Genomic DNA, 57,671 nt, shown 5'->3' on the forward strand with positions numbered 1-57,671 from the left:
TACCCATCAATGGAGGGAGTATCCAGAAGTAGCTAAGATTGTGAGGGTCAGCACCTAATGTTGCGAAGATGCGTGAGATGTTGGCACTCTGCAGCGCGTACGCAATCTGCACTCCAAAGAATCCAAAGCTGAGATTCCAAAGTTGCCAGAAGCTTAAGTTAGGTTTTTGTTTCATTGTTATGTTAGATTTTGTGCTCCCTAAGTCCCTCTTGAGAGGGAGTGCGAAGCTTGTGTTGTTTGTTTTCTTTTGAAGATAGGGTTATTAGGCTTATTGGGCTTATTGGGCAAATAAGCCCAATTTTGTCCTCAGCACTCCCCTCCTTTGGAGGGGTTGGGGGAGGGCTCCTTATCTCGTTGTCCCTCTGATAATCAGCCTTGTCCTTACCACACGTTTCTCAACTCGATTTTTAGGAAGTCTTCCTTCTACTTGGTCGATAAGAATACTTGCAGCCTCTTCACCAACGCGAATTCCTCTTTGTTCCACAGTTGTCAGCATTGGATCGCAGGCAATGGCACGTTGTCCATTAGTGAAGCCACAGATAGAGATGTCTTCTGGAACACGGAAACCTAATCGTTTGCAGGAATAAAGAATACCGATAGCCGTATCATCATTGACGGCAAAGAAGGCATCTGGTGGTTCGGGAAGTCGCATTATGCTTGGCGTGATAAGCTCGGCTTCTGATCTGTTGTCGCAGTTCTTTATCAGTTGCTCGTTAGGTTGCATACCATTCTTCAGTAAGGCATCAAGATATCCATTATAACGGTTCTTTGCGATTTGCATTGTTAACGAAGTGCCGTAATATGCAATACGCTTGCAACCAGTATTAATAAGGTGTGTGACGGCAGAGAAAGCACCCATGTAGTCATCAACAACTACTCGGCTTGCATTGACACCCGTACTGATACGATCGTAGAAAACCAAAGGCATACTCTTATCTATGAGTGTTTGGAAATGGTCGTATTTGGTGGTATTCTTCGCTTGAGAAACGATGATGCCACAAACCTTACTCTCCGAAAATGCTCGACAGATTTTCACTTCGTCCTCATAGTTCTCTCGGCTCTGTGCAACCATAATTCGATAGCCACGTGAGGAAGCCTCTTCTTCGATACCAGAAAGAATAGATGAGAAGTAGAAATGGTCAAGCTGTGGAATGATAACACCGATAACCTTAATCGGTTGTACCTTACTTTTGCGCAGACTCTCAGCAAGAAGGTTAGGATAGAAGTTATGTTCTTGTGCATACTTCTTTATTGCCTCACGCTTTTCTGCAGAGATACGAGGACTGTCTTTGAGTGCACGAGAGACGGTAGCGACCGAAACACCAAGGTCTCGGGCTATATCCTTCATTGTTATGTTGGTTGAGTCACTCATGCGATTTAACTTTGTTTTTAGTCTGCTAATGGTTTTATATCGCAAATATACATATTTTCTACAAATCCTTTGACCTATGTCAATTTATTTATCTTATATTTATTTGTGCAATCGTTTGCATTATGTAAATTGCAAATTCAAAGCAAAAATAGTATAAAGTAGCTTAAACTCAACTACCTTTGCAGCAGAAAAAGCCCAATTAGCGGCTATTAACCTACCTTTGATCAAGCTAAACGAATATTACTTTAATCAATTTATAAATTACTTTAACAATAACAAAGATGAAGCAGGTAAAATGCAAATTTCCTGTTAGGATTTTGACTCTATTGTTGGGTCTATTCCTTTCAGTCAGTGCCTTTGCGCAGTCTACGATTACTGGACAGGTGAAGGATGCTACTGGCGAGCCAGTTATTGGTGCCTCTGTCCTTATTAATGGGACAGGTAATGGTACTGTGACCGACCTTGATGGTAACTTCTCTATCAACGTACAGCCGGGTGCTACGTTGACAATCTCTTACATTGGTTTCCAGAAACAACAAGTGGCTGCAACCAATGGTATGGTAATTACACTTCAGGAAGACCAAGCACAGCAGATGAATGAGGTTGTTGTTATTGGTTATGGTGCTGTTAAGAAGAGTGACCTTACGGGTTCTGTGACAGCCTTGAAGCCAGATAGCAAGAACAAAGGTCTTGTTGTTAATGCACAGGATATGCTCGCTGGTAAGGTTGCTGGTGTGAGTGTAACAAACGATGGTGGTACTCCTGGTGGTGGTGCTAACATCCGTATTCGTGGTGGTTCTTCTTTGAACGCATCTAACAGTCCATTGATTGTGATTGATGGTGTGGCTATGGACCAGACAGGTGTTAAGGGTGTGAGCAATCCTTTGTCACTTGTAAACCCACAAGATATTGAGTCTTTCAACGTTTTGAAGGATGCTTCTGCTACTGCAATCTATGGTTCTCGTGGTTCAAATGGTGTTATCATCATTACAACTAAGAAGGGACGTCGTGGCTTGCAGGTTTCTTATAATGGTAGCTTTACCGTTAGTAGGAATTCTAAGAATCTTGATGTCTTGTCTGCTGATGAGTATCGTAGCCTCATAGCAAACAAGTTTGGTACTGATCTTTATACCCTTGATTCTAATGGTAATCAAGTTCCAACAGCTTATTCACGCCTTGGTAAGGCTAATACTAATTGGCAGAACGAAATCTTCCGTACTGCTATAAGCCATGATCATAACGTAGCTGTTTCTGGTCAGGTTGCTAACTGGTTGCCTTATCGTGTTAGTGCAGGCTACACAAACCAGCAGGGTATCATTAAGACTTCTAACTTTGAGCGTTTCACAGGAGCGTTGACATTGAACCCTTCTTTCTTGAATGACCATTTGAAGGTTACGTTGAATGCAAAGGGAATGTGGACAAAGAACCGCTTTGCTGATGGTGAGGCTATCAAGGCAGCACGTCAGTTTGACCCAACACAGCCAGTCTATGCGTCTGGTTATGACAACTTCGCAGGCTACTACCAGTGGCTTGATGATGGTACAGCTCTCAATGATAGTAGCTGGCCAAAGACCTACTATTTATTGGCAACAAAGAACCCTGTGTCTATTCTTAACCTGAAGAACGACCGTGCTATCAGCCGCGACTTCCTCGGTAGTGCAGATTTCGACTATAAGGTTCATGGTTTTGAAGACCTCCGTCTTCACGTTACAGCGGGTATTGATGTAGCTAAGGGACGTCAGGTAACAGATGTTGATCCTGCTTCTCCACAGGCAATCTATTATGGCTCATACGGTTGGGAATCGCAGTTGAAACGTAACATGCAGCTCTCTGCATACGCTCAGTACTACCACGATTTCAATGATAAAGCAAAGAATCACTTCGATATCATGGCTGGTTATGAGTGGGCACATTTCTGGCATAACACTAAGAATGCTTATTGGAGTTATTATCCATCAACAAACAGTGATGCAACTCTTGCAGGCAAACAACGCAATTATGCACCTTATTACTATGCGACAGAGAACTACCTCGTATCTTTCTTCGGTCGTGCAAACTGGTCTTTGATGGATGGTCGTTATATGGTAACTGCAACCGTACGTAATGATGGTTCTTCACGTTTCAAGGAGCATTGGGCAACATTCCCATCATTTGCTTTCGCATGGCGTATCAATGAAGAGAACCTTTTCAAGCAGATTGACTGGTTGTCAGACTTGAAGCTTCGTCTCAGCTGGGGTATGACTGGTCAGCAGGAAGGTATCGGCGACTACAATTACTTTGCGATATACGAAATGAATAAAGGTAATGAATCTACCTATCCAATCTCTGGTGATGGTTCTTTGGCTCGTCCAAAGGCATACGATCCAAACTTGAAGTGGGAAACTACTACCTCTTATAATGTAGGACTTGATTGGGGTATTCTCAAGCAGCGCCTCACTGGTAGCGTTGATTGGTACTACCGTAAGACCACCGACTTGCTCAATAGTGCAACCGTACCTGCTGGTTCTAACTTCCGTAATCAGGTAATGAGCAACATCGGTTCTATGTATAATATGGGTGTTGAAACAAGTCTCCACTGGTTGGCTGTGAACGCTAAGGACTTCAACTGGACAATGGATTATAACTTCACCTATAACTATAATAAGATTACTAACCTTAATGGTGGTAACGATCCAGACTACTTCGTACCAACAGGTGGTATTTCTGCCGGTACAGGTGGTAACATTCAGGCACAGCACGTAGGTAATGCTGTTAACTCTTTCCACGTATTCCAGCAGGCATACGACCAGAATGGTAAGCCATTGGAAGGTGTAGTTGTTGACCGCAATAGCGATGGTAAGATTACTGATGCTGATAAGTATTACTACAAGGCACCTGCAGCACCAGTAACAATGGGCTTTGCTTCACGTTTTGAATATCGCAACTGGGACCTTGGTTTCGCACTCCGTGCAAGTCTTGGTAACTATGTTTACAATGATGCTTTTGCAAGCACTTCTAATATGTCTAACTCAGAAATCTATGCAAAGAGCAAGTTCCTTGTGAACCGTCCTAAGGACGTAGTGGCTGACAACTGGTTGTCAACAGAGACTACATCTACACAGACAGACTACTGGGTACAGAATGCTTCATTCTTGAAGATGGATAACGTGACCTTGGGTTATAGCTTCGCTAACCTTCTCAAGCAGGGTTCATGGAATGGTCTTACTGGTCGTGTTTATGGAACTGTGAATAACGTGTTCTGCCTTACTAAGTATAAGGGTCTCGATCCAGAGGTGTTCAATGGTATTGATAACAACCTCTACCCACGTCCAATCTCATTCATCTTGGGTTTGAACCTGAATTTCTAAATATATAAAAGAGTAAAGACAATGAATACTAAATTCAAATATATATTCTCTGCAGCAGCACTTCTGTTGTCAGTAGGATTTACCTCTTGTACAGGCGATTTGGATGTAAAACCAATTGATCCAAATCTTAATACAAAGGAAAATACGTCACCAGAAAGTGCATTCAATAAGTGCTATGCTCATATTGCTATGGCTGGTAACGGTGGAGCTAATGGCGATAGCGATGTTGATGGTATTGACGGCGGAACCAGTGGTTACGTACGTCAGTTGTTCAACTCACAGGAATTGACCACTGATGAAGCTATCTGCGCATGGGGTGATGAAGGTATTTCTAACATGAACTTCAATAGCTATGACGCTTCACATCCAATGTTGAAGGGTTTCTATTACCGTCTTTATGTTGGTATTACCTATTGCAACCAGTATCTTGCAGACTTCGGTGACTACAATGCAACGATGTCAGCTGAGGTTCGTTTCATCCGTGCCTTGAACTATTATTACCTCTTGGATGGATGGGGCAATGTTCCTTTCACAACAGCTATTTCATCTGCTAATCCTGCTCGTATTCAGCGTGCAGAACTCTATAAGTGGCTTATTGACGAGTTGAAGAACGAGGTTGAGCCTAAGCTGAATGATGCAAGTCCAAAGACTTCTACCACTACTGGTTATGGTCGTGTTGACAAGGCAGCTGCTTGGATGCTCTTGGCTCGTCTTTATATGAATGCTGAGGTTTATACAGGTACTGCTGATTGGGCTAACGCTAAGACCTATGCAAAGAAGGTTATCGACTCTCCTTATAAGCTCTATACTACCAAGAAGGGTCAGTGGAGTGCTTATCAGCAGCTCTTTATGGGCGATAATGGTGAGAACGGTGCTTCTGTTGAGGCTATCTTCCCAATCCTTCAGGATGGTTTGAAGACTACTTCATACGGAACAACACTCTATCTCATGGCTGGTTCTAACGACAACAGCGAGCATATCAAGAGTGCAACTGTTGCTGGTAACAACACAACTGGTGGTTGGGCTGGTAACCGTATGCGTACAGACCTCGTACAGAAGTTCTTCCCGAATAACGATGCTCCAAATGTTGCTGCATACGCTATGCCAGCAGCTGCTGATGACGATCGCGCTCTCTTCGATGGTGAAGGTCGTACTGTAAGCAATGGTGACGATGAGAAGGGCGTAAAGGTATTTACCAACGGATTCTCTGTTTGTAAGTTTAATAACTTCAAGACGGACGGCAGTGCAGGTCATAACTCACTCTTCCCAGATGCTGACTTCTTCCTTATGCGTGCTGCTGAGGCTTACTTGATGTATGCTGAGGCTGACGCACGTCAGAACAATGGAACAACAACAGCACAGGGTACAGCTTATATCAATGCGCTCCGCACGCGTGCTAATGCAACTACTCAGACCGCTTACTCACTCCGTCAGATTTGTGACGAGTGGAGTCGTGAGTTCTACTTTGAGGGCTTGCGTCGTACAACACTTATCCGTTTCGGCTACTTCGGTGGTAATGTTAATTACAACTGGAGCTGGAAGGGTGGTGTGAAGAGCGGCCGTAACTTCGACTCTCACCTCAATCTCTTCCCAATTCCGACAAGTGATATGGTTGCTAACAGCAACTTGATTCAGAATACTGGGTATTAATTAAGGTGTTGTCAATGGCTGAAAAGTCTGGTGAAAACCGTGATTGAATCTCTCGGAAATCATCATTGGCAAATTCTTTTCATGAAAATAAATATTTTTCTTCATGAAAATAAATATTTCTCCTCGTGAAAATAATTATTTCTTTTCATGAAAAGAATTCGCCGACAAGACTCTAATATGACCTACTTCATGGTAAATAAAGATGTTCTTGGGACTTAAAAGGCATTGAAAAGACGTACTACTGAATAATAGAAAGAAAACGATTAAAGAATAATCAATATGAAATCAATAATTAAGTCATCGTTGCTGTTGTGTGCAGGTGTGGCATTGTTCTCAGCTTGCGACAAGGACTTGGACAATAACCCAGTTCTTCAGTCACCAAAGACATTTGTTCTGAACACACCAGCTTACGCTGCACAAACAATAGATTTGAAGGTTGCTGAGGGCCTGAAGTTCACATGGTCACAGCCAGCATACGGTTTCCCTGTAGCCGCTGAATATGGTATGCAGTTCTCAACTACCAACACTTGGACAAAGTCTGTGGACGCTGTTGTTGATATGGATGCTGAACGTGGTAACTATGCTGCTGTTGGTTCGCCAACAGGTACTGCTTCTACCTCTGTTCCTGCAGCCGACCTCGCTACCGCTATTCAGAAGATGGAACGCTATGAGGAGACTACTGTCCCTGCAACACAGGAACTCTATGCACGTGTTTACTCATTGGTAAATGGTGATACTATCTACTCTAACCCTGTAAAGGTAAGCGTGGCGCCTTATTATGTAGAACTTTCTGATGCCGCGATTGAGACTTGGTATCTCATTGGTGGCTCATTTGGTAACGGTTCATGGGGCGATAGCCATGTTGTTCCTTTGTTGCCAATGGAAGGTCAGGAGTATGACAAGAAGACTGGTAAGGGTGTTATCTCTTGGACTGGTTATCTGTCAACTGCGGGCTTCAAGTTGAAGAAGGATCCTTCAAACTGGGATGCTGGTCAGGTTGGTCAGGGTTCAAGCTATGGTGATTTCGTTTATAACGATGGTGGATCTTCTGATATCAAGGTGCCAACAGCAGGTTACTACACCATTACTTTTGATACTAAGAATGTGAAACTGACGATTGCAGAGTACACGGGTGCTACACCTACTGTTTACAACTCTATGGGTCTGCCAGGCAAGCATGACGGCTGGAGCCCTGCAGGAACACCAATGACTGCACAGACTTCTGTTGTTGAGAACCACGACTGGAAGGCTACTGTAACCTTTGCAGAGAAGTCTACTGGTGCTGATGGTGAGGGCTGTAAGTTTGCTGCTAATGGTACTTGGGACGTAAACTGGGGTTCTGAAGTATTCCCATACGGTGTTGCTACGAAGGGTGGTAAGAATGTTCGCAATGGTAAGGGTACTTACATTGTTTACTTCAACGACATCACTGGTCAGTACTCTTTTGTAAAGCAGTAATTTATTAAAGATGATAATAGGGGGTGTGTCAGCAGGCACAACCAGCATGGCACACCCTTATCACATAACAAGAAGAATCGAAATGAAGAAATTATTAATCATGGCAAGTGCCGCATTGCTCCTTGCTTCTTGCGGTAGCGATGAATATGAAGCATGGTCTGCTCCACAGAGTAACAGTGCAGAAACAGTTAGTACGGTTTCGTTTACTGTAAGTCAAGCTGCTGCAATCGACTTCAATACAGAGACAGCAGACTCTGTTCAGCTGTTTGTTCCAAAGGTGGTATCAACAGATTCAGTTGTTTCTCAGACCCTGACAGCTGTACTTTCTTATAACAACAAGACCGCAACCCTCAACGCAAGCAAGAGCGGTAAGGTGAAGAGTACAGAACTTGTTTCTGCCGTAGAGAACCTCTATGGTAAGAATGGCGACCAGCATCAGGTGCCTGTTACAGTGACAGATAAAGTAAAGTTGCTTCGTGGTGAGGGTTTCAGTCTTTCACAGAGCGTAACTGCAAATGTGACTTGTGTTGCCCCAGCTTTCACTCAGTATCTTTATATGTCAGGCGATGCTAATGGCTGGTCATTCAGCAATCCGCTTTATAGCGCAGCTGCTGATGGTAAGTACACTGGCTTTATGTATCTCAATCAGAACGGCTTTAAGTTTGCAACTCAGCAGGATTGGAATGGTACTGATTATGGTACTGGTCTCGTAGAGAAGGGTAGTAATATCGTGATGACTGAGCCTGCAGGCTTCTATAAGGTAGATGTTGACCTCACATCACAGGCACTTACCTACACAGCTATTAGTCGTGTTGGTGTTATTGGTTCTGCAACAGCAGGTGGCTGGAGCAGCGATCAGGCAATGACCTACAATGCTACTGAGAAGTGTTGGGAGATTAAGGGCATTACACTGACTGCTGGTGAGATGAAGTTCCGTGCTAACAATGATTGGGTATTAGACTGGGGTGGCTCATTGACTGATATTACTTTCAAGGGTGGTAACATCAATGTTGCAGCTGGTAAGTATAATATCAAACTCTATCTCTTGTGTGATACGAAGTCTTATTGCACAATGGAGACAGCTCCTTAATTACTTGAATTTAGGTAAAATGATAAGAGTGTGCCGAAGGATTGTTCGACACACTCTTTCTTTTTGATTGCTTTTGAGGAGAGAAAAGTTGTATATCAGGGGCTTAACTTTTTGTTCTTGAAAGTGCAAACGATTGCATCCTAAAATACTCAGGTACCCAGTTGTTTGCGGATATTGTGTTTGGTAAATTACTATCTTTGTAGACATAGACTATAAAAGACTAAAAAAGAAATCTATATGAAACGTAAACTCGCATTTTTATATGCCTTAGGACTCTCCCTTTGCACGCTGGCACAGGGTTGGCCTGCTGGTTATGGTGGCGTAATGCTACAAGGTTTTTATTGGGATTCATTTGATGATTCGCAGTGGATTGTATTGGAGAAGAAGGCAAATGACTTCTCTGGTTACTTCGATCTTGTATGGGTTCCACAGAGTGGTAAGGCTGCCGCAACGAAGTCAATGGGTTATGATCCACTCTATTACTTCAATCAGAACTCATCGTTCGGTACTGAGGCGGAGTTGAGGAGTATGATTACTACCTTTAAGAACAAGCAGATTGGTACGATTGCCGATGTGGTTATCAATCACCATGGAACGAATAATGGATGGTTTGGTTTCCCTGCAGAAGTTTATAAGGGAGTAACTTATCAAAACCTTTCTACGGATGTTTGTGCTGACGATGACGGTGGAGCGGCTGCTACAGAAGCAAGAAAAACGGGTGCTCAACTTAGTCTGAACAATGACGATGGAGAAGGTTGGGGCGGTATGCGCGACCTTGATCATAAGAGTAGTAACGTACAGAAGATAGTGAAAGCATACGAAAACTACTTGCTAAACGACCTTGGTTATGCTGGTTTCCGTTATGATATGGTGAAGGGATTTGCTGCTTCTCATGTTGGTAATTATAATACAGCGGCTAACGTTACTTACTCTGTTGGCGAGTTTTGGGATGGCAATGCGAATACTGTAAAGGCGTGGATTGATGGCACAGGAAAACGTAGTGCAGCCTTTGACTTTGCTTTCCGCTATACCGTTCGTGATGCTATCAATCAGAATAATTGGAGTGTGCTTAACGGATCGAGAACAACAGGAATCAATGTTGATAATGGAGCTTATAAGCAGTATGCCGTTACCTTCGTTGAGAATCACGATGTTCAAGACAGAGGAACAACGAGCGGTTACACTCCAGATCCTATCCGTAAGGATACGTTAGCAGCCAATGCTTACTTGTTGGCAATGCCTGGAACTCCTTGTGTTTTCTATACTCATTACCTCGCTTATCCAAAGGAAATAAAGGCAATGATTGATGCCCGTAAGTTGGCTGGTGTAACGAATACGAGCAGTTATCAGAACTATCGTTCTTCTACTGGCTATTATGCGAATGTTGTTACGGGTACGAACGGAAATCTATTGGTCGTTGTGGGTAGTAATGCTAACCAACTAATAGTTCCTACTTCACGTTATACAAAGCTCTTGAGTGGTTATCATTACGCTTATTATTTGACTAATGATGCTGAGACCCCTTGGGCTGATAAGGCAAGTGGAGCGTATGAAGGGGATAATTTAAAGGTAAAACTAACTGCCGTGTCTGCCAATGCGGGAGCTAAACTTGTTTATACAACGAATGGTGCAACACCAACAGCAAGCAGCGTACAGGTGGCTTCTGGAACGGAGATAACTCTCCCTGAGGGCGAAACAACCTTGAAGGTGGCATTGTTGGCAGGTGGTGTTGTGGGTAAGGTTATCACGCGCAGCTATAAGATAGCTGCTACTGCTCCTTACACGCCAGAGATAATCCGTGTCTATGTGAATACTGATCAGGTGGGTTGGAACTCATACGTGAATTATCATTCATGGGGTGGTACGCACACAGCAACGTCATGGCCGGGAGATAAGGTTACTTCAAAGACAATCCTGAATGGTAAAACTTGGTTCTATAAGGACTATACGCTCACGAAAGCAGATGACTATGTGAACTTTGTGTTTAATATTGGTACGGCTTCAAATGCCAGTGCTAATCAGACTGTGGATATCGAACGTGTGAAGAAAACGTCTTATTTTGAAGTCGCATCAACAAAGGATAACGGTAAGTTTACAGTCAATAATGTGACGAGTGTGGTCACTGGTATTGGGGGAGTTGAAACTGATGCTCAACAGAGTAAGGCTGATAAATATTACTATACGCTCTCTGGTCAGCGACTCACTGGAACGCCTACGCAGCGTGGAGTTTATATTCATGCAGGCAAGAAGATTGTTGTAAAATAAGAAAAGCTACCAGATAAAAAGAAAAATAGCATACTCTTTCTTACGTAATCTCTTTTGTTTAGATACGTAGTGACATTGAGAAAGTAAGTCTTCTTATTAAATTAAGGGGGCTTACTTTTTATTTTATAAGTCTTTGCTAAGGTTATATTGTGCTTATTTATACAATGACTTGTATTGTGTTTGGCCCTCCGCACATGATGTGCTCATAGTTCGCACCATTGGTGTTAGGCATCATTACGATGGTAAAAGATGGTGGAATAGGGTGGAGTAGGCAAGGCTTTTTGAATGATATCAGGGTAAAAAGAGATGTAATTGAATAGCAATCACTATTATAAACAAAGTCTTAAATAATGTAAAACTTGTAATATTTACAAGGCTAACTTTTGTTTCTCTCGGAAAATAGATATATCTTTGCAGACATAACATTAAAGAAATAATTTATTATGGCAAAGAGAAACGAAGTATATAAGTGTTCAGAGAGTGGTCAGATCGTTGAAGTATTAGTAGGCGGTGAGTGTGGTGTTGCTGGTATGGAGCATGTAGTTGAGAATACTACTGATGCTGCTACCGAGAAGCACGTACCAGTTGTTGAGAAGATTGAAGGTGGTTACCGCGTAACTGTTGGTGAGGTTGAGCACCCAATGACAGAGGCTCACTCTATCCTTTGGATTGAGTTGGTAACTAACAACAACGAGGTTCTCCGCAAGTATCTTGAACCAACAGACCGTCCAGTAGCTGAGTTTAAGACTGATGCAACTGAGGTTTATGCACGTGAGTACTGCAATCTTCACGGTCTTTGGCGTTCAAAGTAAGAGTAACTTTTCATACTTACATATAATAGTGGGTGTATGATTCTTCTTAAAAAGGAGGTCATACACCTTTTTTCTTTTCCTTTTTCCTATTATTCTTTTATTATGTTGGGCTTATTAGCCTTATTAGCCTAATTAGGCTAATAATCTTCTCAAAAGCTCTTGAAAGTTATAAAACAAAAAAAGGAATTACTTTCGTAATTCCTTTTGATGCGCTCCAGGATGGGCTTGAACCAACGACCCCCTGATTAACAGTCAGGTGCTCTAACCAACTGAGCTACTGAAGCAGTTTGTATTGCTTATTTCTTGTAAGCGGTTGCAAAGGTAGTATGTTTCTTTGAAACTACCAAATGTTTTTGAAGAAAATTTCAAGAAAATCGTAATTTTCTTTATTTTCGTTGTTATTAAGGCGTGTTTTCCATTATAATAATGTACTTTTGTCCCGTTATAAGAACATTAAACAACAAACAGATATAATATATAATGAGAAAATTGTTTTTGGCTTTCGGACTCTGGTTGCTAACTTTCAGTGGGTCTGTTATGGCACAAAGCACAGCAGAAAAGGATCATAACTTTAAGGTTGCAAAGAATCTTGAGACTTTTTCGGCTATTTACAAGTACCTTGACTTGATGTATGTTGATAGCCTTAATGCCGACGAAGTAATCGGAACGGGTATCAATTATATGCTTCGTTCGCTCGATCCTTACACGGTTTATTATCCTGAGGAGAAGGTGAAAGACCTCGACTTGATGATTTCGGGTAAGTATGCAGGTGTTGGCGCATTGATTCGTTATAATTTCTTATTGAAGAATACGGTGATAGATGAGCCATACGAGAATATGCCTGCTGCGGAAGTTGGATTGAAGAAAGGTGACGTTATCCTTGCTATTGGCGATTCGTCGATGGTGGGTAAGGATGTTGCCTACGTCAGCAATCATTTGCGTGGCGATGCTGGAACAACCTTTATTTTGACTGTTCAGCGTCCGTCAGTGAATAAGAAGATGAAATTTAAGATTACCCGTCGATCTATTCAGCTCCCTGCTGTACCTTATTATGGTGTGCAGGATGGTGGAGTTGGATATTTGAATCTTAACTCTTTCACAACGGGTTGTGCTAAGGACGTACGTCGTGCCTTCCTTGATATGAAGAAACAGGGGATGACTTCACTTGTTTTTGACCTCCGTAATAATGGTGGTGGTAGTTTGCAGGAAGCAGTTAATATTGTAAATATGTTTGTACCGAAGGGTATTACACTCGTGAAGACAGTGGGTAAGATGGATCGTGCAAACAATGAATATAAGACAACTGTTGAACCAATCGATACCCTCATGCCAATCGTTGTGTTGGTGAATGACGAGTCTGCCAGTGCCAGTGAGATTACCAGTGGTAGTTTGCAGGACCTTGATCGTGCGGTAGTTCTTGGTACACGTACATACGGTAAGGGACTTGTACAGGTGTCAATGGACCTTCCTTATAATGGAAATTTAAAACTCACGTCAAGTAAGTATTATATTCCGAGCGGACGTTGTATACAAGCTATCAACTATAAGCATGGCAATGGTGGATATACTGAGCATGTTCCTGATTCACTGACACGTGTTTTCCATACTGCAAATGGACGTGTAGTGCGTGATGGTGGTGGTATTAAGCCAGATGTTGAGGTACGTCCTGACTCTTTGCCAAACATCGCTTTCTATCTTGCTTCCTCTGGTCGTGATTCAACGGAGGTGATGTGGAACTGGGAATTGCAGTATTTAAAGAAGCATCCTACGATTGGTCCTGCAAAGACATTTGTTATTTCAGATGCTGATTTTGAGGATTTCAAGCAGGCTGTGCTGAAGAGTGGTTTCAAGTATGACCGTGAGAGTAAGAAATACTTGGAGAACCTTGTTAAGTTGGCTAAGTTTGAAGGCTATTATGACGAAGCAAAACCAGAGTTTGAAGCTTTGGAGAAAAAGTTGAATCATAATCTTGCTAAAGACCTTGATTATAACAAGCAGACACTGAAAAAAGTGTTGACGAGTGACCTCGTTTCAGCTTATTATTACCAGAAAGGCTCCTTAGAGAATAGTCTACAATTTGATAAGCAGTGGAAGAAGGCTGTGGAAATCTTGCAGAATCCAGCAGAGTATAAGAAACTCTTGCAGCCTGTTGTTGGTCAGCCATTAGTTAAGCTCGAACCAGCAAGCAATGTAGCTGTTGATAATAAGAAGAAGCCAAAGGCGAAATAAAGGGAACTTTATAGAATGAATTAGGGCTTATAGGTTTGTTTGGAACCTATAAGCCCTAATTCATTAATATGGTTTCGGTTTTTTGTTAGTGCGGTCTTGTAAATATATCTCTGTTTTCTGTTGTTGTGTTGGTGTTTGGTACGTGTGATGCTGTTGGTAAACACCGTTGGTGTTGAGGGTTAAATATGATGCTGTGTATAGTAGAGTGGAGAGTAATTTACTGTAAAAAAAGTGTTGTAAAACCAAAGGTAAATGGGATGTATTTAGCTGTTTGAATGTTCAAAGAGTACGATTGTCGAATTATTTTCATGAAAAAAAATATTTTTGTTCATGAAGAAAAATATTTCTCTTCGTGAAAATAAATATTTATGTTCTCGAAAGGATTTTGATTTTGGTAAGCTTCTTCGGGCTAATGAAAATGGTGCTTGCTTCTTATAACGCGAGAAAATAATTATGTGAAGGCTTCCCTTTAAATCATTTACGTACTGATAAAAAAGCCGTAAAACATTTGGTGTGTGGAGAAAATATTCGTAACTTTGCAAACGTTCAGAGGAATGAGGGGCTTTTAATAGTCCCTCATTTTTCATATTAAAACACTTATGATAGATAAAAACGTTGTAAAAAGTCTCGTTGACGAGTGGCTGGAAGGTAAGGAATACTTCCTGGTTGACATTCAAATCAGTTCTGACGATAAGATTGTCGTTGAGATTGACCATGCCGATGGTGTATGGATTGAAGATTGTGTAGAGTTGAGCAAGTATATCGAAGATCGTCTTTCACGTGATGAGGAAGATTACGAACTTGAGGTAGGCTCTGCAGGATTGGGACAGCCATTTAAGGTTCCTCAGCAGTATCAGAACTTCATAGGGAAGGAAGTTGAGGTGCTCGGTAAGGACGGAAAGAAAGTCAAAGGCGTGTTAAAGAGCGTTGATGGTAACGACTTTGTTGTGGCAGTCAATGAGAAGGTACAAGTGGAAGGTAAGAAACGTCCAGTGAAGATGGACGTAGACCATGCGTACAAGATGGATGAAGTAAAATATACAAAATACATAATTAGTTTCAAGTAAAGCTATGGCAGCAAGAAAAATAGAAGAAGAACGTCCGAATATGATCGAGACCTTCAAGGAGTTTAAAGACACCAAGAGCATCGATCGTACTACATTGGTGAGCGTTTTGGAGGAGAGCTTCCGTAATGTACTCGCTAAGATTTTCGGTAGTGACGAAAACTTCGACGTGATTGTAAACCCTGATAAGGGTGACTTCGAGATTCACCGTAACCGTGTGGTTGTGGCTGATGGCGAGGTTGAGGATGAGAATAAAGAAATTAGCCTTACAGATGCACGTAAGATTGAGTCAGACTATGAGGTAGGTGAGGATGTTAGTGAGGAGGTAGACTTTAATAAGTTCGGCCGCCGTGCTATCTTGAACCTTCGTCAGACTTTGGCTTCTAAGATTCTTGAGCTGGAGCATGACTCTTTGTATAACAAGTATAAGGATCGTGTTGGTCAGATTATCTCTGGTGAGGTTTATCAGACTTGGAAGCGCGAGGTTCTTCTTGTTGACGATGAGAATAACGAGTTGATTCTCCCTAAGGGCGAGCAGATTCCACGTGATCAGTATCGTAAAGGCGAGACTGTTCGTGCGGTGATTCATCGTGTTGATAACGAGAATAACAATCCTAAGATTATTCTTTCACGTACTGCTCCTGAGTTCCTTGAGCGTCTGCTTGAGGCTGAGGTGCCAGAAATCAACGATGGTTTGATTGCTATTCGTAAGATTGCTCGTATGCCAGGTGAGCGTGCTAAGATTGCTGTTGAGAGCTTTGATGAGCGTATCGACCCAGTTGGAGCTTGTGTTGGTGTACGTGGTAGCCGTGTTCATGGTATTGTCCGTGAACTTTGCAACGAGAACCTCGACGTTATCAACTGGACAGCAAATACTAAACTCTTTATTCAGCGTGCACTCGCTCCTGCAAAGGTAAGCAGCCTTACAGTTGATGAGGAGAATAAGAAGGCCGAGGTTTACTTGCAGCCAGAGGAAGTTAGTCTTGCGATTGGTCGTGGCGGTATGAATATCAAGTTGGCAAGTATGCTGACAGGTTATACCATTGACGTATTCCGTGAACTTGACGAGCAGAGTGCAGAGGAGGATATTTACTTGGACGAGTTCTCTGATGAAATCGACCAGTGGGTTATCGATGCCATTAAGGGTATCGGACTCGATACAGCACGCCAGGTACTCAACGCTCCACGTGAGATGCTGATTGAAAAGGCAGACTTGGAGGTAGAGACCGTTGATAGCGTGTTGAACGTATTGAAATCAGAGTTTGAACAGTAAAAGGTGATTGGTTGGTGGGTGATGGCTGTTGACTGAAAGCTAACGGGTGTGACTATTCAGCAACTCCATGTTCGGAACCCCTCTCTACCAAAAGGCATATCAACAACCAACACCCTACACCGAAAAATAAAGTTAATGAGCATCAGATTAAACAAAGCAATTCGTGAATTAAATATAGGACTCCAAACGGCAGTGGAGTTCTTAGAGAAGAAGCCAGAGTTAGGCGAAGTGAAAAACGAACTTAACTTTAAGCTAAGCGAGGGTCAGTATAACGCTCTCGTAGGTGCCTTCAATAATGATAAGGAGGTAAAGAAGGACGCAGCAAAGCTCTTGCAGAAGAAAACTAAAGAGAAGAAAAGTTCTGCAGAACATAAGGGTGAGGCTGTCTTGAAGGCTGAGCGTCAGCAGTATAAACCAGTCGGAAAGATTGATCTTGATCAGCTGAATAAGCCAGCTGCAAAGAAAGCTGTTGCTCCTGCTGAGAAGAAAGAAACTCCAGCTGCAGCTGCCGTTAAACCTGCAGAGGAGAAGAAAAAGGTAGAGAAGCATGATGCAAGCAAGAAGCATGCAGCAAGTAATGAAGAGGTTAAGCCTGTAGCTCCAAAGGTTGAGAAGCCTGTTGAGGCAAAGGTTGAGCCTGTAAAGCAAGAAACTCCAGCAGCTGCGGTTGAGGTAAAGACTGAAAAAAAGATTGAGCCTGCTACTACTAATGCACCAGCAGAACCTACTGCTGTAGAGGAGAAGGAAGATAATGGCTTGTTCATGACCAAGAATGAGAAGAAAATCTTGAATACACCTAAGGTGAATGTCTTGGGTAAGATTGATCTCAGCACTTTGAACCAGAGTACCCGCCCTAAGAAGAAGAGTAAGGAGGAGCGCCGTAAAGAGCGTGAAGAGAAAGCTGGTCAGGGTAATGGTCAGGGCAAGAAGAAACGCGTTCGTATTAACAAGGAACGTGTTGATATCAATGCTGCCGCTAATCAGCAACAGAACCAGAATGGTAAGAAAAACAATAACAACAATGGCGGTGGCAACAAGAATGCGGGTAAGAAGAACCGCAATCGTAATCAGAAGCCTTTAGAGGTTGATGATGAGGCTGTAGCACGCCAGGTAAAGGAGACACTTGCTCGTTTGACAAGCAAGAGTCAGAATAAGAAGGGTGCTAAATACCGTAAGGAAAAGCGTGATGCTGTTCAAGAGCGTCTGAATGCAGAGGCTAAGGCAGAGCGCAAGGAAAGTAAGATATTGAAGTTGACAGAGTTTGTTACTGTTTCAGAGTTGGCAACAATGATGAATGTTCCTGTAACAAATGTCATCTCAACCTTGATGTCTGTCGGTATCATGGTGTCTATCAACCAGCGTCTTGATGCAGAGACTATCAACCTTGTTGCTGATGAGTTCGACTTCAAGACAGAGTATGTTAGTGCTGAAGTACAGGAAGCTGTTAGTGAAGAGGAGGATGATGAGAACGATCTCGTATCACGTGCTCCAATCGTGACAGTCATGGGTCATGTTGACCACGGTAAGACTTCTTTGCTCGACCATATCCGCAATACGAACGTGATTGCTGGTGAGGCGGGTGGTATTACCCAGCACATCGGTGCTTATGGTGTGACACTTGAGAATGGACGCAAGGTTACCTTCCTTGATACTCCAGGTCACGAAGCATTTACTGCTATGCGTGCTCGTGGTGCACAGGTTACTGATATTGTGATTATCATCATTGCTGCAGACGACTCTGTAATGCCTACTACCAAGGAGGCGATTGCTCATGCACAGGCAGCAGGTGTTCCAATGGTCTTTGCAATCAATAAGATTGATAAGCCAGGAGCTAACCCAGATAAGATTCGTGAAGACTTGTCACAGATGAATCTGCTCGTTGAAGAGTGGGGTGGTAAGTATCAGTGTCAGGAAATCAGTGCTAAGAAGGGTGTCGGAGTGAACGAACTTCTTGATAAAGTTCTTCTTGAGGCTGATATGATGGATCTCAAAGCTAACCCTAACCGTAAGGCTACAGGTACTATCATTGAGTCTTCACTTGATAAGGGTCGTGGTTATGTAAGTACGGTTCTTGTATCTAATGGTACATTGAAGATTGGTGATAATGTTATCGCTGGTACTTCATGGGGTCGTATTAAGGCTATGTTCAATGAGCGTAATCAGCGTATTGAGAGTGCTGGACCAGCAGAGCCTGCAATCATCCTCGGTTTGAATGGTGCGCCAACAGCTGGTGATACCTTCCACGTGATGGATACAGAGCAGGAAGCGCGTGAGATTGCTAATAAGCGTGAACAGTTGCAGCGTGAGCAGGGCTTGCGTACACAGACTCGTCTTACCCTGTCTGATATCTCTCACCGAATTGCTCGTGGTGAGTTCCATGAGATGAATATCATTGTGAAGGGTGATACTGATGGTTCTATCGAGGCTTTGTCTGACTCATTCATCAAGCTGTCAACTGAGAAGGTTAATGTTAACGTTATCAGTAAGGCTGTAGGTCAGATTTCTGAGAACGACGTTATGTTGGCATCTGCTTCTGATGCTGTCATCGTCGGTTTCCAGGTTCGTCCTTCTGCTGATGCACGTCGCTTGGCTGACCGTGAGGGTGTAGAAATCAATACTTACTCTGTCATCTACGATGCTATTGACGACGTTAAGTCTACGATGGTAGGTATGCTTGACAAGGTGAAGAAGGAGATTGTCACTGGTCAGTTCGAGGTTAAGCAAGTCTTCAAGATTTCCAAGGTTGGAACTGTTGCTGGTGGTATGGTTACTGAAGGTAAGGTTCACAGCAAGGATAAGGGTCGCGTAGTCCGTGATGGTATCGTAATCCATACAGCTCCTATTGATGCTCTGAAGCGTTATAAGGACGATGTGAAGGAGGTCGCTACAGGGCTTGAATGTGGTATCTCACTTGTCAATTACAATGATTTGCAGGTAGGTGATATCATCGAGACCTTCACGGAGATTGAGGTTGAACAGAAATTGTAATAATATAAAAAACCGTCTTTTCTCCATCAAAGGGGTAAAGGCGGTTTTTTTCATGGTAACAAATGTTGCCATTGGTCTTTGTGGCATATATATTGTATGTTCATAGAGTGTATATAAGTATTGAGAATAGAGACGGTGGGAACTAAGAACTTATTGTTGGATGAATAGAAACGATAGGTTTAAATGAATCAAACAATAGGTATAGGAAAGATAAAGAGTGTATTTGGATGGGCTAAACGTTAGAGATGAAAAGATATACAGTAAATGAAAGTATTGACTTTAAGTCGTCTAACTCCCTCTAATTTCTCTAATTCTTAAGTAACCTTCTTCTCTTTAATCACAAAAAACAAATGTCTGAGAACAAGAATAATGAATTTGTAAAGAAGGTCGCAGAGCAGAAGTATGAGTTCGGCTTTACGACTGATGTACATACGGAGGTCATTCCGAAGGGTCTGAACGAAGATGTCGTTCGACTTATTTCGCAGAAGAAAGGGGAACCAGAATGGCTCCTCGATTTTCGTTTGAAGGCTTTCCGTTACTGGCAGACACTCCCCATACCAACTTGGGGACACTTGCATTTGCCAGAGTTACATCTGCAGGATATCTCCTATTATGCTGATCCATTGGCGAAGAAGCCTAAGAACAAGGAGATTGATCCAGAGTTAGCTAAGACTTTTGATAAGTTAGGTATTCCATTGGAAGAGCGTCTTGCTTTGAGTGGTACGGCAGTCGATGCCATTATGGACTCAGTGTCAGTGAAGACTACCTTTAAGAAGCAGTTGGCTGAGAAGGGTATTATCTTCTGCTCTATTGGTGAGGCAGTTCAGGAGCATCCTGATTTGATACGTAAGTATCTTGGAAGTGTTGTTCCTTATCGTGATAACTATTCTGCAGCACTCAACTCTGCGGTCTTCAGTGATGGTTCCTTTGTATATATTCCTAAGGGAGTACGTTGTCCAATGGAACTTAGTTCGTATTTCCGTATTAATGCGGTTAATACAGGTCAGTTTGAACGTACACTGATTGTTGCTGATGATGACTCATACGTTAGCTATCTTGAAGGCTGTACCGCTCCTATGCGTGATGAGAATCAGTTGCATGCAGCAGTCGTAGAAATCGTTGTGATGAACAATGCTGAGGTGAAGTATTCCACTGTTCAGAACTGGTATCCTGGTGATGAGAACGGTAAGGGTGGTGTCTTGAACCTTGTTACAAAGCGTGGTGAGCTTCGTGGTGTAAACTCTAAGCTGTCATGGACACAGGTAGAGACAGGTTCGGCTATCACATGGAAGTATCCTTCTTGTGTATTGAAGGGTGATAACTCGCAGGCAGAGTTCTATTCTGTTGCTGTAACAAACAACTATCAAGAGGCTGATACAGGTACGAAGATGATTCACATGGGTAAGAATACTAAGAGTACAATCATCTCTAAGGGAATTTCTGCTGGTCATAGCCAGAACTCTTATCGTGGTCTGGTACGTGCAACAGCGAATGCCGAGAATGCTCGCAACTATTCAAGTTGTGACTCTCTTCTCTTAGGTTCAGACTGTGGTGCTCACACCTTCCCTTATATGGATATCCATAATGATACGGCTATTGTTGAGCATGAAGCTACTACTTCTAAGATCAGTGAAGATCAGCTTTTCTATTGCAATCAGCGTGGTATTCCTACTGAAGATGCAGTTGGTTTGATAGTTAATGGATATGCTAAGGATGTACTCAATAAGCTTCCAATGGAGTTTGCTGTTGAAGCTCAGAAACTTCTCTCAGTAACGTTGGAAGGAACAGTAGGGTAATATAACTAAACACGGAATATGCAAAGGGTCATACTTATAATGTCTGGCTTGCTGCTAACAATAATGCTTCAAGCCCAGTCATGGCAACCAAAGCCGTGGCAGAAGTATCTTATTGGTGAACAAGTAAAAAAGGAGTCAATAAGTAGTTGTCATTCAGTAATGGGCAATGTCGTTGAACCAACGCCTTATGACCCTCGTCTCTTTCGTACAGTAACGGGGTCTGCTTTTATAAAGGATATTCGTCCTTATAAGAAGAAATCAAAGTCCTTCTTTGGTTATAATGACTCTTCGCCATCGCTTTTTGAAGAGCAGAGAGAGCAAGAAAAAACAGGGAAGATGGCTCGTGGTGAGTATCATACCTCTGATTTCGTATTCGATATGTTGTTAGATTTCGTTAATATATTTTTAGTCAAGAATAAATAAAGCAAAGATAATATGTTAGAAGTAAGAAACCTGCATGCAACCATCGCAGGTAAAGAAATATTAAGAGGCATCAACCTCACAATTAAAGATGGTGAGATTCATGCTATTATGGGTCCTAATGGCTCTGGTAAGTCTACGCTCAGCGCAGTGCTTACAGGTAATCCTCTCTATGAGGTAACGGATGGTATGGCTCTTTTCAATGGCAAGAACCTCTTGGAGATGAAGCCTGAGGACCGTTCACATGAGGGACTCTTCTTATCTTTCCAGTATCCAGTAGAGATACCTGGTGTAAGTATGACTAACTTTATGAAGGCTGCTATCAATGCAAAGCGTGCCTATGAAGGATTAGAGCCAATGAAGGCTGCAGAGTTTATGGCACTTATGCGTGAGAAACGCCAGTTGGTTGGTATGGATTCAACACTCTCTCGTCGTAGTGTAAACGAAGGCTTCTCTGGTGGTGAGAAGAAACGTAACGAGATTTTCCAGATGGCAATGTTGGAGCCAAAGCTCAGTATTCTTGATGAGACGGACTCTGGTCTTGACGTTGACGCTATGCGTATCGTGGCTGAGGGTGTAAACAAGATGCACAATGAAAAGACATCAGCTATTGTTATCACGCACTATGAGCGTCTCTTGGAGATGATTAAGCCAGATGTTATTCATGTACTTTATAAGGGTCGTATCGTGAAGACTGCAGGTCCAGAACTTGCTAAGGAGATTGAGACACGCGGTTACGATTGGATTAAGGAAGAGGTTGAGGCAGAGGATTAATGGCTGGCTTTAGAGAGTTTAGTTTTTCTATAACCTCTAATCCGCTATTCTTTAGATAAAACCTCCAAAAAGAAATTACAATGCAAAGCGAAAAACAATATATAGACCTCTACACAGAGGCGCAGCAACTCATTAAACAGCATGCTGCACCTGTGCTCAATGAGGTACGTGATAAGGCTTTTGAAGACTTCCGTCGGCAGGGCTTTCCAACCAAGAAGGTGGAACGCTATAAGTACACGGATATGCAGAAGCTCTTTGAGCCAGACTATGGATTGAATCTCAACCGTCTTGAGATTCCTGTTAATCCATACGAGACCTTCAAATGCGATGTGCCAAATCTTAGCACTTCTCTTTACTTCGTAGTCAATGATCAGTTCTATAGCAAGATTCTTCCTAAGGCAAAACTGAGTGAAGGTGTCATTGTTGACAGTTTAAATCGTATAGCAACAGAACGCCCAGAATTGGTTGAGAAGTACTATGGTCGTCTTGCCAATACTGAGGCAGATGCTATTACTGCTTTAAATACAATGCTTGCACAGGATGGACTTTTCATTTATGTGCCTAAGAATGTACAACTTGAACGTACCATACAAGTAATCAATATTCTTCGTTCAGATGTAGACTTGATGGTCAACCGTCGAGTACTCATTGTTCTTGAAGAAGGTGCTAAGGCACAGTTCCTCTTCTGTGATCATGCAGCAGACGATCGTAACTTCCTTGCTACACAGGTAATCGAAGCCTACGTAGGTGCAAATGCAAATCTTGAACTCAACTGTCTTGAAGAAACTCATGCAAAGAACGTACGTGTATCAAATGTTTATATTGAACAACAGCGTGATTCACGTGTAAGCCACAATGTCATTACATTGCATAATGGTGTTACTCGTAATATGCTCGACCTTGTATTTAAGGGTGAGGGTAGCGAGTGTTTCTGTAATGGTTGTGTGATAGCTGACAAGAACCAGCATGTTGACAACAATACGGTTATTGATCATCAGGTACCTCATTGCACAAGTTCGGAACTTTATAAGTATGTACTTGACGAGAATGCTGTTGGTGCTTTTGCAGGTCGTGTTCTTGTTCGCAAGGATGCACAGAAGACCCTCTCACAGATGAACAACCGCAACCTCTGCGGCAGCAAGACTGCCCGTATGTTTACCCAGCCAATGCTTGAGATTTATGCTGATGATGTTCAGTGTAATCATGGTTCAACGGTTGGACAACTCAATGATGCTGCACTCTTCTATATGCAGCAGCGTGGTATCGATAAGAAGGAAGCAAAACTTCTTCTTGAGTTCGCCTTTATCAATGAGGTAATCGACAAGATGGAACTTGAGCCATTGCGCGAACGTCTTCACCATTTGGTAGAGAAGCGTTTCCGTGGTGAGCTTGATAAGTGTGAAGGTTGCGATTTGTGTAAGTAATTTGGCATTGGGCTTATTAGCCCAATTAGCTTAATATGGCCCATTAGTCCAATAAAAGATGTACGATATAAACAAAGTCAGGGAAGATTTCCCAATTCTCTCTCGCACCGTCTATGGCAAGCCTCTGGTTTACCTTGACAATGGTGCTACCACACAGAAGCCACTTTGTGTGTTGGATGCTATGCAGGAGGAATACCTTAATGTAAACGCCAATGTACATCGTGGTGTACATTGGATGTCGCAACAGGCAACTGATTTGCACGAGGCTGCACGAGAGACTGTACGGAAGTTTATCAATGCCCGTTCAACAACTGAGATTGTCTTCACACGTGGTACAACAGAGAGTTTGAATCTCGTTGCTTCTAGTTTTGTTGAAGGCTGCATGAAGGAGGGTGATGAAGTGATTGTTTCAACGATGGAACATCATTCTAACATCGTTCCTTGGCAGTTGCAGGAACAGCGTAACGGGATTGTACTGAAGGTTATTCCTATGACTGATGAGGGCGAACTTCAGCTCGAAGAATATGAAAAACTCTTCACCGAACGTACAAAGCTTGTTAGTGTAACGCAGGTAAGTAATGTCCTTGGAACAGTCAACCCTGTAAAGGAGATGATTCGTATCGCCCACGAACACGGAGTACCAGTAGTAGTGGATGGTGCACAAAGTGTTCCTCACTTTGCTGTTGACGTGCAAGACTTAGATTGTGATTTCCTTGCTTTCAGTGGTCATAAGGTATATGGACCTACGGGAGTGGGTGTTCTCTATGGTAAAGAAGAGTGGCTCGATAGACTACCTCCGTATCAAGGTGGTGGTGAAATGATTGAGCGTGTCAGCTTTGAGAAGACAACCTTCGAGCGTCCACCTTTAAAGTTTGAGGCAGGAACTCCTGATTATATCGCTACGCACGGACTTGCAACCGCCCTCGATTATGTTACTTCCTTAGGGATGGATAACATTCTTGCTCACGAACAAGACCTTACGCATTATGCGCTTCAGCAGCTTCGTGAGATAGAAGGTATGCACATCTATGGACATAATAATGACTGTGGAGATGCAGTTATCAGTTTCAATGTCGGTGATATTCACCACATGGACCTCGGTACATTGCTCGATCAGTTAGGTATTGCTGTCCGCACAGGTCATCATTGTGCTCAGCCTTTGATGGACCGGCTTGGCATCCTTGGTACTGTTCGTGCCTCCTTTGGTTTGTATAACACTCGCGAAGAAGTAGATGCTTTGGTAGCAGGTATCAAGCGTATAGCAATGATGTTTTAAGGCTATAAGAAATGATAACAGGCGTTTATATGCGTTTCATTACGCTTATGAACGCCTGTTTTCTTGCAGATATACAAGGTCGTACGGAAAGACACCTCATCCCTTTTTACACTTATAGAGGCTGAAGGCAAACCAAGTAAGAAACACTCCCTGCAATAGCAATGAGGAAACAATAGGAAATATGGTTAGAATAAAAGCTAACTGAGCTTGTGTGATATACGAAGCCTGCTTGCTACTCACTTCTCGTTCAAGGACTGAGCTGTAATAATTGCGGAGCCACTCTACTGGAGTTTGGAACCATGCAGCAGCGTCTGTGATGAAACTACTAAGCTCGTTATACGATGCGTTACGCTCTGTGAGAATCAATTCCTTTTTCATATTCTTTGTCTTTAATTGTTTGCTATATATAAGTAAGGTGTAGAACCGTCCTTTGGTTTACGTATGCAAAAGTAGTTTTCCTTTGTGCAAGGAATGTTCACTCTAAGAAAAATATTTGTTATATAAGATTAATTTGAAAGGTTCTTTAACGTTTAAAACTTATTACTCATGCTGAAAAGTCATTATTATGAAGACCTTATAGAGGCTGGTTGCGATGAAGCGGGCAGAGGATGCCTTGCTGGAAGTGTCTATGCAGCAGCTGTTATCCTACCACCCGATTATCAGAATGAGTTGTTAAACGACTCTAAGAAGCTGACGGCTAAGAAACGTTATACACTTCGTGAGGAAATTGAGCGAGATGCTATTGCGTGGTCGGTGGGAATCGTTACGCCTGAAGAGATAGATAAGATAAATATTCTCAACGCCTCTTTCTTGGCTATGCATCGAGCGTTGGACCAGTTGAAGGTACGTCCAGAAGCGGTTATCGTTGATGGTAATCGTTTTAAGCCTTACCAAGACCTACCTTCAACAACCATAGTTAAAGGAGATGGGAAGTATCTTTCTATTGCAGCTGCCTCAATCCTTGCCAAGACTTATCGTGATGATTATATGCTCTCCTTGGCTGAGGAATATCCGCAGTATGACTGGCAGTCCAATATGGGTTATCCAACGAAGAAGCATCGTCAGGCTATTCGTGAACATGGTATCACACCTTATCATCGCAAAAGTTATAACCTTTTGGGTGATGGGCAGCTCTCTTTTGACTTCTAAGCCTAATTGAGTATATGTTTCTAAACTGATTTTGTTGTATTGTCAAGCATCTTGTCTGTTATCGTAACGCTAACATAGTGTACTAACATCAAGTTACAAAGACAGACAAGATTCTAATAAGAGCCTAAAATCGGTTTAGAGATGATATTATATTAGGTATTGTTTAATGCTCCAATTTGAGATTCATCTGTTTTAGACTTCATTTTCCTCAACGAATTGAGTTGCGACTTTTATTTACACCATTCTAATAGGATTACTTTACATTATATGTGGTTCTATCAGCGTAAATGTAAGGTTAAGTTCTTTTTATTTTATATATTGTTTATGTTGTCTTGTAAACAATTCTCTGATAAATTTGTTCTTTATACCTTATAATATACTATAAGGAGTCTTTCTTTCCGTTTTCTGGTTATGTGTTGTTATTTCGCACATGTGGTGCTAAGGCTCAGCACCAATTGTGTTAAGCCTTAGCACCAATGGTGCGGAGTACTAAACACTATGTAATATGTCATTTGTTTGTGTGTAACTTACTGTCAGAAAAGACTTATTTTATTGTTACTAAGTATGTTTGTTAAGTTATTTACTTCTTCTAAAGATAGCGAGATATTGTTTAATAGGATTAATCTTAATAATCAATATTACGATTTAAAGTTAGATTTGGCTCTAAAGTTTCTTTATCTCTCTATACTATACTGTAATTTAAGTTTTAATAAGGAATAAAAGTGTTGGACTTACAATATGGTGTTTTTGGTACTATTATATGTAATAATTAATTTATTTTCATGCACTAAACTATTGTTTTGTAAAATCAAAATATTAATAAATGTGAAAATATTAATTAAAATTTCATTTCCACTTGGAACTTTAAAAGCGGTGCACTATCTTTGTGAAGTGTTAAAAAATATCTGTACCATGATTGTATGCAATTTGTAATACCTTACGTATTAATAGTTTGAATCTGAAATAGTTTATTTATTATATTAATTAAAGAGAGAATTTATGGAAAAAAGACTAATGATGTTTTTAGTCGGCTTATTCCTAAGTTTAGGAACAGCGCTGGCGCAAACAGAGATTAGCGGAACTGTAGTCTCCACAGATGATGGACAGCCAGTTGTTGGTGCGTCTATCCTCGTGTCTGGTACACAGACGGGTACTGTAACAGATGTTGATGGTAAGTTCCGTCTCTCAGCACCTGCAGGTGTTAAGTTGGTTGTGTCTTATGTTGGAATGAAAACAAAGACAGTTACAGCAACTAATAACATGAAAGTTAGCTTAGCACCTGATGATAAGAATCTTGAAGAGGTCGTAATTGTTGCCTATGGTACTGCTAAGCGTCAATCAATTACGGGTTCTGTAGCTGTTGTAGACTCTAAGAAGATCGGCGATCGTATCAGTACAACTGTAACGGGTGCGCTGGAAGGTTCTGCCCCTGGTGTTCAGGTAAATAACTCTTATGGTGAACCTGGTGCTACACCAAAGATTCACATCCGTGGTGTGGGTACATTGGTTAAAGATGCAGACCAGCCTCTTTATATTGTTGATGGTACTCCATTTGAAGGCAATATTGCCGAGTTAAATCCAAGCGACATCGAGTCTATGTCTGTCTTGAAGGACGCTTCTTCTGCAGCTCTCTATGGTAACCGTGCGGCTAATGGCGTTGTCTTGATTACAACAAAGAAGGCTAAGTTCTCTACTAAGCCAAATATTACTTTGAAGATGGATCAAGGTTTCTACAGACGTGGTATTGCAGAATATGATCGTTTGAATGCTAACGAATGGATGGAAGCTTCTTGGGTAGCAATGAAGAATTATGCGCTCTCAGGTGGTATCGCTTCTACAGAAGCTGCAGCTGGAACTTATGCAACGCAGCACTTGGTGCCTGATTATGTGAAGCGTAATATCTATAATGGAGCCGATGATGCTCTCTTTGATGCAAATGGTAAGTTGACTGCTGCTATGCGCACTGGTTATGATGACCTTGATTGGCAGAAGGCTGTTGAGCGTACTGGTCACCGTCAGGAGTATAACCTCTCTGCAGCTGTAGCAAGTGATAAGTATAATATCTATTCTTCTGCTGGTTATCTGAATGAGCAGGGTTATACATTGAACTCTGGATATGAGCGTTTTACTGGTCGTATCAATACGAATTATAATGCTAATAAGTGGCTCGAGTTAGGATTGAACCTCTCTGGTACTTCTTCAGTAAGAAGCTATAATTCAAATGCAAATGGTAATATGTATGCTAACCCATTCTATATAACTCGTTACATGGCTCCGGTTTATCCTGTTTATTTGCATAATGCTGATGGTACATACGCTTTAGATGCAGATGGTAATAAGCAGTATGATACCACATCTGAGTATCTTGGCAACCGTAACCTCCCATACGAGATGACAATGGACATGGACCGCGTGCGTAGAAACGTTTTGGACGGTTTGATTTATACAAAGATTACTTTACCATACGGTTTCTCTTTGTCTGGAAAGGTGAACTTGAACCATGCTAATACAAACCGTCAGACCTATAACAACCCTGTTATTGGTGATGGTGCTTCTAACAACGGTCGTTTGTCAGAGTATGCTAACCAGTATATCTCTTATACAGGACAGGAACTCTTGAATTGGGATCATAATTTTAATCTCCACCATGTTGATGTTCTTCTCGGTCATGAGAATTATAGCTGGAATCGTAAGTATGCACGTGTCATGAACACGAATGCTGCTATTGCAGGCTTGCGCGCCCTGAGTAACTTCGTATTAAATACTGATACAGAAGGCTATTTTGAGGATTATAGAACTGAGTCTTATCTTGGTCGTCTTCGTTACAACTTTGATGAGAAATACTTCTTTGACTTCTCTCTTCGTCGTGATGGTTCTTCTAAGTTCCACAAGGATAAGCGTTGGGGTAACTTCTTCTCTGCTGGTGTAAACTGGAATATCAAGAAAGAGAAGTTCATGGAGAAAGTAAAGTGGGTTGATGCTTTACGTGCTCGTGCTTCATACGGTGAGGTAGGTAACGATGCTGCTGTTAATTTCTATGGTTATCAGGCACTTTATTACATTACTAAGAATGGTGGTAACCCTGCTTTGGTACGTCAGAAATTGGCTGCTCTCGACTTGAAGTGGGAGACAACTCAGACACTTGACTTTGGCGTTGAGGGTACGCTCTTTGATCGTTTGAACTTCAGCTTGGGTTATTTCGACAAGCGTTCTAAGGATTTGCTCTTCGAGGTTCGTTTCCCATTGTCAGCAGGTTCATTCTTTGGTAATGATGCTATTGAGAACCTTACACAGTATCAGAATATTGGTACTATCTCTAACCGTGGTTTCGAGATTATGTTGAGTGGTGATGTCGTACGCTCTAAGGATTGGACATGGAACCTCTCATTCGATGCTACTACATTGAAGAATAAGGTACTCAAATTGCCTAAGGGTGAAGATATCTTACATGGTCAGCAGAATTATTCTGAGGGACACTCTGCTTATGAGTGGTACACTTATCACTTCGTAGGTGTTGATCAGATGACTGGTAAGGCTCTCTATGACCTTGATCCGAAAAAGGAGGCGGCTGCTTCTGCAGCAGGTGACCTCGTTGAAATCAATGGAACAAAGTACACTACATCTACTTCTCAGGCAATCCGTAAGTGGGCTGGTACAGCACTTCCTTCGGTTTATGGATCATTTAGCTCTAACCTTCGTTGGAAGGACTTGAGTCTGACAATGTTGATGACTTATAGCCTTGGTGGTAAGACTATGGATGGTTCTTATAGAACATTGATGTCTACTGCTTCTGCTTCTACTGCAGCAGCACTTCATAGAGACGTGCTCAACTCTTGGAGCGGTGCCCCTAATGGTATGACAGCTACTTCTCCTAACCGTATTGATCCTAATGGCACACCTATCCTTGATTTCAATGGTAGCAATGATAATAATGCTATTAGTGACCGTTGGTTGACAAGTTCTTCTTATCTCATTATGAAGAATATTATGCTCACTTATCGTTTGCCAAAGGCTTTGGTAACAAAGTGGGGTCTTAGTGGTGTTTCTGTAAAGGCTGGTGTTGAGAATCTCTTCACACTCACAGGTCGTAAGGGTATGAACCCACAGTATAGTTTTGCTGGTGGAAGTGACGATACTTATGTATCTGCACGTGTGTTCAACTTCGGTTTGACAGTGGATCTCTAATATTGTAGAATTTAAAAAACGAATAATATGAAATATTCAATAAATAAATTCACAGCAGGGGCTTTAATTGCTGTAGCTGCAATAACAGCATCTTGCTCCGGTGACTACCTCAATGTTTCACCTGCTGAATCGGCAGAGCCGTCAGCAGCATACGCTACGACAAGTAATGCACGTAATACCTTGAATGGTATTGCAAAGTCAATGAGCGTACAGCAGAGTTACTATAGTCAGGGTTTTGCGGGTGAGAATGCGATTATGCGTCTATATGAGAACCTTCCAAGTCAGAACTATAACTATAACCGTTATGCTTCTGGTTGGGCTCCTATCCATAATCAGACATTCCACTTCCGTTCAACAAGTATCTATGATTCTTATGCGTGGACTTATTACTACCAGATCATTAACAATGCAAATGCTCTCCTTGCAAACATTGATAATGCTACGGGTAGTGAGGCTGACAGAAAGTTTATCAAGGCTTCTGCATTGACCTTCCGTGCATACGCATTTGAGAAGTTGGCACACTATTACTGCTATCGTTGGCAGGATAGTAACAATGGTGCCTCTACGGGATTGCCTTTGCGTATTGATACCTCTACGGGTGAACTGAAGGCTTCAACACTTGCTGAGACTTACGCTCAGATTTACAAGGACTGTCAGGAGGCTATCAAGCTCTTCACTGAGAGTGGTGTGACACGTTCAACAGCTGAGTGTTGGATTCCTGACTTGAATACCGCTTATGCAGTTTATGCACGTGCAGCATTGACTCGTCAGGACTATGCCACAGCTTTGGCACAGGCTAAGTTGGCGCAGAGTAAGCGTCCTTTGATGACTGGTGATGCATACGCTACTGGTTTCTATAAGCCAAATGATGAGTGGATCCTTGGTAGCTATGGCGATGCAAGTGAGCAGAACTGGTATTGGGCTTATGGTGTACAGGGTGCTTGTAATGGTTACTATGCAAGTAGTCAGAGTACGGGTGCTGGTACTATCGGTCATGAGTTGATTACACGTATTCCTAATAATGATGCTCGTAAGCAGCTCTTTATCACTGCTGATAAATTCCGCAGTATTGACATTACTGACAATGCACAGGTAAACCAGACCTATGGTATCTTGGGTATGGGTAATGAGAGTGTGTTGGCACAGGCTGACTCTATCGTTAAGAAGCATCAGATTTCAGGCCTCTCTGCAGCTTATGCTTCTGGTTATATCTACTTGGATAGCCACATGAAGTTCTGGGTAACTGCACAGCCGGGTGTTAGTTATGTTCCTTTCATCCGTTCAAGTGAGATGGTGCTTATCGAGGCTGAGGCTAATTACTTCTTAGGTAACACTGCTGATGCACAGGCTGCATTGGTTAAACTGAATGCTACAACTGGTCGTAACGCAAGCTATACTTGTACAAAGACAGGTACTGACCTCTTTGAGGAAATCAAGGATTACCGTGAGGTTGAGCTTTGGGGTGAAGGCTTTGCGTGGAGTGATTACAAGCGTTGGAATATTCCTGTTGTTCGCCACTCATTTGCTGAAGGTGGTAATGCACATGCAGCTGTTGCTAAAACTATTGCTGTAGACTTCGGTAACAAGTGGACTTGGGTGGTTCCACAGAACGAGATTGACTATAATGATCTTTTGAAGAACGAGTAAGTCGTAAGTTTTTATAAATAGAAAGGCGGAAAGAGTAGGTCTCTTTTCGCCTTTTTGTGTTATCTCTATTTAATTTGGCTCATTTGGTTCTCAAGTGACATAGTAGTTATTCCTTATTGTATTTTTGCTGTCACTACTGTCACATAAAGTATTCTTCTAACTTGTTAGTTACCAGTAGTGTTATGTGAAATGTTAAAAGTGACAGCAAATCAATTTAAAAGTATTTTTGTAAAAAGCATAATAATCTTGTGTTTGTTAAGGAACCTTTATCTCTCAATATCGGAAGAAACTTTTATTATAGACGGAAATGTATGTGGACTAAGTTATATTAGATTATGATTAAAGATAAAAAACGTTGCACAGGTTAATAAAAGTGTTGTTTCTGCGTTATATATTATATTTCTATTTATTGTAAGAATGAGGTTTGATAAACTAAAGAAACAGTTAGAGCTGTTGATTCTATTGTCAGACGGACGTAACTATACTGTCGAAGAGTTGTGTGAGCGGATGGATTTATCACGTAGGAATTTCTATTACCTACTTGACTTCATCAAGCACGCAGGCTTTATCGTGTTCAAGAGTCAGGGATATTATCATATTGACCGTCGCTCTCCTTTCTTCACACAGTTGCTGCAAACGATTCAGTTTACAGATAAAGATGTGAAGACAATCCATAGTGTACTGACGATGGCTGGCAATGATAGTGAGATGGTGAACCAACTAAGGCAGAAGTTAGAAAGCACTTATAACTTTTCTGTGTCAGCCGATTCGCCTATTCATCGCCAGATGGATAGTAATATGAAACTGTTGCGTAAGGCTATGGCAGAGAAGAAAACGGTTAGAATAATTGGATATTCAAGCCCACATAGTCACTCTGTTAAGGATCGTCTTGTAGAACCTTTTCTCTTGTTGCATAACAATGAGGACGTTCGTTGTCATGAATTGGTGTCGAAACAGAATAAGACATTTAAGATTTCACGTATGACGGGTGTGGAAATATTAGATACACCCTGGCTTCATGAAGATAAACATAGGCAGGTGTTTACGGATATTTTTATGTTTAGTAGTGAGGAGCGACATCGTGTGAGATTGCGCTTAGGACAGTTGTCACACAACCTCTTTAAGGAGGAGTATCCACAAGGTGCACATTATATTACTCCAATAGAGGAAGGCTCGTGGCTTTTAGATATAGAAGTATGCGATTATCGTGGTTTAGGTCGCTTCGTCCTTGGACTCTTCAAAGATATAGAAATCATTGAGGGAGATGGTTTCAAGGCGTATATGAGAGCGGAAATAGAAAGCCTTATAGACTCGTCAAACCAACTATTGCAGAAGTAGGAAAATCATTCTTTATTTTATTATTCATAACAAAACATCATTATTTATCATCAACCTTTCATCAATAGAAATATGTTTTCTAATATTATCTTTTAGTTGGAGACAATGATAGAGGATTGAGAGGTTTTAAATTCAGGACAATGTTTACACGTAAGATTTTATTCGTTTTATTGTTTTTTATTACTCTCAACGCTTATGCACAGCAAGAGCGTTGGGTAGGTACATGGGCTTGTGCGCCACAGACAGTTGATAAGGGTTTTATGCCTTATAATAACCAGATGACGAATCGCTCTGTGCGACAAGTTGTGAAGGTGAGTATCGGTGGTCCTGTTGTTCGTTTGCAGTTGAGTAATGAGATGTCTTCTGAGCCTGTTGAGATTACCAGTGTTTACATTGCAAAGGCTGGAGAAGGCCCAGAGATACAGAAGAATTCTGTAAAGTATCTTCTCTTTAATAATAAACGTCGGGTAACTATCGCTGCTGGTAAAGCTGTCTTTTCAGATGCGTTGACATTTGATTTACAACCGTTGGAACGTTTGTCAATTACTATTAATTATTTTAAGGCACCGAAGGAACCTACTGTTCACATGGGTTCGCGTACTACATCTTATATATTACGTGGTGTGACAAATGCTAATACTGATTTCTCGACAGCCTTCAAAGAGGACCATTGGTTTAATATTTCTGCTATTGATGTCCTTGATGCATCTGCTTCCAGTGTGGCTATCCTTGGTAATAGTATTACTGATGGAAAAGGTTGTGTGACAAATGCACAAGATCGTTGGCCTGATTTTATGTCTGCAGTACTGAATGGAGAAAATGATTCAAAGAGTCCGAAAACGGGTGTGTTGAATCTTGGTATTGGGGATAATCGTATCCTCTCTGTCGGTTTAGGACAGCCAGGACAAGAGCGTTTCGATCGTGATATCTTGGGACAAAGAGGACTTCGTGCTGTAATTATCTTTGAGGCTATTAATGATATCGGTACGTCAACCAATCCAGAAGAAACTGCTCGCCAATTGATAGAAGCTTATCAGGTGATGATTAAGAAGGCTCGCCAACGTGGTTTGAAGATTTATATGGGTACGATAACCCCTTTCAATGGCTGCAAGAATTATTTTACTGAGGAGCGTGAGGCTGCTCGTAAGACGGTGAATGAATGGATAAGAAGCACTCGTGAAATTGACGGTTTCATCGACTTTGATACACTCATGCGTGATCCGTCATCACCCGACCACTTGCGTAAAGAATGGCAGATAGGTGATTGGTTACATCCGAATCCTGCAGGTTATAAAGCGATGGGAGAGTATGCTGCAAAGAAGATGTAGGGGTTATTTCCAACTCTTTTTAAAGAATGGAATGCTCCTTACTGATATGTATTGGTGAACGCTTCAGTTCAAGAAGTCTACTTGATCGCTCATAGGTTGAGAGGGCTATTAAATCTACCTTTTTCAAATGCTCTCCTGTGTATCTGATTGTTATAACTTAATGACGAAGGTGTGTTAGGCATAAGGCTGATTTGTCCTCTGTTTCAAGTTCTATATCTGCTTCAGGAAGTTCTTCTTATGACTTTTCCATCTTCTTTTTCATTCTACTTTTAATCGATCTGATAGCTTGTGATGTACAACAGAAGGCTTCAGCTTTCTGCTCGTCGGTCATTCCGTTGTGTTCCATTATATAGTAGAATGTCTCCTTTGGAGTGAACGCATAGCGGGGATTATTGATGACGTAGGCAAGGTCATAATCAAAGTTGGGCATAATGGCGTTGAGTGCCTGCTGTTCACGTTTGCCCATTTGTGAGATATTTCCACCTTTTAGAATGGTGTAGAGAGTATCTACTCCCAACTTTGTTTGCTCGATGGAATCGGCTATTTTTGTATCTCCACTATGTGTTGGAGTCTTTTGTTTCAGCTCTTCTAACTCATTGATTTTACTGTCAACTTCTGCCTTCATCTCATCAATGGTTGCATCTTTCCGTCGGAGTAATAGCTGAATATTCTGTTCAGTTTCCTCTTGTTGTTTCCTATATGCGTGTTGTTGTTGGTGCATACGTCGGCGAAACCACACTACGATACCAGTTGTAAGGAGTATAAGGAAGATAACAAGATAAGCGATATAGAGTTGTAATTGTAGGGTCTTACGCTGTGCGATAGCCACTTCGTAGCGGTCTTGTATCTGTACAATCTCAATATCTTTTTCCGGTGAAACCGATAAAATTTGGCGTTTTTCGATGCGTGTTTTTAGTTCTTCGATGTGACTTTCTTGGTCTTTACGAATACGAGGTTTGAAGGCTTCAGCCTTCTTAACGTACAATAGGGCAGAGTCACGTTGTCCCATTTGGTTAAAAACAGAGGCTTTACCGAGGTAAATGTCGGTGAGTCTGTGACTCTTCTTGCTATCATTAGCATATCGAGTAGTATGTTTGAAATAGTCAAGTGCTAATTTATAAGCACCATTTTGGGCATTCAAGAGGGCAATACGATAGTATGTAGCAAACTTCAAAGAGTCTTCTGTTACGTTGAAAAGGTGTTTTTCTGCCGATTTTAGCTGATACATCGCATTCCTTGTGTCATGCTTAGCCATGAAGAAAGTAGCACTATCGAGCCTCATACGAGTGATTCCTTCGTCTGTTGCGGGATAGTTGGGCAGTTTCCTTTGGCTGCATGAAAGCAATGTCAAAATACTAATCAGTAGTAAAATAGGCTTTTTATTCATATTTGCAAAGATACACATTCTACTGCGTATTGCCAAATTAGGGTGAAAGGAAAGGGAGTGAAAAGTTATCTTAAAGCTCCATAAAGTGCGAAAACGAGGGAACATTTGCAAACTTTATTGTGTCAAAGAAATGATGTTGTTAATTATAAGTAGCTGATAGTCAAATGTTATATTGTGTTGTATGTGTCAATGCTAATGGTGCTATTGCATTACTTTATATTCTTCTTTACCTTTGCATCGACAATAAGTTCCAATATATGTCATCTGCAATTCATAAACCTGCGGCGGCGTGATTGCGTTTAAGCGTTGGCGCAGGTTTTAAATTAAGAATGTTCGAAAGACTCTTCAAAGCAAAGAGTTTGTTTATAATAATCTCTCGAAAGGCTGCGTTTAGTAGCTGTAAAGGAGAATAAAACAAAAGGTTTATATGATGAAACGAATATTGTTTGCAATATCACTTAGTATCTGTATGGAAGGAACTGTTACTGCCCAACAGAAGAATATGTCGATGAAATCTTATGAAAATGAGGTTCGGAAAGATACAATCGATACCTTAGGAGTGAAAAAAGAAATGCCCGAGAAGATTATCTGTTGTATTCCTCCAATACCATATTTCCCAGGTAATATCCAACAATTCCTCCGTACTCACCTTGTATGGCCAGCCGGTCGTAAGAATAAGAATGTTGAAGGGAGGGTGATTGTCAAGTTCTATATAGACCGCGACGGTAGCTGTTCTCAATTTAAGGTCCTCCGTTCGTTGAATCCATCTTTCGATGCTGAGACATTAAGAGTGTTGAAGTTAATGCCAAAATGGAATATGAGTTCTATGGAAGGAAATGGTGCTTGGTATGTCTTACCAGTTTATTTTAAGAAGCAAAAAGCTCAACAATAAAAGTCTACGGTTATGATGAAGAAACTGTTGTTAGTCCTGTTTTTAAGTTTTGTAGTCGTTAGTAATATCAATGCACAGAAGCTGAAAAGAACGATGAAACCGAAGAAAAAGGAACAAATAGAGCAGCCTTATTGTGCGGAACCAGCCTTTGATCCTTGTAATGACACCTTGAATGTGGATACCTTAGGTGCAAAGATGTTCGAAACTGTCGAGGGATTGAAACCTTCGTTCCGAGGTAATCTCTTCGAATTCATCGCATCAAATCTTCAATATCCGCCTGAATTGGCAGAAAACTCAATATCGGGAAAGGTTATTATAAAGTTTTTTGTGACTCCCTCTGGTCATTGTTGTCTGTTCAGGGTTATGCGTTCTGTAGACCCGTATTTGGACAGAGAGGCACTTCGCGTACTAAAACTTATGCCAGCGTGGGAGTGGGAAAGACGACCGAGGCAGGGAGTTTGGCAGCTTGTGCCAGTCATTTTCAGATTGCAATAAGACAAAGTTACTCATAATATAGCCACTTAACTTAAAGTATTTAGTCATTATTAAGATTAGTGTTTACTCTTAACACGGTTGGTGTTAGCCATGAGCACCAACCGTGCGGAGTATTAGCACGAAGGAAGAAAAATGTAACAATGTTCTTTGATGTTGCTGCCTTATGCTTTCAAACAGTGAATCAAAGGGCTGAATACTCCTATACTTCTAATTCTATAGCTTTCATCTTCAAATTTCCAATGGCTTTTTGCCCCCATCTTATTCTTTTATCGTACCTTTGCAGTAACAATAATAATAATAGGTAATAAACGAAGATAATAACAAAAATAAAGGAATAATTATGGCAAAGAAAGCTTTATTGATGATCCTTGACGGATGGGGTAACGGTAAGCATGGTAAGGGTGATGTAATCTATAACACACCAACTCCATACTTAGATTATTTGAATGCAGTTAGTGCACACTCTGAGTTGCAGGCTTCAGGTGAGGACGTAGGTCTTCCAGATGGCCAGATGGGTAACTCTGAGGTTGGTCACTTGAATATAGGTGCAGGTCGTATCGTATATCAGGACCTCGTTAAGATTAACAAGGCTTGCCAGAGCGGTGACATCTTGAAGAACCAAGATATCATTGATGCATACAGCTATGCACAGAAGAATGGTAAGAAACTTCACTTGATGGGTCTGACCTCTGCGGGTGGTGTACACTCTTCACTTGATCACCTCTTTAAGCTCATCGAGATTGGTAAAGAATATAACCTCAAGGATGTTTACGTTCATTGTTTCATGGACGGACGTGACACTGACCCAAAGAGTGGTGCAGGTTTCGTTGCTGACATTCAGAAGGTATGTGATGCAAATGATGCACATATCGCTTCAGTAATTGGCCGTTTCTATGCAATGGACCGTGATAAGCGTTGGGACCGTGTGAAAGAAGCATACGACTTGCTCGTTGAGGGTAAGGGTACTCCTGCTACTGACATGGTTAAGGCGATTGAGGCAAGCTATGCAGAAGGTGTGACTGACGAGTTTATCAAGCCTATTACCAATTCTTCTGTGAATGGTAAGATTGAGGAGGGTGACGTAGTTATCTTCATCAACTTCCGTAACGACCGCGCGAAGGAGTTGACATTGGTGCTCACACAGCAGGACCTCCCAGAGGAAGGTATGCACACAATTAAGGATCTGCAGTTCTACTGTATGACTCCATACGATGCAAACTTTAAGAACGTGAATGTACTCTTCCCTAAGGAGAACGTAATGGATACATTAGGTGAATATCTCAGCAAGCTCGGCAAGAAGCAGCTTCACACAGCCGAGACAGAGAAGTATGCACACGTAACCTTCTTCTTCAATGGTGGTCGTGAGCAGCCTTATGAAGGTGAAGATCGTATCTTGGTACCTTCTCCAAAGGTGGCAACATACGACTTGAAGCCAGAGATGAGTGCCTTCGAGGTGAAGGATAAGCTTGTTGGTGCTATTAATACACAGGAGTATGACTTCATCGTTGTGAATTTTGCTAATGGTGATATGGTGGGTCATACAGGTGTTTACAATGCGATTGCAAAGGCTGTATGGGCAGTTGATCAGTGTGTTAAGGAGGTGGTTGAGGCTGCAAAGGCTAACGATTATGAAACAATCATTATCGCTGACCACGGTAATGCAGACAACGCAATCAATGAGGATGGCAGTCCAAACACTGCTCACTCACTCAACCCAGTACCATTCATCTATGTTACTGACAATAACTCAGCAACAGTTAAGAATGGTCGTTTGGCTGACGTTGCTCCTTCAATCCTTCATATTATGGGCTTAGAACAGCCAGCAGATATGACAGGTGAGAATCTTATAAATGATTAAACAGATTTTAATAAATCTAAAATAATTAAATCCCAAGCGCATTTTTTGCATTTGGGATTTCTTTTTTCATTACCTTTGCGCCCATAAGGAATTATATCCTTTCCGAGTTTTAAAGATATTAATGTGTAATTTTTAAACAGTAAAAGATTATGGATTTTAAGAAAATAGCATTGTCACTTGTAGTAGCATTTAGTGTATGTTCACTCAGCGCACAGGCACAGAGCCAGTGCTCAAAGAAGTGTGACAAGGCTCCAAATGAGCAGGTAGAGAAGGGCAAGCAGTGCGATAAGGCAGGTAAGGCTTGTGATGAGAAGGCTGAAAAGGCTTGTGATAAGCAGGCTGGTAGCTGCTGCAAGAAGCAGGAAAAGGCTTGCGATAAGTCTGCTAAGGCTTGTGATAAGGAAAAGAAGGACTGCAAGAAGGCACAGGCAGGTAGCTGCTGCAAGAAGCAGGCTCAGCCAAAGAAGAAGTAATAGTTTAACTTCAAAAATAAGAAAGTCGTGTCGAAAGGCACGACTTTTTTGTTGTTATCAGAACTTTATCGTACTTTTGTAGTAACAAAACTACGTGTGATAGGATGAGATAATGAAATCTTCATTCTTCTTCTTATTGCGCTTGTGGATAAAAGTCATAGCTATGAACGTAAAGATAGAAGCTTCGTGGGAACAACAACTGAGAGGAGAGTTTGAGAAACCTTACTTCCAGCAGTTGGTTGAGCAGGTGAGACAAGAGTATGCACAGTTCTCTTGTTATCCTCCAGGGAAGTTGATTTTCAATGCCTTTAATCTTTGTCCTTTCGATAAAGTAAGGGTTGTGATTATCGGTCAAGACCCTTATCATGAGCCCGGCCAGGCGATGGGATTAAGCTTCTCCGTGCCTGATGGGGTACAGCTTCCACCTTCATTGCAGAATATCTATAAGGAGATTGCAGCTGACTTGGGTACACCGATTTATCAGTCTGGTGACTTGACACGATGGGCAGAGCAAGGAGTTCTCCTGCTGAATGCTACACTTACCGTTCGTGCACACGTCGCTAATAGTCACCAGCGATTAGGGTGGGGAACCTTTACAGATGCAGCTATCAAGGCACTAAGTGATGGTCGAGAGAACTTAGTCTTTATGCTTTGGGGCGGTTTTGCGCGTAGTAAGAAGGCACTGATCGACCAGCAGCGACATTGTGTCATAGAAAGTGTACACCCTTCGCCACTCTCTGCTAATCGTGGTGGATGGTTTGGGCAGCACCAGTTCTCACGTTGTAACGCCTACTTGACCTCTTGTGGGGCGCAACCTATTGAGTGGTAGTGATAATTAACAGCAATGGAATGGATTTTAGAAGAGTCGTGGCGTGAAAAGCTGAAAGACGAAATGGATGAACCCTACTACAGGAATTTGGTAGAAAAGGTGCGAGAGGAGTATGAGAATAAGACTTGCTATCCGCCAGAAGATAAGATTTTCAATGCCTTAAATCTTTGTCCTTTTGATAAGGTAAAGGTTGTCATTATGGGGCAGGACCCTTATTTCAATCCTGGTCAAGCTATGGGGCTGAGTTTCTCCGTGCCTGAAGGCGTACAGCTTCCGCCTTCATTGAAGACTCTATATAGGGCACTTGGGATTAATCTCAATGGGATTAATCAGCCTTCGGGAGACCTTACACGCTGGGCTGAACAAGGTGTGTTGTTGTTGAATACGGTATTGACTGTGCGTGAGAAGCAAGCTAACAGTCATCGTAAATACAAGTGGCGGCTTTTTACGGATGCTGTTATCAAGGCATTGGATGCTGAGCGTGAGCATATCGTCTTTATGTTATGGGGACGTATAGCGCAACGAAAGGAGCGTTTTATACGTACGGATAATGGCAGGCATATGGTTTTGAAGGCGATACACCCTTCACCGGCTGTCCGCCGTAAAGGAGAATGGAATGGAAAAGAACATTTCACGTGCTGCAACAAGTATTTAAATGAGCATGGAATTGCAACTATTGACTGGATGGTAGTGAGTGAACAAGTTGACGAGTGAATAAGTTTATTAGTTTTCGAGTTGTTTACTTTAAAGAGTATAAGGCGTATTTGCCTTGTAAGGCTTATAGGACTAAGATAGTTTGTTTACCTAATTAAAGCCTTAAAATAAGGTTAGAAGGGAATTATCTTCGTGAAGAAAAATATTTATTTTCATGAAAAGAAATATTTATTTTCACGAGAAAAAAGATTTTTCTTCATGAAAATAATTTGGCGAAAGGCTCTGAGTTAATGGATAAAGGCAGTTGATAGTACTGCAAAAGACAATTGAAAATGAAATAATTTAGCGTTAAGAAAGATGGGTAATACGTATGATCATATATTCATGGTGGGCGATGTGCTTGTTTCACCAGATATAATCAATGTGAAGTTTTGCTGTGATCTCGATAAGTGTCATGGTCAATGCTGTATTGATGGAGATGCTGGCGCACCTGTGACCTTGGACGAGACAATGGAGATAGAGAACATTCTCGATACTGTTTGGGGTGATTTGTCTGCCTCTGGTCAGGCGGTCATCGACAAGCAGGGCGTTGCTTATACCGATGAAGAAGGTGAATTGGTGACGAGTATCGTTGGCGGTAAGGACTGTGTCTTTACTTGTTATGAGAATGGATGTTGTCTTTGTGCGTTGGAGCGTTCCTATCGTAATGGTAAGACAGGCTTTGTAAAGCCTATTTCTTGTTCGTTGTATCCCGTTAGAGTGAAAGACTTTGGTAATGGTACCTGTGGTATTAATTATCATCACTGGCGCATCTGTGCTGATGCAAGAAAAAAAGGAGAAGAACTAAATCTTCCCCTTTATAAGTTTTTGAAGGAACCTCTTACTCGTAGATTTGGCAAGGAGTGGTATGATGAATTGTGCGAAGTAGCTCTTCAGTTAATAAGTGAACAAGTTGACGAGTAGACAAGTTGACGAGTTACTACCGATATAAAGCAAAGAGAATTATTCTTTGAACAAGCAACTGGTTAACTCGTCAACTTGTCTACTTGTCAACTCGTCTACTCGTCAACTTTTCCTAAACTTCGAGGGACTCATGCCCACATGTTCCTTAAAGTATTTACCCAAAAAGCTCTGATTAGCGAAGTTTAGCTCATCAGCTATCTGCTTAATACTCATCGTACTGTTTCTTAACATTACGCGTAATTCACGTGTCACATAGGAGTCAATCCAGTCGCTTGGCGTACGTCTGCTGACTGTACGCACCGTCTCAGAGAGGTATTTCGATGTGATACACAACTGTTGTGCATACCAGCTAACACGTCGTTCCGTACGGTAGTTCTTCTCCACAGTTTGTATGAAGTCACGGAAGATGACCTCAGCACGTGTCTGTCCAGCTTCTCCTACTTGTTGGAAGCGATAGATGATGTTACTCATGTCGATGACAAGTGCCTTTAGCATTGTCATAACCAACTCACGGCGGAAACGGTGGCCAATATCAATAATCTTTTCTTTGATATGTTCGATATCGTTTTCCAATGCTTTAGTCTGATTGTCATCAAGATGGAAAACGGGATGTGTACGGGCAAAGAGGAAGAGAGCAGAAAGTTCGTGGACTCCACTTACAATGTTCTGAAAGAAATCGTATGACATGATGAGGGCGATTCCCTTGCAATCTTGTGAAAGCATATAATCAGCAACTACCTGCTCCTCGCTGATGATAATGACGTCTCCAGAGCTCACCTCGTGCATCTTTGTGTCAACGGTATATTGCGCATGACCGCTGGTACAGAGTGCAAGAAAGAGTGACTTCATGCGAGAAGGACTGGTAGGAAGTGGTACTTGCGTAATATCTTCGAAGAGAATAAGGTCGTTGTCTATATATTTACCTTCAGGATAGACTGCTTTTGCTTGTGCTACATTAACTTCGAGAAGTCTTATCTTTTTGTTCATTTTCCTATTATTTAGAAGTTGCAAATATACTGATTTATTTCTTTTTTCGAAAAGTTTATGTGGGAAAAAGGACAATTTCTGTGGAAATATGGGTGGTAATTGGTTGTGATAGGTGATATTTAGAAGAAAATAAAAAATCCCTTTCTCGTTTTGTGAGAAAGGGATTTTCTTTATGTTTTCAGCTTTAGAAGCTGTTTTTAATCTGCTTAGAGAAACTTATGCATCAATGTTAGCATAGGTCGCATTCTTCTCGATAAACTCACGACGAGGCTCAACATCATCACCCATCAGCATAGAGAATATCTCGTCAGCATCAGCAGCATTCTCGATAGTCACCTGCTTCAAGAGTCGTGTCTTTGGGTCCATAGTTGTTTCCCAAAGCTGCTCTGGGTTCATCTCACCAAGACCCTTGTATCGCTGTGTGTGGATAGTCTTACCATCTTCGTTGCCATTCGCATACTTATCGATGAAAGCTTGGCGCTGTTGCTCAGTGTAGCAGTATTCGCTTACTTTCTTGTAAGTACACTTGTAGAGTGGTGGTGTAGCGATATACAGGTGTCCCTGCTCGATAACCTTTGGCATATAACGATAGAAGAGCGTCATAATCAGTGTGTCGATGTGAGAACCATCGACGTCGGCATCGGTCATGATGATAATCTTATCATAGCGAAGTTTATCAGTATTTGCCTCAAAGTCGCCTTCTCCCTCAACACCGAAGCGTACGCCAATAGACTGAATAATATTCATAACAGACTCTGCTTCGAATACACGATGGCGCTGAACCTTCTCTACGTTTAGAATTTTACCACGGAGAGGGAGGATAGCCTGTGTATAACGGTCACGTCCCTGCTTAGCTGAACCACCCGCAGAATCACCCTCGACGAGGAAGATTTCACAGTCCTTAGGGTCCTTATTAGAACAGTCAGCCAACTTACCAGGCAATCCACCACCGCTCATCACGTTCTTACGCTGTACGCTTTCACGTGCCTTACGGGCTGCAACACGAGCTGTAGCAGCAAGAATAACCTTATTACAGATCATCTTTGCCTCGTTAGGATGCTCCTCGAGGTAATCTGTCAGCGCTTCACCAACAGCCTGCTGAACGGCACCTGAAACCTCACTATTACCGAGTTTGGTCTTTGTCTGGCCCTCAAATTGTGGCTCAGCAACCTTGATAGAGATGACTGCTGTCAAGCCTTCGCGGAAGTCTTCACCAGCAATCTCAATCTTAGCTTTCTCCAACTGCTTAGAGATCTGTGGGTCATTGTCTGCGTATGTCTTCAATGTACGAGTCAATGCAGCACGGAATCCCTGCAAGTGAGTACCACCCTCGATAGTGTTGATATTGTTAACGTATGAGTGGATATTCTCTGTATAATCAGTGTTGTACATCACAGCCACCTCGATTGGAATGTTCTGCTTCTCTGTTTTGAGATAGATAACATCATCGAAGAGGTGCTGACGATGGCGATCAACGTAACGAACAAACTCCTTCAAACCATCCTTAGCATGGAAGACCTCAGTGCGTGTCTTACCTGTTTCAGGATCTGGACGAAGGTCAGAAAGCGTAATCTTGATACCAGCATTCAGATAAGCCAACTCGCGCATACGACGTGCAACGATTGCCCATTGGTAAACTGTAGTAGTAAATATCTCTGGGTCTGGCCAGAACTGCTGACGTGTACCAGTCTTTTCGGTCTCGCCAACAACCTTTACAGGATAGAGAGGCTTACCCTTCTCGTATTCCTGCTGGTAGATTTTACCATCACGGAACACCTGTGACTTCATGTGTGAAGAAAGTGCATTTACACAACTTACACCTACACCATGCAGACCACCGCTGACTTTGTACGAACCCTTATCGAACTTACCACCTGCGTGGAGGACGGTCATAACAACTTCAAGGGCGCTCTTGTGAAGCTTCTCGTGCATGTCAACAGGGATACCACGACCATCATCCTCAACGGTAATGGAGTTGTCCTCGTTGATTGTAACTTCAATGTTCTGACAGTAGCCAGCCATTGCTTCGTCGATAGAGTTATCGACGGTCTCGTTAATCAAGTGGTGGAGTCCCTTCTCACTGATGTCACCAATGTACATAGCAGGACGCTTGCGTACTGCTTCCAATCCTTCTAAGACTTGGATGTTACTGGCGGAGTAATTATTCTCGTTTTCTGGATTTTCTGCCATTTTCTTTCGATTGTTCTTATAGTATGCAAAGATACACTTTTTCCTTTATATTTGGAAATAAAAACTATCAAAAAACACAAAAGAAAACATATTAATTTGTCGTTTTGTGCTGATAATTAGCATTTATTCTTCTTAGTGGTAATACTTAATTTCCTTATAAATGAGGATTGTTCGGAAAAGTCATTATCTGTACCTTTGCAACACAAAAACATTAACGAAAAGCCTTCTTTTATGTTAAATACCTTATTATTGGCATCCCTTACAATCAGTGGAGTAGCTGGAGTGACTCCGGACTCCGTAGTGAACAAAGATGTATCACTTAATGAAGTAGTCGTAACTGACTTCAAACAGAACAAAAGAAACCTTACCTCTGTTGCTGTCTCAACTATTAACCATCAGCAATTATTGAACCAGCAAATTGTGAGTTTGAAAGAGTTGACGGCTGTTATGCCTAACTTTTATATGCCCGACTATGGTTCGTATGCTAACACACCTATTTTTATTCGTGGTATCGGAGCAAAGACGAAGGGTTCTGCTGTGGGTTTCTATGTAGATGGTGTGCCTCACTTTGAGTCGTCAGCATTTAATATTGACCTCAGTGATATTGCTGCTGTAGATGTGTTTCGAGGTCCGCAAGGAACCTTATATGGTCGTAATACTATAGCAGGTGTTATCAATGTCTACACACATAACCCTCTTGAGTATCAGAAAACACGTATAAAAGTTGGCTATGGAAGGTATAATGACTTTGTAGCACAGGCTTCTAACTATTCTAAACTGAGTGATAAACTGGGTCTGTCAAGTGCTATTTCTTATCATCATAACGATGGTATGTTCACTAATCAGTTCTTGAATGATAAGGCTGATAAGATGAATGAGATTGAAGGACGCTTAGGACTTTACTGGCGACCAACTACAAATTGGCTTATTCATCTCAATAGTACCCTTACTCATAGTAAGCAGAATGGTTATCCATACGCGCCTTATGACCTTGTTAAAGATGCACTATCACCTATTAGTTATAACCGCAATAGCACTTTCAAGCGTCTAATTTCAACAACTGGTCTTAATGCTCGATATGAGAATAGTCGTATTAGTTTCAATAGTCAGACGTCTTATCAATTTATCAAATCAAACCAAGGATTAGATCAAGACTTCACCCCGAAGGACGTATTCTTTACTGATAATAGCTATCATCAGAATATGTTATCCCAGGACATAACCTTGAAGTCGAATGATAAGGGACATTATCAATGGATTATTGGTGTGTTTGGTATGATGCTACATTCAAACCAATTTATAGAAACGAGTTATTATACGAAGGATTTTTCAACTCCTACTTTCTATAAGAACCCTACAGCAGGCTATGCAATCTATCATCAGAGCTCTTATAATATATGGAGGGGTTTATCGGCAACTGTTGGTTTACGCTTCGATTATGAGCATGCTAAAATAAGCTATAATCAAGATAAGGTAACGTTAACAACAGGTGCTAATACACATGTAAAGGACTTTATTAGTAGTGCAAACTTCCGTCAGTTCACCCCTAAGTTTACGCTTCAATATCTAACAAATAGGGATAATCTCTACTATGCGAGTGTCACTCGTGGTTATAAGCCAGGCGGATTTAATACTATTTTTAAGACCGACGCAGAGCGTTCATACGACCCAGAATACAGCTGGAATTATGAGATTGGGACTCGATTAAAGTTCTTGAATGGACGACTGACAGCTGAAGCAGATATCTTCTACATTGATTGGCGACACATGCAGACAACCTACACTATTCCTGCTGTGGGTAACTTAATTGCTAATGCTGCGCACACGAATAGTAAGGGATTCGAACTCTCATTTGCTTATCATCCAATTAAGAGCTTACAGTTGAGTATGAACTATGGTTACACACATGCTCGATACTTAGAATATAAGAAGAGTGCTACTGAGGATTTCTCGGGTAATAGACTTCCTATGGTGCCTAATCACACGCTCTCAATAGATGGAACTTACACTGTTTTACAGGCTGGTTGGTTTAATAAGATTGTTGTTAATGCAGGCTTAACAAGTCTCGGTCGTATTTATTGGGCTGATGACAATATTGTTCGCCAGAACTTCTATGCGACGCTTAATGCGAAGGTCAGCCTCACAAAAGGTATATTCACATGGGGGCTATGGGGGAAGAATCTGACAGGAACTGACTATATAGCCTACAGTTTCAAGATGTCAACTGGTAACTATGCACAGAAGGGTAAGCCTCTTACCTTTGGTACTTCCCTCAGCGTGACATTCTAACGAGAGGATAGAGGCCAGGATAAAAAGGATGCTACAGCTATTTCTGTTTACTCCTTCTGAAGTTCTTTCCCATGGTACATAATACGCTGCTCTACTTATATAATTCACAACATGTTCAACAGCATTTCATCAAAGAAACTAAGTTTTGGTACGTTCTTCTGTCTATATATCGCACAGATGGTACCGTCATCCTTTCTTATGACAGCCTTACAGGTTATCATGAGGGAAGGACAATATAGTCTTGCAACCATTGGGTTGCTAAATCTTGTACGAGTTCCATGGACGATAAAGTTTCTATGGTCACCTTTTGTTGACCGGCACTGCGTAACAGTGCGTGACTACAAACGTACGATTATCACTACAGAGTTGATATATGCCGTTGCACTCTTAGCCACAGGGCTGATTAATGTACGTTCTGAAATCATGCTTGTGGTCATTCTGGCGTTTATCTCTATGCTTGCTTCGGCTACACAAGACATTGCTACAGACGCACTTGCCATCCTTTCTTTTAAGAAGCACGACCATAGTATGCTCAATAGTATGCAGTCTATGGGAGCCTTCGGAGGTGCAGTTATTGGCGGAGGAGTCTTGCTTATCTTACTAAAAAGCTATGGTTGGAATGTTGTAGTACCCTGCTTAGCCTTGTTTGTTTGTATGATGATTATTCCTTTAATGTTTAATCCTCATATCAAGATAGAGAATGAGAAACCAAGAGAACGAGCTAAGTGGACCGACATCTTTAGCTTCTTTGGGCGTAAGGAGATATGGCCGCAGATAGGTTTCTTACTGCTTTATTACATGGGAATTATCGGTATTCTTTCCATGTTACGTCCTTACCTTGTTGATAAGGGATACGACATGAAGGAAATAGGATTCCTTACTGGTATCGTCGGAACAGCTGCATCCTTCGTTATGGCGTGGTTCTCTGGAGTTCTCATACGCCGAATCGGAATTTATAAGGCTCGTATTATCATTGCAGGACTTATTATTCTGGCACCAATCTATTTTCTTGCAATGACTTTTGCAGACTTTAACAAGACTGCATTTGTTATCGGAATTATTTATATTCAAGCTTGTTACGGATTGGCTACTGTGGTTCTTTACACTACAGCTATGCAATGCGTACGTCCTGGTAGAGAAGGAACCGACTTCACCATACAAATTATTATTAGTCATGTAAGCGGTCTGCTCATTGCGGTATTGGCGGGAACGGTGGCACATATCTTTGACTATCGTGGTCTTTATATAGCTGAAACGGTGTTGGCTACTGTTAGCCTTATCTTTGTTCTATTAGCCTTTAGGAAGGAAAAATAACCCGTATATACATAATTGAACATGACAAATTGATTTCTTTTCGAATACATAACAAGGTGTTATTGCTCTCCTTATAAATGAGGATTGTCTATGTTATGGGTTATTCGTATCTTTGTTATATAATTTATTTCGACGAATGAAGCAAGAACTGATTGATAAATACAATGTATCTGTACCTCGTTATACGAGTTATCCACCAGCTAACTTCTTCCGACCTTTTACTGGGGAAGAGTTTCTGAAGGAGATTGATTATAGCAATGAGGTGCGTGAGAAGAATCTTTCTTTTTATTTTCACATGCCTTTCTGTCGGCGTCTTTGTCATTATTGTGGCTGCAACTCTTATCCAATGGCTAAAGAGGAGCGTATCGAAGCCTATGTGCAAGCACTGCATAAGGAGATAGATATCGTAGCAAAGCATCTGGATAAAAGTAGACGTATATCGCAGATTCATTATGGTGGTGGTAGTCCTACTGCTATGCCTGTAAGCGTTCTTAAAGAACTGAATGAACATCTGCTGTCGCTTTTTTCTACGATAGAACAGCCTGAGATAGCCATAGAATGTCATCCAGGCTATCTAACAGCTGAGGACTGGCAAGGACTGTTGGATGCACGATTTAATCGTTTTAGTTTAGGGGTACAGGACTTCAATGAAGAGGTGTTGAGACTTGTTAATCGTACGCCTTCTGAATTACCAACAAAGGAAATAGTGTCAATTCTTCGTAGTGCGGGTGTTAATATTAATATGGACTTCCTCTTTGGCTTACCACTTCAGACGTCGGATAGCTTTAAGAAGACGATAGAGCGTGCTGTAGCAATGCGCCCCGACCGTGTTACAACATTCAGTTATGGACACTGCCCCTGGATATTTAAGCGTCAGATGATACTTGAAAAGGCTGGTCTTCCTGATACGGAGGAGAAGGCTTTGATGTTCCAAAAGGCTAAAGATGTGCTGCGTGAGGCGGGTTATCTTAGTATCGGTTTGGACCATTTTGTACTTCCTAATGATGAACTATCTGAGGCTTTGCAATCACATAGACTACATCGAAACTTCCAAGGTTATTGCACTCGTCGCACAACGGGGCAGGTGTATGCCTTTGGAGTGACGGGTATCAGCCAATTAGAAACTGCTTATGCACAGAATACAAAGTCGATAGATGAATATATATCAGAAGTTTCTGCGGGTACATTGCCTATTCGGAAAGGCTACCAATTAACGCCCAAAGAGCGTATAGTACGTGAAGTAATAGAGCGTTTGATGTGTAACTATCATCTTGATTGGACACACCTTGCGGAGGATCTTGTTGTGTCGGTAGCTGAGGTGAAGGAGGCTATCAATTATGATGTTGAACGCCTGCAAGAGATGGAAAGAGATGGTATTCTTTGTTTAACAGAGAATACTTTAGAGATGACAGGGGAGGGGAATCCCTTTGTTCGAACTGTGGCTGCTGCGCTTGATCCGATGATGGTGGCTACGAATAAGATGTTTTCAAAGCCGATATAAAAGCTTTACTCTCCCTTATCGTTGGGTAGGGAAACTGCGTAGAGGAATCTATATAGCATAAATATTATGGAAGAAAGAAAGATAGTTGTTGTTGGTGCAGGTCTTACTGGTCTTACTTGTGCTGCTTATCTACGTCGTAAAAGTCAAGATGTAGTGGTTTTGGAGGCTGCCGATCGTATCGGTGGACTTATGCAGACGGAAGAGATAGACGGCTTTGTGATGGAACAAGGACCGAGTACGGGTACTATTAAATACCCTGAAGTGGCTGAACTCTTCGATATGTTAGGCGATGATTGTACGTTGGAGGTAGCACAGAGTTCTGCTAAATGCCGTTTGATATGGAAAGATGGACGCTTCCATGCCCTACCTTCTGGACTTTGGTCTGCTATCACAACTCCTCTCTTCACGCTGAAAGATAAGTTCCGCATCCTTGGTGAGCCATGGCGTAAGAAGGGGACAGACCCTAACGAGAGTGTGGGAAGCCTTGCTGAACGACGGTTGGGACGGTCTTTTGTTGATTATGCAGTCGATCCTTTCCTCTCTGGTGTGTATGCTGGTAACCCTTATCAACTACCAACTCGCCTTGCTTTGCCTAAACTCTACGACTTAGAACAGCGTTATGGAAGTTTCATTAAAGGGGCTATGGCACTTGCAAAACAACCAAAGACGGACAGGGAAAAGCGTGCAACGAAGGCTGTCTTCTCTACTCGTGGAGGTTTCCGTAGCCTTGTTTCTGCATTAGAGAGAGTTATTGGTGATGAGAGAATCCGAACGAATTGTAAAGAACTAAGTATAGAACCGTTAGGAGATAAGTGGAAACTATCTTGGGGTGAGAATACTATAATAGCTGAACATGTTGTTACAACTTGTCCTGCCTATGCCTTACCTAAGTTGTTGAGTTTCTTACCTAAGGCTCAACTTGACGACTTAAGCAATCTTTATTATGCTCCAGTGATTGAGATTGGAGTGGGAATGAAGAATACGGGGGATGTACATTGGAATGCCTTTGGCGGATTAGTGCCGTCTAAAGAAAAACAGAAAGTGTTGGGAGTCCTTATGCCTTCCGCTTGTTTTCAGGGGCGTTCTCCTAAGGATGGAGCCAATTACGCATTCTTCATTGGTGGTGCTTGTCATCCTGAATATATCAATAAGACAGATGAAGAACTGATAGAATTGGTTAATACGTCCCTTCATACGATGTTGGGTTATCCTAAAGGCACATGTGCTGACGTCATTCGTATTTACAGACACAGCCATGCTATTCCACAATATATGCCCGAAACGGATGCTCGCCTTCGTACTATTGATGCCGTAGAACTTGCTCATCCTGGTTTACATATCATTGGTAATTTGAAAGATGGTATCGGTATGGGCGATAGAATCAAGCAGGCTGTGGATATGGCAGAGAAGATTAGTTTGTCTGTATCGTAAATACAAGCTATCTTATACGAATATTTCTTGTTTCAATTTGCTGTCACTTTTAACACTTCAATTACTCCTCTGTAAACTAATAAGTTAAGTGCTTACAATGGATGACAGCAGTGACAGCAAATTGAATTTATCCCAATGGCCTAAGCAAAAACACAAAGTCAAACAAGTATATAACATGCAAAAAGCCATAATCCTATTGGATTACGGCTTTTATTGTTCTTTTCAGCTATGACTGAAAGTGTTTTTTATCCCAATGTAGCTACGTGCTTGCAGAGAGCAGACTTCAAATTAGCTGCCTTGTTCTGGTGGATAACGTTAGTCTTTGCCAACTTGTCCAACATCTTCTGTACAACAGGATAGAGCTTAACAGCCTCTTCCTTATCCGTCATGCTACGCAACTTGCGTACTGCATTACGCATAGTCTTAGCATAATATCTGTTGTGCAAGGTCTTAACCTTGTCCTGACGGATTCTCTTCAATGATGATTTGTGATTTGCCATCTTTGTTTTCTTCTTTTATTTTACTCGTAGTCCCTAGCAGAGTCGAACTGCTCTTTAGAGAATGAAAATCTCTCGTCCTAACCGATAGACGAAGGGACCATGGCTTATTTTGCGGGTGCAAAGGTAGCCCATTTATTTCAATCAACCAAACTTTTTGCGAATAAATTTTCGTAAGAGGCTGTATTTTTGTAATTTTGCATTGTTTTTTATATGATTTTGAAGTCAAAGGCAATTGTTTTGCGTTCTCTGAAGTTCGGTGATTCATCGCTAATAATTGATATGTTTACCGAGTTAGAGGGGCGTATTTCTTTTATAACGCGCATTCCTAAGACGGCGAAAGGGAAGATTAAGAAGCAGTATTTTCAACCACTGACCTTACTTGACCTTGAATTTGATTATCGTCCGCGAACCTCTTTGCAGCGTATAAAGGAAGTGCGTATCCTTCGCCCTTACGGCTCTATCCCCTTTGATCCAGTGAAGTCGGCTATCCTTCTCTTTCTTTCTGAATTCCTTTATTATGTTACTCGCGGTGAGCAACAGAATGCCCACCTATATAATTATGTATGCGCGAGTATGGAATGGTTGGATGAGGCTGAGCGTGATTATGCCAATTTCCATCTTGTCTTTATGATGCGTTTGAGTCGTTTCATCGGTTTCTTCCCTAATCTTGATGCCTATCAGGCGGATGCTTGCTTTGATCTTCGCAATGCAACCTTTACAGCAAGTGCACCTCTTCATTCTGATTATCTACTCCCTGCAGATGCAGCAGGTATTAATCAGTTGATTCGTATGGATTACGAGAATATGCATCTTTTCCGTCTATCTCGTCACAATCGCAATCGTATTTCTGATATAGTATTGCATTACTATCGAATTCATGTGCCTGATATGCCTGAACTAAAAAGTTTTCAGGTAATGCGCGAGCTGTTTAGTTAGTGTGCTTTATGATGTTTATTAGGCGTTAATATTGCCCTTAAAGTAAGCGCATATTATACTTATAGATAGTCTTTATCGAATTATTTTCATGAAAGAAAATATTTTTCTTCATGAAAAGAAATATTTATCTTCATGAAAATAATTTCTTTTTTTCATGATAATAATTCACGATTGGTATTTTGTTGCTTGTTTTTTTTATTACTTTTGTGGACTTGAAGCATGAAAATTCAAACTTAACCTATTATATAATATAAGTCTATGAAGTTAACAGAACAGCGCAGTAGTATGCTTCATGGTGTACTGCTGATTACTTTGTTTGCCTGTGCAGCGTTCTATATCGGTGATATGGGATGGGTGAAAGCACTTTCGTTGAGTCCGATGGTCGTTGGTATTATCTTGGGTATGCTTTATGCCAACAGTCTTCGTAATAATCTTCCAGAGTCTTGGGTGCCCGGTATTGCCTTCTGTGGAAAACGTGTTTTGCGCTTTGGTATTATTCTTTATGGTTTCCGTTTGACCTTTCAAGACGTGGTGGCAGTGGGTTTTTCTGCTATCATTGTGGATGCAATTATCGTATGTGGAACGATTCTCTTAGGTGTTTTGGTCGGTAGACTCTTGAAGATGGATCGCAGTATAGCTCTTTTGGCAGCTTGTGGAAGTGGTATCTGTGGAGCTGCAGCGGTATTAGGTGTCGATGGTGCTATCCGTCCGAAGCCTTATAAGACAGCTGTGGCTGTAGCGACGGTGGTCATCTTCGGAACACTATCAATGTTCCTTTATCCTATTCTTTATCGTGCAGGTGTCTTTGATTTATCACCCGATGCAATGGGAATCTTTGCAGGTTCGACGATTCATGAGGTGGCTCATGTCGTTGGTGCAGGTAATGCCATGGGTGCTGCAGTGAGCAATTCAGCCATTATTGTTAAGATGATTCGTGTGATGATGTTGGTACCTGTGTTGTTGGTTATAGCCTTCTTTGTGGCAAAGAATGTTGCTGGACGAGGTGAAGAAGCAGGTAGTAGTAGCAAGATAAACATCCCTTGGTTTGCGATTCTCTTCCTTGTGGTCATCGGTTTCAACTCATTGAACTTACTTCCGAAAGAGCTTGTCGACTTTATCAATACCCTCGATACCTTCCTGCTTACAATGGCTATGTCTGCACTTGGTGCTGAAACGAGTATTGATAAGTTTAAGAAAGCAGGCTTTAAACCTTTCCTCTTGGCTGCAATTCTATGGTGCTGGCTAATCGGTGGAGGTTATTGCTTGGCAAAGTATTTGGTCCCAATGTTGGGTGTTGGATGTTAGATGCTGGGTGTTAGGTGTTGAATTTTGGGTGATGATGATGTGTAAATGTTGGCTTGGTTGTTGGGTTTTGAATGTTAGGTGTTGATAAAGTGCGCATCCGAAGGAACATGTTTGGTGTTTGGGTGATGAATGTTAGGTGATGATGAAGTGCGCATTCGAGGGAACATGTAGGAGAAGGTGATGTTGAGTATTTGTTGTTTATGAAATGTGTTTCAAAAGTAAAAGCACCTGTTTTTTGTAGACAGGTGCTTGATAATGTAAGTTTTGCTGCTATTAAATCGTAATTTCTCTTTTTGACTACCAATTATCGTTTTCGTTGCCTGCTACGCCATGCTTGACCGCTTCTTCAATCTTGTCCATAATTACATTGGAGTAAGCATGAGCCATGACAAGTGCTTTTGCTGAAGTCTTCTTGTGGCTGTCTTTTTCTGTAAATGGAAAGCATTGTTCAATAGGCCAATTCTCTTCTGTTAAAGTCGCACGAGAGCCACCCATCCCACCGAGGAAACCTCCTCCAATCTTTTTGTCTACTTTGTAGAAAGGTATAGTGTAAGTTATTCTCACCTTTCCATCTTTGATGTCAGTCTTTATAATTGGTGTTAGATTTACTGTATATGAATTTGCTCCTCCTGTATGTGAAGCAATGGCATCAACATTTCCCTTAGCAATAATTACACCTGCTTCTTTGTCATTTAATTGAATAACAGATTTTCCACTTCCAAAAGTATTACTGTACCAGTAATTTAGGATGACGTATAGTTGTGTCTTTGTCTTTTCTGGTGCCTCAATAACTTGCGTATAAGTTAGTGCTTTGTTTTTGTCTAATTGTAACTGGCTTGTAAGGCTTTTTGCAGCATCATACCACTTTTCTCCATACTTTTCCTTGGCATACTTTTCCAACTCTTCTGCCCTCATTATTTGGGCATTTACTCCGATAGCCAATAAAAGCATAACGGCACATAAAAACAGTTTTTTCATCTTTATTTGAATTTAATTAAGTAAAATCCCGTTTCTCCTGTGCCAATAAAAAAAGGCGCAGGTCTTCTCCATACGCCTCACGGTTCACCACAAACCACAACTGTATATGGGAAAACCTGCACCTGTAAGATGCAAGGTCCCAATAACAGTTGTTTTGCTCTGTTCTCGTGTGGTGATTGTGAGGCTATTGAGCAAAAAGTGTTGTGTCCCTAAAAGAACACATTGCAAAAATAGTAAAAATACCTTAAATAAACAACAATAATATCATCTTTCTTTTAGTAAAGTAAAATAAAGTTTGTAGTAAGAACTAAAAAGGCTGAACTTCTTTCGGAGTCCAGCCTTTTCTTATTTTTGATATAACTATTATACGAAGCTAATAACGCCCTCAACAGCGCCTTCGTTGCTTTCGTTTTCTTCATTATCTTGCTCAGGATTACTGATGCGTTTGATGTCCTTAATCATCTGTTTAGTACGCTTGTAGGTTGGGGTGTTCTCTACAGCAAGGATAACATCCTCGTTGTCGAGTTCATCCGCAGTAAAGCGATAGATGTGCGGACGATGCTTGTATTGTGAGCTGTTGTTGTCCTTATAGAAACGATCACGACGGTCACGACGCTCTGCAGCCTTCTCCTCTTCCTCTGCCTTGCGTGCTGCATCTTCCTGTGTCTGCTTCTTAATATGGCTACCCATACCGTCAACATCCTCAATGCCAAAGCCCGTTGCAAGGATAGTAACCTTAACCTTCTTGTCGAGTTCAGGGTCAATAGCAAGTCCCCATTTCAACTCGAAGTCTGCGCTGAAGTGGTTCATGAACTCTGTCACATCACCCATTTCCTCCATTGTCAGACCTGGGTTGTCCTTGTCGTCAGTATTGAAGTTGATAGAGAGCAAAATCTTCTTTGACTTATAGACATCGTTGTCGTTGAGCAATGGTGAGTTGAGTGCGTCCTCAATTGCCTGCTTCACACGACCTTCACCCTCACCGTAACCAGTAGACATGATAGCTACGCCACCATCTTTGAGGACTGTCTTTACATCGTTGAAGTCGAGGTTCATAATACCATGAACGGTGATAATCTCTGCAATACTCTTAGCAGCAACGCTCAGTGTGTCGTCAGCCTTACGGAAACCATTGAGCAAACTCAGTTCAGGATAAATCTCGCGGAGACGTTCGTTGTTGATGACGAGCAGTGCATCGACATGCTTTGCCATCTCTTCAACGCCATCCAACGCCTGATCTATCTTCTTAGCTCCCTCGAAACGGAAAGGAATGGTAACGATACCCACGGTGAGAATGCCCAATTCCTTGCTGACACGTGCGATGACAGGTGCTGCACCAGTACCCGTTCCACCACCCATACCAGCGGTGATAAATGCCATCTTCGTACCATCGTTGAGCATACGCTTGATATCCTCACTGGTCTCTTCAGCAGCCTGACGTGCACGCTCAGGACGGTTTCCAGCACCTAATCCTTCTTTACCCAATTGCAGATGAACAGGAACAGGAGAGTCGTTGAGTGCTTGTGCATCCGTGTTGCAGAGTACGAAGGTCACATCGTGGATACCTTCTCTGTACATGTGGTTTACGGCGTTACCACCACCACCACCGACACCAATGACCTTGATGATGCTATCAGCTACATCGCCGTCACCGAAGTCTAATATATCCATTTTATTATTGTTGTCTGCCATAACAGTATGTTGTCTATGTTTATTTCCTATTGTTCTTTTTTGCGTGGGCTGTTGATTACTCTTCATCCTCACTCATAATGATTTTTCCGAAATCTTTCACCTTACGTGAGAA

Annotated in this window: 43 protein-coding genes and 1 tRNA gene (2 of these 44 running past the window's edge); 33 read left to right on the top strand and 11 right to left on the bottom strand. The window is 41.7% G+C overall.

All coding sequences use genetic code 11. From position 1 onward, the window contains the following. Positions 1-175: the 5' portion of an SLC45 family MFS transporter gene (locus PMEL_RS00835; protein ID WP_120173552.1), read on the bottom strand. It extends 1,160 nt beyond the left edge of the window; 175 of the gene's 1,335 nt are visible here — the first part of the coding sequence; its start codon is at positions 173-175; the stop codon falls past the left edge of the window. Between the two features lie 171 nt (positions 176-346). Continuing rightward, positions 347-1,372 carry a LacI family DNA-binding transcriptional regulator gene (locus PMEL_RS00840; protein ID WP_120173553.1) on the bottom strand — a complete coding sequence of 342 codons (1,026 nt, stop codon included), beginning with the start codon at positions 1,370-1,372 and terminating at the stop codon, positions 347-349. A 281-nt stretch (positions 1,373-1,653) separates the two neighbouring features. Here PMEL_RS00840 and PMEL_RS00845 point away from each other — a divergent pair, with 281 nt between their 5' ends. The 6 genes from PMEL_RS00845 to PMEL_RS00870 all read left to right on the top strand — a co-directional run bounded on the left by PMEL_RS00845 (position 1,654) and on the right by PMEL_RS00870 (position 11,994). Next, a complete protein-coding gene (locus tag PMEL_RS00845) occupies positions 1,654-4,719 on the top strand; it encodes a SusC/RagA family TonB-linked outer membrane protein (RefSeq protein WP_120173554.1) in 3,066 nt (1,021 codons plus the stop codon). A gap of 21 nt (positions 4,720-4,740) precedes the next feature. Beyond that, positions 4,741-6,369, top strand: coding sequence for a RagB/SusD family nutrient uptake outer membrane protein (locus PMEL_RS00850; protein ID WP_120173555.1), 1,629 nt, complete (start codon positions 4,741-4,743; stop codon positions 6,367-6,369). Positions 6,370-6,648: 279 nt separating this feature from the next. Next, positions 6,649-7,827, top strand: coding sequence for a SusE domain-containing protein (locus PMEL_RS00855; RefSeq protein ID WP_120173556.1), 1,179 nt, complete (start codon positions 6,649-6,651; stop codon positions 7,825-7,827). 82 nt (positions 7,828-7,909) lie between these two features. Next, complete coding sequence (locus tag PMEL_RS00860; protein ID WP_120173557.1) at positions 7,910-8,917, top strand: SusF/SusE family outer membrane protein; 1,008 nt, start codon at positions 7,910-7,912, stop codon at positions 8,915-8,917. 237 nt (positions 8,918-9,154) lie between these two features. After that, entirely contained in the window at positions 9,155-11,182 is a 2,028-nt protein-coding gene (locus tag PMEL_RS00865; protein ID WP_120173558.1) for an alpha-amylase family glycosyl hydrolase, read from the top strand. Positions 11,183-11,625: 443 nt separating this feature from the next. Beyond that, complete coding sequence (locus PMEL_RS00870; RefSeq protein WP_120173559.1) at positions 11,626-11,994, top strand: desulfoferrodoxin family protein; 369 nt, start codon at positions 11,626-11,628, stop codon at positions 11,992-11,994. Positions 11,995-12,204: 210 nt separating this feature from the next. Here PMEL_RS00870 and PMEL_RS00875 read toward each other — a convergent pair. Beyond that, positions 12,205-12,278 (bottom strand) — tRNA-Asn (locus tag PMEL_RS00875). A 196-nt stretch (positions 12,279-12,474) separates the two neighbouring features. Between PMEL_RS00875 and PMEL_RS00880 the strand changes: the two genes are divergently transcribed. From PMEL_RS00880 to PMEL_RS00920, 9 genes are all read left to right on the top strand, one after another. Next, positions 12,475-14,223 (top strand): S41 family peptidase, encoded by a 1,749-nt coding sequence (locus PMEL_RS00880; protein ID WP_120173560.1) that lies wholly within the window; start codon positions 12,475-12,477, stop codon positions 14,221-14,223. A 599-nt stretch (positions 14,224-14,822) separates the two neighbouring features. Further along, entirely contained in the window at positions 14,823-15,290 is a 468-nt protein-coding gene (rimP, locus tag PMEL_RS00885; protein ID WP_025836736.1) for a ribosome assembly cofactor RimP, read from the top strand. Between the two features lie 4 nt (positions 15,291-15,294). Continuing rightward, positions 15,295-16,560 carry a transcription termination factor NusA gene (gene nusA / locus PMEL_RS00890; protein WP_120173561.1) on the top strand — a complete coding sequence of 422 codons (1,266 nt, stop codon included), beginning with the start codon at positions 15,295-15,297 and terminating at the stop codon, positions 16,558-16,560. Positions 16,561-16,695: 135 nt separating this feature from the next. After that, positions 16,696-19,548 (top strand): translation initiation factor IF-2, encoded by a 2,853-nt coding sequence (infB, locus tag PMEL_RS00895; protein ID WP_120173562.1) that lies wholly within the window; start codon positions 16,696-16,698, stop codon positions 19,546-19,548. 350 nt (positions 19,549-19,898) lie between these two features. Further along, positions 19,899-21,344 (top strand): Fe-S cluster assembly protein SufB, encoded by a 1,446-nt coding sequence (gene sufB, locus PMEL_RS00900; protein ID WP_120173563.1) that lies wholly within the window; start codon positions 19,899-19,901, stop codon positions 21,342-21,344. 63 nt (positions 21,345-21,407) lie between these two features. Beyond that, entirely contained in the window at positions 21,408-21,767 is a 360-nt protein-coding gene (locus tag PMEL_RS00905) for a hypothetical protein (RefSeq protein ID WP_231999388.1), read from the top strand. Between the two features lie 12 nt (positions 21,768-21,779). After that, positions 21,780-22,538 carry a Fe-S cluster assembly ATPase SufC gene (sufC, locus tag PMEL_RS00910; protein ID WP_120173565.1) on the top strand — a complete coding sequence of 253 codons (759 nt, stop codon included), beginning with the start codon at positions 21,780-21,782 and terminating at the stop codon, positions 22,536-22,538. 80 nt (positions 22,539-22,618) lie between these two features. Continuing rightward, positions 22,619-23,962 carry a Fe-S cluster assembly protein SufD gene (gene sufD / locus PMEL_RS00915; RefSeq protein WP_120173566.1) on the top strand — a complete coding sequence of 448 codons (1,344 nt, stop codon included), beginning with the start codon at positions 22,619-22,621 and terminating at the stop codon, positions 23,960-23,962. Positions 23,963-24,020: 58 nt separating this feature from the next. Further along, positions 24,021-25,238, top strand: coding sequence for an aminotransferase class V-fold PLP-dependent enzyme (locus tag PMEL_RS00920; protein WP_120173567.1), 1,218 nt, complete (start codon positions 24,021-24,023; stop codon positions 25,236-25,238). A gap of 96 nt (positions 25,239-25,334) precedes the next feature. On the opposite strand, the gene PMEL_RS00925 is transcribed toward PMEL_RS00920, so the two are convergent. Further along, positions 25,335-25,616 carry a hypothetical protein gene (locus PMEL_RS00925; RefSeq protein ID WP_120173568.1) on the bottom strand — a complete coding sequence of 94 codons (282 nt, stop codon included), beginning with the start codon at positions 25,614-25,616 and terminating at the stop codon, positions 25,335-25,337. A gap of 168 nt (positions 25,617-25,784) precedes the next feature. On the opposite strand from PMEL_RS00925, the gene PMEL_RS00930 reads away from it, so the two are divergent. The 5 genes from PMEL_RS00930 (at position 25,785) to PMEL_RS00950 (ending at position 34,885) form a co-directional block, all read left to right on the top strand. Next, a complete protein-coding gene (locus tag PMEL_RS00930; protein ID WP_120173569.1) occupies positions 25,785-26,387 on the top strand; it encodes a ribonuclease HII in 603 nt (200 codons plus the stop codon). A gap of 999 nt (positions 26,388-27,386) precedes the next feature. After that, positions 27,387-30,572, top strand: a complete 3,186-nt coding sequence (locus tag PMEL_RS00935) for a SusC/RagA family TonB-linked outer membrane protein (protein WP_120173570.1) — start codon at positions 27,387-27,389, stop codon at positions 30,570-30,572. A gap of 27 nt (positions 30,573-30,599) precedes the next feature. Further along, entirely contained in the window at positions 30,600-32,219 is a 1,620-nt protein-coding gene (locus PMEL_RS00940) for a RagB/SusD family nutrient uptake outer membrane protein (protein WP_120173571.1), read from the top strand. 417 nt (positions 32,220-32,636) lie between these two features. Beyond that, a complete protein-coding gene (locus PMEL_RS00945) occupies positions 32,637-33,557 on the top strand; it encodes a helix-turn-helix transcriptional regulator (RefSeq protein ID WP_120173572.1) in 921 nt (306 codons plus the stop codon). A 140-nt stretch (positions 33,558-33,697) separates the two neighbouring features. After that, on the top strand, positions 33,698-34,885 hold the full coding sequence (locus PMEL_RS00950; protein WP_120173573.1) for an SGNH/GDSL hydrolase family protein: 1,188 nt from the start codon (positions 33,698-33,700) through the stop codon (positions 34,883-34,885). Positions 34,886-35,120: 235 nt separating this feature from the next. On the opposite strand, the gene PMEL_RS00955 is transcribed toward PMEL_RS00950, so the two are convergent. Continuing rightward, complete coding sequence (locus tag PMEL_RS00955) at positions 35,121-36,290, bottom strand: hypothetical protein (protein WP_120173574.1); 1,170 nt, start codon at positions 36,288-36,290, stop codon at positions 35,121-35,123. A gap of 409 nt (positions 36,291-36,699) precedes the next feature. Between PMEL_RS00955 and PMEL_RS00960 the strand changes: the two genes are divergently transcribed. From PMEL_RS00960 to PMEL_RS00990, 7 genes are all read left to right on the top strand, one after another. After that, on the top strand, positions 36,700-37,164 hold the full coding sequence (locus tag PMEL_RS00960; RefSeq protein WP_120173575.1) for an energy transducer TonB: 465 nt from the start codon (positions 36,700-36,702) through the stop codon (positions 37,162-37,164). A gap of 12 nt (positions 37,165-37,176) precedes the next feature. After that, positions 37,177-37,659 carry a TonB family protein gene (locus tag PMEL_RS00965; protein WP_120173576.1) on the top strand — a complete coding sequence of 161 codons (483 nt, stop codon included), beginning with the start codon at positions 37,177-37,179 and terminating at the stop codon, positions 37,657-37,659. Positions 37,660-37,999: 340 nt separating this feature from the next. Then, positions 38,000-39,517, top strand: coding sequence for a 2,3-bisphosphoglycerate-independent phosphoglycerate mutase (gene gpmI, locus PMEL_RS00970; protein WP_120173577.1), 1,518 nt, complete (start codon positions 38,000-38,002; stop codon positions 39,515-39,517). 149 nt (positions 39,518-39,666) lie between these two features. Then, positions 39,667-39,990: a hypothetical protein gene (locus tag PMEL_RS00975; RefSeq protein ID WP_120173578.1), complete on the top strand. Its 324-nt coding sequence runs from the start codon at positions 39,667-39,669 to the stop codon at positions 39,988-39,990. A 163-nt stretch (positions 39,991-40,153) separates the two neighbouring features. After that, positions 40,154-40,819, top strand: coding sequence for a uracil-DNA glycosylase (ung, locus tag PMEL_RS00980; RefSeq protein WP_120174594.1), 666 nt, complete (start codon positions 40,154-40,156; stop codon positions 40,817-40,819). Positions 40,820-40,834: 15 nt separating this feature from the next. Beyond that, entirely contained in the window at positions 40,835-41,533 is a 699-nt protein-coding gene (ung, locus tag PMEL_RS00985; protein ID WP_120173579.1) for a uracil-DNA glycosylase, read from the top strand. Between the two features lie 297 nt (positions 41,534-41,830). After that, on the top strand, positions 41,831-42,436 hold the full coding sequence (locus tag PMEL_RS00990; protein WP_120173580.1) for a DUF3109 family protein: 606 nt from the start codon (positions 41,831-41,833) through the stop codon (positions 42,434-42,436). A 102-nt stretch (positions 42,437-42,538) separates the two neighbouring features. Here PMEL_RS00990 and PMEL_RS00995 read toward each other — a convergent pair whose 3' ends face one another. Beyond that, positions 42,539-43,423, bottom strand: coding sequence for a helix-turn-helix domain-containing protein (locus tag PMEL_RS00995; RefSeq protein WP_120173581.1), 885 nt, complete (start codon positions 43,421-43,423; stop codon positions 42,539-42,541). A gap of 216 nt (positions 43,424-43,639) precedes the next feature. Further along, positions 43,640-45,613 (bottom strand): DNA topoisomerase (ATP-hydrolyzing) subunit B, encoded by a 1,974-nt coding sequence (gyrB, locus tag PMEL_RS01000; RefSeq protein WP_120173582.1) that lies wholly within the window; start codon positions 45,611-45,613, stop codon positions 43,640-43,642. A gap of 231 nt (positions 45,614-45,844) precedes the next feature. Between gyrB and PMEL_RS01005 the strand changes: the two genes are divergently transcribed. From PMEL_RS01005 to hemG, 4 genes are all read left to right on the top strand, one after another. Beyond that, positions 45,845-47,902 (top strand): TonB-dependent receptor, encoded by a 2,058-nt coding sequence (locus PMEL_RS01005; RefSeq protein WP_120173583.1) that lies wholly within the window; start codon positions 45,845-45,847, stop codon positions 47,900-47,902. A 111-nt stretch (positions 47,903-48,013) separates the two neighbouring features. Next, positions 48,014-49,216, top strand: coding sequence for an MFS transporter (locus PMEL_RS01010; protein WP_120173584.1), 1,203 nt, complete (start codon positions 48,014-48,016; stop codon positions 49,214-49,216). A 136-nt stretch (positions 49,217-49,352) separates the two neighbouring features. After that, positions 49,353-50,717 (top strand): oxygen-independent coproporphyrinogen III oxidase, encoded by a 1,365-nt coding sequence (gene hemN / locus PMEL_RS01015; protein ID WP_120173585.1) that lies wholly within the window; start codon positions 49,353-49,355, stop codon positions 50,715-50,717. A 66-nt stretch (positions 50,718-50,783) separates the two neighbouring features. After that, entirely contained in the window at positions 50,784-52,148 is a 1,365-nt protein-coding gene (hemG, locus tag PMEL_RS01020; RefSeq protein WP_120173586.1) for a protoporphyrinogen oxidase, read from the top strand. Positions 52,149-52,393: 245 nt separating this feature from the next. Here hemG and rpsT read toward each other — a convergent pair whose 3' ends face one another. Then, positions 52,394-52,648, bottom strand: coding sequence for a 30S ribosomal protein S20 (gene rpsT / locus PMEL_RS01025; RefSeq protein WP_120173587.1), 255 nt, complete (start codon positions 52,646-52,648; stop codon positions 52,394-52,396). Between the two features lie 210 nt (positions 52,649-52,858). On the opposite strand from rpsT, the gene recO reads away from it, so the two are divergent. Further along, positions 52,859-53,584, top strand: a complete 726-nt coding sequence (recO, locus tag PMEL_RS01030) for a DNA repair protein RecO (RefSeq protein WP_120173588.1) — start codon at positions 52,859-52,861, stop codon at positions 53,582-53,584. A 258-nt stretch (positions 53,585-53,842) separates the two neighbouring features. Continuing rightward, complete coding sequence (locus tag PMEL_RS01035) at positions 53,843-54,889, top strand: YeiH family protein (RefSeq protein WP_120173589.1); 1,047 nt, start codon at positions 53,843-53,845, stop codon at positions 54,887-54,889. 297 nt (positions 54,890-55,186) lie between these two features. Here PMEL_RS01035 and PMEL_RS01040 read toward each other — a convergent pair whose 3' ends face one another. From PMEL_RS01040 to ftsA, 3 genes are all read right to left on the bottom strand, one after another. Further along, positions 55,187-55,867: a DUF4468 domain-containing protein gene (locus PMEL_RS01040; RefSeq protein ID WP_036919186.1), complete on the bottom strand. Its 681-nt coding sequence runs from the start codon at positions 55,865-55,867 to the stop codon at positions 55,187-55,189. Positions 55,868-56,230: 363 nt separating this feature from the next. Next, on the bottom strand, positions 56,231-57,559 hold the full coding sequence (gene ftsZ / locus PMEL_RS01045; protein WP_120174595.1) for a cell division protein FtsZ: 1,329 nt from the start codon (positions 57,557-57,559) through the stop codon (positions 56,231-56,233). Positions 57,560-57,614: 55 nt separating this feature from the next. Beyond that, a protein-coding gene (gene ftsA, locus PMEL_RS01050) for a cell division protein FtsA (RefSeq protein WP_120173590.1) crosses the window boundary here: on the bottom strand, positions 57,615-57,671 show its final stretch. The gene runs 1,395 nt beyond the window's last position; 57 of the gene's 1,452 nt are visible here — the last part of the coding sequence; the start codon falls outside the window, past its right edge — the gene reads right to left on this strand; it ends in the stop codon at positions 57,615-57,617.

It is taken from the genome of Prevotella melaninogenica, from assembly GCF_003609775.1.
In the GTDB taxonomy this organism is placed as follows: Bacteria; Bacteroidota; Bacteroidia; order Bacteroidales; family Bacteroidaceae; genus Prevotella; species Prevotella melaninogenica_A.

What these genes read in the sequence shown, in the direction of transcription:
- PMEL_RS00870 (WP_120173559.1), top strand. Translation starts at nt 11,626, where the DNA reads ATGGCAAAGAGAAACGAAGTATATAAGTGTTCAGAGAGTGGTCAGATC.
- PMEL_RS00945 (WP_120173572.1), top strand. Translation starts at nt 32,637, where the DNA reads ATGAGGTTTGATAAACTAAAGAAACAGTTAGAGCTGTTGATTCTATTG.
- PMEL_RS00855 (WP_120173556.1), top strand. Translation starts at nt 6,649, where the DNA reads ATGAAATCAATAATTAAGTCATCGTTGCTGTTGTGTGCAGGTGTGGCA.
- PMEL_RS01035 (WP_120173589.1), top strand. Translation starts at nt 53,843, where the DNA reads ATGAAGTTAACAGAACAGCGCAGTAGTATGCTTCATGGTGTACTGCTG.
- PMEL_RS00840 (WP_120173553.1), bottom strand. Translation starts at nt 1,372, where the DNA reads ATGAGTGACTCAACCAACATAACAATGAAGGATATAGCCCGAGACCTT.
- rimP (WP_025836736.1), top strand. Translation starts at nt 14,823, where the DNA reads ATGATAGATAAAAACGTTGTAAAAAGTCTCGTTGACGAGTGGCTGGAA.
- gyrB (WP_120173582.1), bottom strand. Translation starts at nt 45,613, where the DNA reads ATGGCAGAAAATCCAGAAAACGAGAATAATTACTCCGCCAGTAACATC.
- PMEL_RS00920 (WP_120173567.1), top strand. Translation starts at nt 24,021, where the DNA reads ATGTACGATATAAACAAAGTCAGGGAAGATTTCCCAATTCTCTCTCGC.
- infB (WP_120173562.1), top strand. Translation starts at nt 16,696, where the DNA reads ATGAGCATCAGATTAAACAAAGCAATTCGTGAATTAAATATAGGACTC.
- PMEL_RS00940 (WP_120173571.1), top strand. Translation starts at nt 30,600, where the DNA reads ATGAAATATTCAATAAATAAATTCACAGCAGGGGCTTTAATTGCTGTA.
- PMEL_RS00880 (WP_120173560.1), top strand. Translation starts at nt 12,475, where the DNA reads ATGAGAAAATTGTTTTTGGCTTTCGGACTCTGGTTGCTAACTTTCAGT.
- sufB (WP_120173563.1), top strand. Translation starts at nt 19,899, where the DNA reads ATGTCTGAGAACAAGAATAATGAATTTGTAAAGAAGGTCGCAGAGCAG.
- PMEL_RS00845 (WP_120173554.1), top strand. Translation starts at nt 1,654, where the DNA reads ATGAAGCAGGTAAAATGCAAATTTCCTGTTAGGATTTTGACTCTATTG.
- PMEL_RS00975 (WP_120173578.1), top strand. Translation starts at nt 39,667, where the DNA reads ATGGATTTTAAGAAAATAGCATTGTCACTTGTAGTAGCATTTAGTGTA.
- sufC (WP_120173565.1), top strand. Translation starts at nt 21,780, where the DNA reads ATGTTAGAAGTAAGAAACCTGCATGCAACCATCGCAGGTAAAGAAATA.
- PMEL_RS00930 (WP_120173569.1), top strand. Translation starts at nt 25,785, where the DNA reads ATGCTGAAAAGTCATTATTATGAAGACCTTATAGAGGCTGGTTGCGAT.
- recO (WP_120173588.1), top strand. Translation starts at nt 52,859, where the DNA reads ATGATTTTGAAGTCAAAGGCAATTGTTTTGCGTTCTCTGAAGTTCGGT.
- ung (WP_120173579.1), top strand. Translation starts at nt 40,835, where the DNA reads ATGGAATGGATTTTAGAAGAGTCGTGGCGTGAAAAGCTGAAAGACGAA.
- PMEL_RS00965 (WP_120173576.1), top strand. Translation starts at nt 37,177, where the DNA reads ATGATGAAGAAACTGTTGTTAGTCCTGTTTTTAAGTTTTGTAGTCGTT.
- ftsZ (WP_120174595.1), bottom strand. Translation starts at nt 57,559, where the DNA reads ATGGCAGACAACAATAATAAAATGGATATATTAGACTTCGGTGACGGC.
- sufD (WP_120173566.1), top strand. Translation starts at nt 22,619, where the DNA reads ATGCAAAGCGAAAAACAATATATAGACCTCTACACAGAGGCGCAGCAA.
- PMEL_RS00990 (WP_120173580.1), top strand. Translation starts at nt 41,831, where the DNA reads ATGGGTAATACGTATGATCATATATTCATGGTGGGCGATGTGCTTGTT.
- ung (WP_120174594.1), top strand. Translation starts at nt 40,154, where the DNA reads ATGAACGTAAAGATAGAAGCTTCGTGGGAACAACAACTGAGAGGAGAG.
- PMEL_RS00850 (WP_120173555.1), top strand. Translation starts at nt 4,741, where the DNA reads ATGAATACTAAATTCAAATATATATTCTCTGCAGCAGCACTTCTGTTG.
- PMEL_RS00960 (WP_120173575.1), top strand. Translation starts at nt 36,700, where the DNA reads ATGATGAAACGAATATTGTTTGCAATATCACTTAGTATCTGTATGGAA.
- PMEL_RS00935 (WP_120173570.1), top strand. Translation starts at nt 27,387, where the DNA reads ATGGAAAAAAGACTAATGATGTTTTTAGTCGGCTTATTCCTAAGTTTA.
- PMEL_RS01010 (WP_120173584.1), top strand. Translation starts at nt 48,014, where the DNA reads ATGTTCAACAGCATTTCATCAAAGAAACTAAGTTTTGGTACGTTCTTC.
- PMEL_RS01005 (WP_120173583.1), top strand. Translation starts at nt 45,845, where the DNA reads ATGTTAAATACCTTATTATTGGCATCCCTTACAATCAGTGGAGTAGCT.
- PMEL_RS00925 (WP_120173568.1), bottom strand. Translation starts at nt 25,616, where the DNA reads ATGAAAAAGGAATTGATTCTCACAGAGCGTAACGCATCGTATAACGAG.
- rpsT (WP_120173587.1), bottom strand. Translation starts at nt 52,648, where the DNA reads ATGGCAAATCACAAATCATCATTGAAGAGAATCCGTCAGGACAAGGTT.
- gpmI (WP_120173577.1), top strand. Translation starts at nt 38,000, where the DNA reads ATGGCAAAGAAAGCTTTATTGATGATCCTTGACGGATGGGGTAACGGT.
- PMEL_RS00865 (WP_120173558.1), top strand. Translation starts at nt 9,155, where the DNA reads ATGAAACGTAAACTCGCATTTTTATATGCCTTAGGACTCTCCCTTTGC.
- nusA (WP_120173561.1), top strand. Translation starts at nt 15,295, where the DNA reads ATGGCAGCAAGAAAAATAGAAGAAGAACGTCCGAATATGATCGAGACC.
- PMEL_RS00955 (WP_120173574.1), bottom strand. Translation starts at nt 36,290, where the DNA reads ATGTGTATCTTTGCAAATATGAATAAAAAGCCTATTTTACTACTGATT.
- PMEL_RS01040 (WP_036919186.1), bottom strand. Translation starts at nt 55,867, where the DNA reads ATGAAAAAACTGTTTTTATGTGCCGTTATGCTTTTATTGGCTATCGGA.
- PMEL_RS00950 (WP_120173573.1), top strand. Translation starts at nt 33,698, where the DNA reads ATGTTTACACGTAAGATTTTATTCGTTTTATTGTTTTTTATTACTCTC.
- hemG (WP_120173586.1), top strand. Translation starts at nt 50,784, where the DNA reads ATGGAAGAAAGAAAGATAGTTGTTGTTGGTGCAGGTCTTACTGGTCTT.
- PMEL_RS00860 (WP_120173557.1), top strand. Translation starts at nt 7,910, where the DNA reads ATGAAGAAATTATTAATCATGGCAAGTGCCGCATTGCTCCTTGCTTCT.
- hemN (WP_120173585.1), top strand. Translation starts at nt 49,353, where the DNA reads ATGAAGCAAGAACTGATTGATAAATACAATGTATCTGTACCTCGTTAT.
- PMEL_RS00995 (WP_120173581.1), bottom strand. Translation starts at nt 43,423, where the DNA reads ATGAACAAAAAGATAAGACTTCTCGAAGTTAATGTAGCACAAGCAAAA.
- PMEL_RS00905 (WP_231999388.1), top strand. Translation starts at nt 21,408, where the DNA reads ATGCTTCAAGCCCAGTCATGGCAACCAAAGCCGTGGCAGAAGTATCTT.